This window comes from Pseudomonas hefeiensis, assembly GCF_030687835.1.
GTDB lineage: Bacteria > Pseudomonadota > Gammaproteobacteria > Pseudomonadales > Pseudomonadaceae > Aquipseudomonas > Aquipseudomonas hefeiensis.
Genome location: NZ_CP117449.1, coordinates 6,268,571 through 6,326,241 on the forward strand (window position 1 = coordinate 6,268,571; position 57,671 = coordinate 6,326,241).

Sequence of the window (57,671 nt, forward strand, 5' to 3'; positions counted from 1 at the left end):
GCGGCGCTTTTGTTGACGTCAGCGGCGTAGGAGGCGATGCGCTGGTTGTCATCGGCGATCTGCTTCTGACGCTCGGTGTAATAACCGGTTGCGCCACCGGCCAAGGCACCACCGGCTGCACCGATGGCGGCGTTGCGGCCACGGTTTTCCGAATCGGTCAGCGCCCCCAACAGGGCACCCCCGACCGCGCCAACGGCTGCGCCGGTGAGTACCGACTTGGTCATGTTCCCCTCGGTGGAGCGCAAGTGCTGCACCGGCTCGTAGCAGTTAGGGTAATACTCGACCTTGGTGCTCGACGCGACCTTGGACGTCGGCGACGTCGCGCAGCCGGTCAGTACAGTGCTGAAGCCGACAGCGACCATCAGCAGGTGACGCTTGGAAACCGAAGCAAAAGGTGTACGGGAGAAAAGCATGATTGTGTTCTCTTTTTAAGTGTTGACCAGCTCAGCACGGCCCACCGCCGCCTGAGTCCCTTCCAAGCTCGCTGTCAATCAACGATCAAGACCGCTGACCGCTCGATGCGAGCAGTTCCTTCAATATCGCCGCCGGGTCGGCCCGTTTTTGCTGACGATAAGCACCGACATGGCGAACGAATAACGTTGCGCGCGCCACCAGGCTCTTGCCCAGCACCGGCTTGCGCTCCAACTCCTCCTTGATGCGTTGAAACTGCGCCTGGATCACGGCATCGGTGTAGCGCGTGCCGGTGGCCAGGTTGTCGATGTAAATCGCCACGGCGCCATCGAGCGCGCTGCGGCCGTTGTTGATGGCCGTGGCGAACAGCTTGGCGCTGGCCTCGTCCTTGGCGTCCACGGCCTGCTGGCGACTGTTCTGTAAATTGGTCAAGCGGATGTTGTAGTTATTGATGGTCTCGGCCACCAGGGCCGCCGACTGGATCAGGTTGCCCGCCGCTTCCTCGCGCTGCTGAGCGATGAGCGAGACGTTGCGCTTGAGCTCTTCGTTGACCAGCCCCAGCTCGGCTTGCAGGCGCGGGTCGACGCTGGCGGCAATGATGCTGTCCAGACGCTTGGTCGGGTCTTCAGCTTCATCGATGGCATCGGTCAGGGCCGCGAGACGGCCTTCTTTCTCCCATTGGGCGAACAGCTCCTTGTAACGCGAGCGCGGCGCCGACAACGCCCCGACCGCCACGCGAAACCCGGTGGTTTCGTTGCTTTGCTCGGTGCCGTCGGCGGCAAACAACGGATATTCGCGGCGCATCCCGGTGAACAGCGTGCCTTCGCCTTCCAGGTAGTTGCCACCCTTGACCACGAAGCCCCCGTAGGCGCCCTGGCGGCGACCGGCATGCACCAGCTGGAAAGACTCCTGAACCATTTCGGCGGCGTTGCCGATCACGTCGAACAAACCGATGGGGTTTGGCAGTTTGATGCCGACGGGCATCAGCCGCGCCGCCTGGCCGGTGCCGCCAGCGACCTGGTTAAACACCGCCCAGTCAGCCAATGGCCCGTCGCTTTCACTGCCTTCCAAGCGCCGGGGAAACAGGCGTCCTTCCAGGTCCTGGCGGCTGACGGCTTGCCCGCCACGGGCGGCGAATTCCCACTCGACTTCGGTGGGCAAACGCACAAAGCCCAGCCCGCCATCTTCGGCCGAGGTACCGCGACCGCTCACCGGCAGCAGGTCCTTGTGGTATTTCATCAGCCAGGCGCTGTACACCGCCGCAAAGCGCTCCGCCTCGAACTTCGACAGCTTCACCTTGGGCAAACGCCCGGCCATGCCTTGGGGCAGCTCGGCTGTGAGGGTCTCGCAGGCCGGCGCGGGTTCACCGCTGGCCAACGATTGCGCCTGGGCCATGACCTGGGCGTATTGGCGAGCGGTGACCTCGTATTTGCCGATGAAGTACAGCATCGGCTTGAGCGGGGTCTTGGCGTCAGCCTTGGGCATCAACGGCGCGATGGTTTTGTTCCAGTCCTTAGGCAGGTCCTTGAGGGTGAACTGACCATTGATGAAGTCCCGGCGATAACCGGAAATGAACGACTGCTTATAGCCCGGCCTCGCCTTCGCTGAACGGGTAGCCAAGGCTGATCTCCCGATCGTCCAGGGTGCCTTGGGCGAGGATGTAGACGTAACGGAACATCATTTGCCCTTCGCACGGCAGCGGCAGGCTGACGTCACCGGGCAACGGTTTGGGGTTGTCCAGTTTGTCGGTGCTTTCGTCGGCCCAGGCTAAACCGGCCAGGCTCAGCGCCACGGCGGCGCCCAATAACTTATACATCGCGAATTCCTTCACACGCCTGGATGCGCGCCACCCGCCAGCCGCCACAAGCCGCCGCCACGGCGCTGACGCCGAGCACGGCCACCAGGGCCAAGGTGTAGTGACGCAGCAGCAGATGGCTGGCGTACTCGCCCGGCAACTGCGCAAATAAATAATTGAGGCCCGACTGCGCCAGGCCATACAGCCCGACACTCAACAGGGCCGCCAGTGCGGCGCTGTAGAGCGCCTGCAACACCACGAACAACAACAGCGCTGCCGTGGAAACCCCCAGCAGACGCAACACCGACAGCTCCCGACGCTTGCGCTCGACCGCCGCCAGCGCACCGGCAAAAATCGCCGCGAACGCTCCCGCCAACGCCAACCCGGCGATGATCCAGAACACGATCGACAGGTTGCGGCTCAGCGATTGCACCTGTGCGATGGTCTGGGCCTGGGTGGACACCAGCAGGTTCTGCGCCGCGAAATACTCGCGCAGCGGCTCCACATCACCCAGGCTGCGGGCGTACAGACGAAACGCCGGGTACACCCGCTGAGCGCTCTGCCCCACCGCATCGCCCGGCCAGCCGAACGCGGGCACGGCGCGACCGTCGCGGTAATCCTCGGCCGCTTCCAGCAGCGCCAGCGGCGCGAACAAACCATCCCGGGCAAAAGCTTGCAACGGCAGTACGTGCAACACCTGCACTCGCGTGCGCTGCGCCTCGCTACGACCAGCCACCTGTCGACCGAAACTGGCCTGCAGCCAATCACCGGCCTTGGCGCCGAGCTTTTCGGCGGCGGTGTGGCTGAGCACCACTTGATCCAGCCCTTGCGGCACCGGCAAGCGCTCAAGCAAAGGATCATTGGCCGCCGTGGGGATCATTTCGACGGTGACGGGCGCAGCCTCGCCGCTCAAATCCGCAGTGGCCGCAATCTGCCGCGTGCGGGCCAGGGCAAACGCCACGTCGTTGCGCCGGCCCAATTGCTCGACGAACTCAGCGCTGAACCGGCCGCCGCCCAACGGAATGATTTCCCGGGTAGCCGGGTCATTCTCCAGGCGCTCGGTAAGGCTGCTGACCAGGCCGAATTTCAGGCCGAACAGGACCAGCAATGGCGCGACCACCGCCACCAGCGCCAGCACCGAACAGGCCGACAGCCAGGCATCGTTTCGGTAATCCTGCCAGGCCAGGGAAGCCACCAGCGCGCTGCGCATCAGCAAACCTCCCCGAGGGTCGCGGTGACGCCGCCATCGGCGTCGCGACGACAACTGATGCGCCGCACCTGCAAACCGCTGGCGCGGGCCAGTGACTCATCGTGGGTAGCGACCACACAACACACACCGTGATCGCGGGCCTGGGCCACCAGCAACTGCATGACCCGCTCAGCGTTCAGCGGGTCAAGGGCGGCGGTGGGTTCATCCGCCAGCAACAGGCGCGGCCCATGCGCCAGGGCGCGGGCGCAACTGACCCGCTGGCGCTGGCCGACGGACAGATCTGCCGGCTTCTTGCCCAGTTGATCGGCGATGTCCAGTTGCCCGACCAGGCGCGTGACGCTGCCGTCATCCGTCATGCCGAGCAGTTTGCGCGACAATTCGATGTTGCCGCGCACATCCAGAAAACCCAGCAAACCACCGGTTTGCAGCACATAACCGAGATGCCGGCTGCGCAGGTCCGCCAAGGCGCCCTGCTGCCGCGCACGCCACAGCGCGGCGATGTCCAGCGGCGTGTTGGTCGGCGTGAAGTCGAACTGCCCGGCCTGATCCGGCGCCAGCACCAAGGCCAGCAGATCCAGCAAGGTGCTCTTGCCGCAACCGCTGGGGCCGACCACCGCCAGTTGTTCGCCGGCACACAATTGCAGCCGAGGAATCACCAGGCTGTAGCGCTGGCTGCCGACGCCCCGGCTTTTGTGTACGGCGCTCATGCTCAGCATCACGGCAGCGTCGACAACGGAACGCGGTACAGGGCATCGCCCGGCTCGGCATCGCCGAACCGCACCCAGTTGGCCAGATCGTTGTGGAAGGTCTCGTAGAGACGGATTTTCGAATCCAGCTCGTCGATGAAATCTTCCTGCTCGGCCACGCTCAGGGACAGCCACAAATCCTGGGTCATGTTCAGCGACTTGCTGCGGTACGGCAGCCCTTCGAGGTACTCGCCGAGAATCCCGCCGTCAGCCAGGTTGCCCCCTTTGCGCAACGCCGAAGGATCGCGGCTCATGTAGGCACTGGCGCTGGCGATTTCCTGGAAGAAATCCTTGGGCGACGTCTGGGTCTTGCGCGCCGCATCGACGATCAGTTTCAGCGACTGCTGCAAGTCGTTGAGTTGCAGTTTGGTCAGCATCACGCACACCTGGAACGCCGGCAGCGCCGGGTTGGTCAGGTCACGGTCAGCGGTCCAGGCGCTGACCAGTTGCGGGGCCTGACTGGCAGATTTGCGCCCCAAAAAGTCCATGTGCATCGCGTAGCCGACCGCCGCCGATTTATCGGTCAGGCTCGGCGCCGCGCTCAACTGCGGGACGCTTTGCGGTTGGTTGCTGCGCACCTGATGCACCAGGTCGGCGAACACCGAACCGATCTCGTCGACACGCTCGCCCAACTTGCGCACATCGGCGCCCGGCACCGGAATGTACAGGTCACCGATCCGCGGGTTGGCGTCGGCGGTCAGGGTGCGATATTGGCTCTGCGCACCGCCGTGGGTTTTCTTGCCGGCGTCGCTGAGCAGGTGCAGGGCGTAGATCTTGATCTGTTTGCCCAGCGCCGCTTGACGCACTTCGGCTTCGTTCATTTGCGTGGCGGCAAACGGATCGTTCTTGCGCAGGGCACCGGCATCGGTGACCAACAGGATCAGGCGCCCGCCATAACCGGACCAGTCCATGCCCTCCACCGCTTCCATGACGCCGGCAAACGCATCTTCGTTGAACGAATGGCTCGACACCGTGGACGCCTTGACCTGTCGCGCCATCTCCATGAAGCGTTGCGGATCGCGGCCCTGCTCCAGGGTGATCAGGGTCTTGGCGACGTACTCCAGGCCGGGGGTTTTCCGGGTGCTGCTGCGAAAACCCACCATGCCGAAGCTGACACTGTCCAGCTCGCCACGCTCGGCGATGCGGCTTTGCAGTTCGTGGACCACGTCGCGGACTTGATCGATGTACGGCTGCATCGACACGGTGGTGTCCACCACCAGCACCACGGCGGTACGGAACGCGTCAGCGTTGGCGGTGCTGATGGGCGTGTTGGTCGTAGCCCTCGGCGTGTTGCCAGGGTCGATGGACGCCACGTTCAGCAACTGCACCGGCTGGCCGGTCTCATCGAAGCTCTCGCGGGAGTCGAAGATCGGCAGCAGGTAGAACTGGTTCTGCGGCACGGCACTGGCGGCCGGTTCCAGGGCCAGCACTTGCTGGTTGTCTTCGCGGTTCTGCTGGGCCTTGAGCAACACGTTCCTGGCCGCCGAAGGGTCGGCCAGCAGCTTTTCCACTTCGCCGGGCTGACGCAGGAACATCACGGGCGCGCGGCCGGAACGCTCGGTGAACTTGAGCACCAGGCTTTGCTTCCAGTCGCTGACCTGAGTGGCGGGCAACCAACCGTCGCTGCGCCCGTCCGTGGCCGCGCCGACCCGCAACCAGGGGCTGCCATCGAGGTCTTTGCGCTCATACACGTACAACACGGAAAACGCCGGCAACGCCTTGCCGGGCGCAGCGCCCGCTTCTTCAGTGAGCTTGGCGCCCGGTTTGCTCAGCACGCGCTGGAACAGGGTTTTCTTGCCAGCCATCAACAATGGACGCTGGCCGCCATCGGCCTGCGTCGCCACAGGCGGTTTTGCCGGGGGCACTTCAGGCGCCTTGACCGGCGGCGGATCAACCGGCGACGTCGAGACAATCGGCGGCTTCGCGTCTTCTCCACCATCGCCCGACAGCCACCAATAACCCGCGCCACCCAACGCCAGCGCCACGGCCACCGCGACAGCGGCCAGTGCGAACAGCGGGGTCTTGGGCTGCGACGAAACGCTGGACCGTTGAGTTGGGCTCACCGGTGGCGGGGTTGGCTTGGGCTGGGATTGCGGCTGTGCGGGCCCTGTCGGAATGTCGATGGAGACCGGCGTCAATCCCGCCAGATCATCGCCGGTCGGTTTCATCGATACAGGGATCGGCAACGGCCGGATCAGCGTCGCGTCCGAGGATTCCTCGGGCAGGTTGTCCAGCGCCCGCAACAGCGCCGCCGCATCCGGGAAACGTTCCGCCGGATCCTTGGCCAACAGCTTGCGCAACACGTCCTGATAACGACCGTGATGCACCGGCAATTCCGGCAACGGTTCGGTCAGGTGCGCCAGGGCCGTGGACAGCGCGTCATTGCCGGTATACGGCAGTTTGCCGACAAGGATTTCGTAGAGCACCACGCCCAGGGCATACAGGTCGGCCCGACCGTCGATGTCTTGCCCACGGGCTTGTTCCGGGCTCATGTAGCTGGGCGTGCCAACGGCGAAACCGGCCTGGGTGAATTGCGTGCGGTCGTCCAGGGACTTGGCGATGCCGAAGTCCGAGAGTACCGCCGTGCCGTCGGCGCGGAACAGGATGTTGGCCGGCTTCACGTCACGGTGGACCAGACCCAGGCCATGGGCATAACCCAGGGCCGAGGCAATCTGGCGGATGTAGATCAGGCCCTGCTCCGGCGACAGGCCGGCGGCGATGCGCTCCTTGAGCGTGCCGTTGGGCAGGTATTCCATGGCCATGTAATACAGCTCACCGACGTTGCCGATGTCATGGATGGTGACCGTGTGCGGGTGGGACAGGCGCGCCAGGGTCTTGCCTTCGCGCAGGAAGCGCTCGCAGAACGTCGGGTCGGCCGCCAGCGCGGCCGCCATGACTTTCAGCGCCACCTTGCGCTCCAGGGAACGCTGGGTTGCCAGGTAGACGCTGGCCATCGCGCCTTCGCCGATCTCCCCTTCAATGTCGTAGCCGGGGATCTGAATGTTCAAAGCGGGGTTCATGACGGCACCTTCACGACAACCACGGTGATGTTGTCCGGCGCGCCGCGCATCAGACCCAGGGACACCAGGCTGCTGGCGATCTCGCCGGGCTCGTCGTGGTTCAGGACTTCACGGATTTCATCGTCCTCGACGGTCTTGGTCAGCCCGTCGCTGCACAGCAGGTAGCTGTCGCCGGGCACCAGCAGCAGCTCGACCATCGCCAGATTCAGTTGCGCCTCGACCCCGATCGCACGGGTGACGATGTTGGCCCGTGGATGCACCCGGGCTTCGGCTTCGCTGAGCAGGCCGCTGTCCTGCAGGTCCTGGACGTAGCTGTGATCACGGGAGATGCTTTCGAGCTTGCCGTCGCGCAGGCGGTACAAGCGACTGTCACCGGCCCACAGGCACATGCCGCGCAGGTCCCGCGTAACCAGCACCACCACGGTGCTGCCCATCATGGTCACGCCACGGTTGGCGGTTTCTTCACGCACCGCGGCGTTGACCCGCAGCAAGTCGCTGTGCAGCGCGGCGACGTATTCGTCCAGTGAGCGGCCCGCGGCAATGCCGCGCAGGCTGTCGACGATCAGGCTACTGACGTAGTCGCCTGCCGCGTGCCCACCCATGCCATCGGCGACCACCCACAGGCCGTTTTCCGGCAGATCCAGGCACGCGTCTTCATTGACCTGGCGAACCATGCCGACATGGCTCTTGCTTGCAGACTTGAAGGCTTTCCCAGCACTTGGACGCATCTACACAACACCTTCTTGGCCGAGCAAAAATTGCGCAAAATCAGCGGCGGCCGGCAAACCCTGGCACCGCATCAAACCGGGCGCGATACGTTCCGAACCCTGGCCCCACCACACGCTCACGCCTTCGCAGGCCGCTTCGGCGAGGGCACTCAGACGCTGTTGCGGGTCGGTGGCATCAAAGCGATGCAGGCTGGCAAAACGGCTGCTCGGGTTGCGCGGCAGGTACATCGGGCTGCCGAGGGTCTCCAACTGTTCGTTGAACGCCTCGAAACTGGCCTCCACACTCAACGTGCTCAGCAACAGGTTCTCCACCCGCTCAAACCACTCGTCTGCACCGCCCACCACGGACGCCGGGTCCGCGTCGGGGTCCAGCAACACCGCGACGGTCAGCGGAAAATAACGGCCGACCCGGTCGATACTCGGCATCACCACGCCCACAGCGGCGTCTGGCCCACAGACCCCGGGCGCGACCATGAAGCGCCACAACGGGCTGACCAGATAGGCATCCAGCCAACGCTCGCCCAGGCCGGTCTGGCTGGCGAGCAAGCCCGCCGCCAACCACGAATCCCAGGGGCCGATAAAACTCTGGGGCAAGCCACGGCTGACAAAGTCCCCGCGGCTGGCCAACTTTCCATAGAAGCCCGGCGTACTCATAGCCGCTCCGGCAGGCTGAAGCCGCTGAGCACACGGCTTTTGAAGGGGTTGAAGGCGCTGTTGGCCCGCAGCTCGTAAGAGGCGCTGGCGCCGTCGACCCGCAGCCGCAGGTTAAAGCGGTCCGGCGAGTTGCCGGCAGTCAGGTCCGATTGTTCCAACAGGCGGAACCAGGCCCACGGGCCGTCCAGGGTGATGCCGGAACGACCATTGGCCGAGGGCGGCATGATCGAGATCCGCACCACGCCGATGCTGCCGGGGTTGGGCCACTGCATGGCAGTCGGACGGCTCGGGCCGTGGTCGTAGCTCAGTTGCTGGCCGTCGAGATCGAGTAAAAACTGGGTGATGGTCGAGTCCATCGCCACCGGCTTGAGCTCAAAACGCACCAGCGGCTGAGTGCCGCCGGAGCGGAAAAACGCATCGCGGATGGTGGCCGCACGCTGGAAGGTTTGCAGCACGCCGGGGGCGATACCGAGCTTCTGTGCCGCGCCCGGTTGCCAGCGCCAGGCCCGGGTCGAGGTGTCGACGTAGGGTTGCAGGTACTTGCGGAAGTAGTTGTCCATCACCCCGCCGACGCCGAAGAACTGACCGAAGTCGTCCAGCGTCGCGTCCCGCGCACTGCCTGGCGACATGGGATAACGCCCGGCCAGAGACTGACGGTAGATGTTCACCACTTCGCTGGTCCAGGCGGCGTTCAGTTGATTGCGCACTCCGCCCATCATGCTGTTGGTGGTGGAGTTGACCACCGACTTGACCAGGCCCTGCACCAGCGGCGGCTGGCGTTCGGCGTTGAGGCTGACCCGCGTGGCAGCAGCCTGGGCCTGGTTCTTCGCTTCGCCGAGCAGGGCGTCGCCGCTGGCGCCAACCATGGCGCTGACCTGCACGTACAAGGCGTTCATGTCGGCGAGCAGGCCATCGATGGCCGCCGGTTCGCCTTCGCTCTTGCTGACGATGCTGTTGAGCTCGGCGAAATGCGCGGTGACCGGGTCAACGCTGGCCTGAGGTGCGTTTTGCGTCGCCTGCTCCTGGCCGAGCAAACTGCCCAGGCGCTCCTTGAGCTTGTCCACACCGCCTTCGACCTGCTCGCCTTGGGTCGCCAGCAAGCGTTCTTCCTGTTGCAGATCGGTTTCTTTCGCCACCGCCACCAGCAGTTTTTTCAACGGCGAACTTGGCCCGGACAGCACCCGCAAGACATCGGCGGCCTGGGCCACGCTGGTGATCGGCACAAAGTCGATGTCGGCCAGCAAGGCGTCCCATTGGCGCTGGTAGTCCTGGAAATACAGGCGACGCACTTCGGCGGCCAGGCTGGCGACGTCCTGCTGCCCAGCCTCGTCGCGACCCAACACCCATTGTTCTTCAGCCAGCGTTCCAGCCTGGTTCAGGCTGGTGAGCAAGAAGCCCTGGCGGTAGCCCTTGACCGTGAAAAATCCGCTCAATGGCTCGCCCAACGGTTTACCGCTCTTGCGGCTGAACACCAGCGCAGCGTCGCGCCCGGCGGCTTCGTTAAGGCGAAAGTCGGCGATGCCCTCGGGCAGTTTCTGACGTTTGACGCGGTCATAGACGCGCTGGGCCACGGGCAGTTGCTGCAATTGCCGGCGCAGGTCTTCGATCAAACGCGGGTCCAGGCGTGCGGTGGGCGGACGACGCTCGAACAGCGACTGCAAATGCTCGCCCAAGGCCAGACGTTGATCGGCCGGCAGGTCGCGCGGCAGGCTGCGGTCCCAATCCAGGGCAACCCAGGCCTTGATGAAGTCGGCATCGTAGTGCTCGTTGTCAGCGAGCATCAGGTAGGCCTTCAACCCCTCATAGAGAAAATCTGAACTGCCGCCGCTGTGCAATTGCTCTTCGATACGCGTCAGCAAGCGAGGCGCGAACACGGCGATCAGCAACTTGCGATAGACGCTGCCGGACTCGGCTTCGAGCATGTCGCCCTGATACAGGCCCAGGCCCTCGGCCCAATCGGGCGCGTCGTCGGCCAGGTGCTTCACGGCGTTGAGCAGTGGCAATACGGCAAGGACATCACGTTGTGCCGGACTAAGACTTTGCACAGCCTGGCCCAGCGGCGCGACCTTCTGGTCGACCTGGGTGATGTACGTTTGGTTGGCCCGATAGCTTATCCACCACAACGTCGAAACCACCAGCACCAAAGCCACGGTCGAGGCCAATACACCCCGGGCGATCCACTTGCGCCGACGCTCAACCTTGGGATCGACGCCCACCAGCCCACGTTCGGCGAACGCCACGGCGGTGAAGAGTTTTTCGATGAAGTAACTGCGTCCGGTGCCGGTCTGGCGCGCCAGGTGCTGACGGTCCAGGTTCATGCTCTGGGCCATGGAGCCGATCAAGCGATCGATCGGGCTGCCTTCCTGGGTGCCGCTGGTGAAATACACCCCGCGCAGCAGTACACGTTCTTCGAAGGCGTTGGGCTTGAACACGCCTTCGAGGAAACTTTGCAGGCAATCCTTCAAGGCGCCGAACTGTTGCGGGAAACCGTAGATCAAGTCGCGCCGCGCCGGGTCGCGCTCTTGCTGCAAGCGTTCCACCAGACGGTCGTTGAGGCGTTGCTCAAGGCCGGCGAATTCGCTTTGCAGATGCGCCAGCGGGCTGTCGTTGCTCTTGCCATCGTCCAGGGCGAAGGTCATGCCCCAGACCTGGGCGCGTTCTTCCTTGCTCAGGCTGTCGAAGAACTCCATGAACCCGGGTACCAGATCGAGCTTGGTCAGCATCAGGTAGATCGGGAAGCGTACGCCCAGTTGGGTGTACAGTTCCTGGATGCGCAGGCGAATCGCCGCGGCATGAGCCGCGCGCTCGGCGTCGCTGCCCAACAGCAGGTCCGACAGACTGATGGCAATGAACGCACCGTCAATCGGGCGACGGGCGCGTTGTTTTTTCAACAGTCCGAGAAAGCCCAGCCACGCCGCCTTGTCGACGGTCGCGTCGCTGTCCTGGGTGGTGTAGCGGCCAGCAGTGTCGAGCAGCACTGCCTGGTCGGTAAACCACCAATCGCAGTTGCGCGTGCCGCCCACGCCACGTACCGCGCCGGCGCCCAGTTGCGCGGCCAACGGGAAATGCAGCCCGGAGTTGACCAGCGCAGTGGTCTTGCCCGAACCCGGCGGGCCGATGATCACGTACCACGGCAGTTCGTAGAGGTTGCGGCGCTCGTCCCCACCCAGCTTGGCTTTCTTCAACAGCGCCAAGGCTTCGTCCATGCGCTGGCGCAGGGTTTCGAGTTCTTCGGCCGTCGCGATGCTGGTAGGGTCGGGCGGAGTTTGCGCGGCCAGGCTGCGCATGACTTCGGCGGCCTGCCGGCGGGCCTGGATGATGCGAAACACCCGGTAGGCGACCCACACCGCGAACACCAGAATGATCAACGCCCAACGGCGACCTTCGGGCACCAGCCAGTCCAGCAACGGGCCGACGAACCAGATGATCAGGCTCAGGGCAATCAGCCCCAGCAGCGGGACGACCCAGCGGATCATAAAACTGAAAAACACCTTCACTCGACCCCCTCCGCCAATACTGTGATTTCAACCCGACGATTGCGCGCACGCCCCTCTGCCGGTGGCGTTGGAAGCCAACGGCTCGGTGTCGCTTCGGCCTTCGGCGCTGAAGCGCTCGGCCTGGCCGGTCTTGGCCGAAAGAATTTGCAGCACCGACTTGGCCCGCGCCTCGGACAAGGCCCAGTTGGACGGGAACCTGAGGGTGGCAATTGGGCGGTTGTCGCTGTGGCCAGTTACCAGGACCTGGCCCTTGACCTTGCGAATGGCATCGGCGATGCGCAGCATCAGCGGTTCCAGGTCATCGGAAATGCTGGCGCTGCCCGAGGCGAACAGTTCATCGCCACGGATGGTCACCACCGAGCGATCCACGGCATCTTCCACCGCGACCCGACCGGCCCTGATTTCATCGGCCAGGAAACCGGCCAGGCGTGGTCGTTCGATCACTTTGGGCTGCACCACGGGACGGTCGATGGCCTGCACCGGGATTTCCCCCAGGGCGTGGATGTTCTTGAACACCGGCTCGGCATCGGAGGCCAGTTTCATGCGCAGGCCAAACAGCAGCGCCAGCAACAAGGCCGCGCCAATGGCCACGGCGATCCACGGCGGCATGAATTGCGCCAGTCGGTCACGGGCCACGGTGACACCGCGCCAGTGCGGCGACAGCTCACGCTCGTAGTCGCCACGGGCACTGCGGATCACCGCGCTGGTGCGCTCGCGCAAGGCTTCCAGCTGGCTACGCCCGTCGTTCATCACCCGGTAGCGCCCTTCGAAACCCAGGCACATGCATAGGTACAAAAGCTCCAGCAGATACAAGCGCTCCCGTGGGCTTTGCAGGCAATGCTCCAGAAGCTGGAACACCTTCTCGCCGCCCCAGGCTTCGTTGTGCACGGTGATCAGCAGGCTCTGCTTGCCCCAGTCGCTGGTGCCGCCCCAGGGGGTACTCAACACGGCTTCATCCAGGGCGGTGCATAAGGCATAGCGGGCCAGCAGCACGTCATTGCGCACCACGCCGGCGGCTTCGGCGCGTTCCTCGAACTGACGCAGGTACGCCAGCAGTTGCGCCCGCAGGCTGGCCGGAGCCGGGTGGGCAATGGTGCTGCGCAGGCGCGTCAACAGCGCCAGCAGCGGACCGGCTGCGCTTTCCAGCGGGTTAAGGCCTTGGGCCTTGCCGGTCAGGACCGGGGCGGCCGGCATCGACAGCGGTGCGGGCGCCGGCGGTGGACGACCAGAGTCCGGACGGCCAGGATCCGGGCGGAATGGGTCGGCGCCACGGCCACCGGGCGTCGGCATGAACTGAGTACGATCGTCGTTGCTCATCGCGGTTTATCCTCGGATCGCCCAGAAAGCCAGGTTCAGCCCCGGAAACTGGCCGGCGATGTGAAACGCGAACCCGCCGGAGTTGCTCAATTGCTGCCAGTGATCGCTGCCGCGGTCGAGTTCGTAGTAGGTGGAACCGGCGTGATACGGAAGCTGGCGTGGCGCCACCGGCAACGGCAGCAGGCCGATGCCCGGCAGTTGCAGGTTGACCAGATCGCGAATGTGCTCCACCGAACCGACTTTGCTCTGCTGGCCAAAGCGACCGCGTAGGGTTTCGGCCGGGACATCGGCACGCACCACCAGGATGAAACTGGCGCTGTCGAGCAGGGTCTTGTCGGCCAGCATCGCCACATGGATGCCGTAGGCTTTCTCGACAATCGGAATCGGCGTGGCCTTGCTGTCGATCAGCATCGACAGGGCCTCACGCAGAGCCTGCATGACCGGCGCGTAACTGAGCGCCAGGTCATCGTGCTGGTATTGCGGATATTCCTGCGGTCGTCGCCCCGAAGCGGTAAAGGTCGAGAACTCCCCGGCCAGGCTGACCAGCTCGCTGTAGAACCGTTCGGGGTGCAACGGGCTCAGCTGGCTCAGGTGCTGGATCAGCGGCTGCGCGCGGTTGACCAGTTGCAGCAGCATGAAATCGGCGATCTCCGAGGCGCCACCGGCACCGGACGCCACCACCCGCCCGGCAAGGGCTTCGCCGCGTTGATGGAGCAGGCCCAACAGTTCACTGCGAAATGCCGCCAGCGCTTTGGAGGCGGCCACATCCAGCAGCGGCGGGATGTAGGCGTCGTCCAGCACCAGGGCGCGGTCGGCGCGTTTCTCCTTGATGCGGACCAGGCCGATGGCGGCGTAGTCACTGATGCCATCCTGTGCGGTCAACAGGCGCAGCGCCCGGGCGCCCAGGGCCACCGGCGCGCGGTTCTCGAACGGTGCGTTATCGTCGCGCACTTCGCACACCTGGCTCACGTAGCGTGCCGCGCCCAGGGCTTCGCCTTCATCAACGGTGTCACGCGCACCGGCACGCTTGAGCGGCAAGGCCAGGTACACCAGGCCATCGCGCAGGTTGTCATCGACGTTCAGCGCAGGCGGCGCCAGGTCGTCCTCGGGGATGTTGAACGGTGTGCCGTCCGGCAGCAGGCCCCGCGCCGAAATGATCGCCAGCTTGCCCTGGGCCAGCAGGCCCTGGTCGATCAGCAATTGGGAAAACCCCCAGGCACCGGCCGACAACGGACGGCTGCGCGCGTCGATGAGGTTTTCCAGGTAACGGTCATGCTGCTGGAAGTGCTGCGTTCCAATGAACATGCCTTCCGACCAGACCACGCGATTGTTCCAGGACATGGGGGCTCCGATTGCTTATTGGGCAGGGCTGGATGGGGGAACGACGACGGCGCTGCGCACGGCACGCACGTCGAGGCTGATCTGGTATTCGGTGTATTGGCGCGGCGGGACATTCATCACCGTGCGCCATAGCGACCGGTCCAGTTCGCGATAGCCCACCAGTACGCCGATATGGCGGGTGGCCGGGTCGAGGTCGCGTTGCAGGCTCAACTGCTGACCCGGCTGGACCAGCACCTCGTCCTGATCGATCAGGTCGGCGCCGAGGGTCGCCTGGGCCCGTTCGGCCAGGGCGAAATAGTCGGAGCGGGCGAAGGTGGCGGCATTTTTCAGTTCGAAAATGCGCACCCGGACCGGCGCCGGATGGCCGGTGGCGCCGGGGTTGAGGCCGGCAATGGCGTGAAAGTGCAGTTCGACGGCGGCGGTGTCAGCCTCTTCGGACTGTGAATCGGCTGCATCCTTGGCGCATGCCGTGAGCAGAAGCGCGGTGGCGACTGCGAGTAAAAACCTGAAAATCATCCTGCGTCCTCAATGACGTTTGAGCTATCCGTTGATTGCTTTTAAAGGTGTTATGAGCGGCGCTGTCGCGCGCTGTGCTCTTCGTAGGCGCGACTGAATTCGCGACCGAACAGGTCCTGGAAATCCTCCTGGGCTTCCCGGGAAATGTTGCTGTAGAGCTCGGTGAATTGCTGCCAGTACTGGGCCTGTCGCGAGCCGTTGAAAAGGCTCGACAGGCCAGCGGGTTTGCCCATGCGTTCTTCCAGTTGCGCCGGCTCGAAGCGCGCCAGCAAATGCTTGATGGCCGCTTCCACGCCGGCCATCACCGCCAATTGGTGGGCACGCAGGTCGTCGAAGCTGTCACGCACGGCCACGTCCGGCGCCATGAACGCCTGGTTGCCATGGCGTAGCAGCAGCAACATGGCCTCCTCGACATTGGGCGCGAATTTCAGCGGGTTGTTTTCCACCGGCTGGATCATCGTTTGCTGAATGCGAAACTCGCCCTTGAGGCTGCTGCGGGCACGCAAGACATCGATCAGGCCTTCGACCATCAGCCGATAGCTGCGCCCGATGCTTTCCATCTGTGCCTCGGCCTGGGCCTGGTCCAGGCGCAACTGGTCCAGCCCGGCACCGCGCAGGAAGGCTTGCAACAGGTCAGGCTGGGCGGCGTCGAGCGGCTTGGAAGGTGTAATGGGGGCTTGAACGCTGGTCACCGGTGCCTCGCGTGGCGGCGCAGGTTCGGGGGCTACGCTGACCGGGGGCGTGGCTGTCGGCACCGGCTCTACGACAGGCCGCTCGACAACAGCCGGCGGCGCAACCGGTGGCACAGCGACAGGAATCGGGGCAACTGCCACGGGCGCAGGCTTGTCGCCGAACGGGTCCCAATCCTCCGGTATCACCGAGGCCGAGGCCTGCGACACAGGCTCGATCACAGGCGGCGGACTGGGAGGAGCAATGGGCGTCGGCGGACGGAAATCATGCTGTTGAGCCGGGACATGGTCAGGCTGAGTGGCCGGTGGGACGCTGCCTGGGGTCAGGAAGTCGAACAGGTCCGGCAAGGTGTCCATGGCCGATGCGCCCTGGAAATGTGCGGGGGGAGCCTCGGGCAACGACGATGGTGTATTCACGGCGGCACCCTGGCGTCCCATCAAGGCTTCGAAACTGCTGGGCGCTTCGGCGAACGGATTGCTGTCGGTCACCGGCAGGCTGAAATCCACCCGTGCCTGGATTTCATAATCGCCGATGCGGATAACTTCGCCGTCTTGCAACGGTTCACTATTGCCCTTGTGCAAACGGACACCGGCCTTGACCAATTCCACACCATTGGTGCTGTTATCGGTTAAGTAATAGCGCCCGTCTTTGTATTGAATAACGCAATGTTTGCCGGAAACCAACCGCTCGGGGTCCGGTAATACCCAGTCATTATCGGAATTACGGCCAATTGCCATCACTCCCTGATCCATGGACTTCTCAGAACACTGACCCGGGGTAATCTTGTGATAACTAGTGATAGTCAAACACAGTGGCATCTTGCCTCCTTGCTGAACACTTTGCCCATGCGGTCGAGTGACGGGATTCACTCCCTGGCGACTCGCCGACAAACCTTGCAACCACTCTAGAAACGGCTTTTTGCCAGCATGATTGCTGATATTAACCCGCTTGCGTGACAAAAAACCTGCATCGGTGCCTGCTTCGACCTACCGGTCGTGCGGGTTGTTAAGCAGCTCACAACTGTCACACCGAGGAAATAGCTTACCTTGACAAGCCATAAGTACTACACCAAAAATGCATAACTTCTTGAATATACGTGATAGCACTTTAAGATCATTAAGCATCTAAAGGGCCATTAGCCTCAAGGAACATGTGGAGTTCCATTCGGAACTTGCGTGTGAACTGCCCGAGTTATTCAATGGGCGATAGGGAGATCGAACGAAGTGGATGTGCCTCTGCTGCTCGCCGCCGTATCCGCGACTTCGCCTTGTGGTGAAGATCTGGAATATGACGCGGATTTCTTGCGCCTGGAACGCGATTCCCAAGGCCAGCCCGAGCGCAGCATGGGCGATTCGATATTGCCTGCCGAACCCCCTGAATGGCGCAGCATCCAGCAGCAAAGCCTGGACCTGCTGCAACGCAGCAAAGACCTGCGCATCACCCATTTCCTGCTGCAAAGTTCCCTGGCCCTGGAAGGCCTACCGGGCCTGGCCCGCGTGTTGACGCTGATCAGCCAATTGCTCAAGCAGTACTGGGCCGAGCTGCATCCACGCCTGGACGCCGAGGACAACAACGATCCCACCGTGCGTATCAACGCCCTCGCCGGCCTGACGTCCGACATCACCATTGGCCTGCTGCGCGAAAGCGTCCTGGCCCGCTCGCGCACCTTCGGTGCCGTGAGCCTGCGCGCCGCCGCCAATGCCAGCGGCCTGCAAAGTTTCCCGAATGAAAGCCTCGGCGCCGAACAGCTCGCCGGAGCCCTGCTCGACAGCGATCCCGAGCAGTTGGAAATCACTCGCGCCGCCCTGTTGGAAGCCCGCAGCGCCGCCGAAGCCATCGAGCAACACGTCAGCGATCAAGTCGGTTCTGCCCAAGGCGTGGACCTTGGCCCGCTGAAGCAACCGCTCAAGATGGCCCTGCAGATTCTCGGCCAGTTCGCCCCGCAGAGCGGCGACAGCGCCCTGCCCGATGTCATCGAAGACGACAGCGCCGCGCCGGTTGAACACACCACGGCGCCGAGCGCGAGCGTTCCACGCAGCACCGCCCCTGGCGAAATCAACAGCCGCGACGACGTGCTGCGCAGCCTGGACCGGATTCTCGCTTACTACGCCCGTCAAGAGCCCTCCAGCCCCCTGCCGGTGCTGTTGAACCGGGCCAAGATTCTGGTGAACGCCGATTTTGCGACCATCGTGCGCAACCTGATTCCCGACGGCATGAGTCAATTTGAAAACCTGCGCGGCCCAGACAGCGAATAAAAAGCGAACGGATCACGCAGTCACGTCACCGGCACCCCCGATGACGCCAACACCGTCGCTCAAGCGACCAGGAGCAGCAACGTGGCGAAGCAAAGTTCTCAGAAATTCATCGCGCGTAACCGCGCGCCTCGGGTGCAGATCGAGTACGACGTCGAGCTCTACGGCGCCGAGAAAAAGGTCCAGTTGCCCTTCGTCATGGGGGTGATGGCCGACCTGGCCGGCAAGCCCGCCGAGCCTTTGGCACCGGTGGCCGATCGCAAATTCCTCGAAATCGATGTCGACAATTTCGACTCGCGCCTCAAGGCCATGCAGCCTCGCGTGGCGTTCCATGTACCCAACGAGCTGACCGGCGAAGGCAACCTGAGCCTGGACCTGACCTTCGAAAGCATGGACGACTTCAGCCCGGCGGCCGTGGCGCGCAAAGTCGACTCCCTGAACAAGTTGCTCGAAGCACGTACCCAACTGGCGAATCTGCTGACCTACATGGACGGCAAGACCGGTGCCGAAGAAATCATCATGAAAGCGATCAAGGACCCTGCCCTGTTGCAGGCCCTGGCCAGCGCGCCCAAGCCCGCCGACAACGAGCCCAAGGCTTAATCAGGACGAATGATCATGACCGAATCAGCACGTGAAAATCAGTCCCAGGCCCTGGGCACCACCGAAGTACCCAGCGAGTTCGCCTCGCTGCTGATGCAAGAATTCAAGCCCAAGACCGAGCGCGCTCGCGAAGCCGTCGAAACCGCCGTGCGCACGCTGGCCGAACAGGCCCTGGCGCAGACTGACCTGGTGTCCAACGACGCCATCAAGTCGATCGAATCGATCATCGCCGCCATCGATGCCAAGCTCACCGCCCAGGTCAATCAGGTCATCCACCACCCTGACTTCCAGCAGTTGGAAAGTGCCTGGCGTGGCCTGCACTACCTGGTCAATAACACCGAGAGCGACGAGCAACTCAAGATCCGTGTGCTCAACGTCTCCAAGACCGACCTGCACAAGACCCTGAAGAAATTCAAGGGCACCGCGTGGGACCAGAGCCCGATCTTCAAGAAGATGTACGAAGAAGAATACGGCCAGTTCGGCGGTGAACCGTACGGTTGCCTGGTGGGCGACTACTACTTCGACCAGTCGCCACCGGACGTCGAGTTGCTGGGCGAGCTGTCGAAAGTCTGCGCCGCCATGCACTCGCCGTTCATTGCCGCCGCATCGCCGACCGTGATGGGCATGGGCTCGTGGCAGGAACTGTCGAACCCGCGCGACCTGACCAAGATCTTCACCACGCCGGAATATGCCGGCTGGCGTTCGCTGCGTGAATCGGAAGACTCGCGTTACATCGGCCTGACCATGCCGCGCTTCCTGGCGCGCCTGCCGTACGGCGCCAAGACCGACCCGGTGGAAGCCTTCGCCTTCGAAGAAAACACCGACGGCGCCGACAGCTCCAAGTACACCTGGGCCAACGCCGCTTATGCGATGGCGGTGAACATCAACCGTTCGTTCAAACACTTCGGCTGGTGCTCGCGCATCCGTGGCGTGGAGTCCGGCGGCGAAGTGGAAAACCTGCCAGCCCACACGTTCCCGACCGACGACGGTGGCGTGGACATGAAGTGCCCGACCGAAATCGCCATTTCGGACCGCCGTGAAGCGGAGCTGGCGAAGAACGGTTTCATGCCGCTGCTGCACAAGAAAAACACCGACTTCGCCGCGTTCATCGGCGCCCAGTCGTTGCAGAAACCGGCCGAATACGACGATCCGGACGCCACCGCCAACGCCAACCTGGCCGCGCGCCTGCCGTACCTGTTCGCCACCTGCCGTTTCGCTCATTACCTCAAGTGCATCGTGCGCGACAAGATCGGCTCCTTCAAAGAGAAGGACGAAATGCAGCGCTGGTTGCAGGACTGGATTCTCAACTACGTCGACGGTGACCCGGCGCACTCCACCGAGACCACCAAGGCCCAGCACCCACTGGCCGCCGCCGAGGTCATCGTCGAGGAAGTCGAAGGCAACCCGGGGTACTACAACTCCAAGTTCTACCTGCGCCCGCACTACCAGCTCGAAGGGCTGACCGTGTCGCTGCGCCTGGTATCGAAACTGCCTTCGGCCAAGGGTGCGTAAAAACTGTTGAACGGTACGCGGTAAAAAATGTGGGAGCGGGCTTGCTCGCGAATGCGGTTGATCATCCAGCATTGATGTTGACTGACCCGACGCATTCGCGAGCAAGCCCGCTCCCACAGGGGGTCTTCGGTGGTTTGGAGATCAGCTTCAGCCCCGTTCAGCAGAACAGATTTCGCAAGGTCGGCGTCAATCAAACAATGTGGTAGAGACCACACAGGGAGAAAACATGGCTGTTGATATTTTCATCAAGATCGGCGACATCAAGGGCGAGTCCATGGACAAGGCCCACAAGGACGAAGTCGACGTCCTGAACTGGAGCTGGGGCATGTCCCAGTCCGGCAACATGCACGTGGGCAGCGGCGGTGGCGCGGGCAAGGTCAACGTGCAGGATCTGTCGCTGACCAAGTTCGTCGACAAGGCATCGCCCAACCTGATGATGCATTGCGCCAGCGGCAAGCACATCGACAAGGTCAAACTGACCGTGCGCAAGGCCGGCGGTGAAAGCCAGGTCGAGTACATGATCATCAATCTGGAAGAAGTCCTGATCACCTCCCTGAGCACCGGCGGCTCGGGCAACGATGATCGCCTGACCGAAAACGTCACCCTGAACTTCGCCAAGGTGATGGTGGAGTATCAACCGCAGAAAGCCGACGGCACCAAAGAAGGCGGTCCGGTCAAGTTCGGCTGGAACATCCGTCAGAACGTCAAGGTGTAATCGAACACGCCCCCGGTGCCATGCGCCGGGGGTGTTTGGTGCTTGCTCGAATCCAATCCTTTCCCACCCGGTATCTGAGTCATGGCCAAACCTTCGTTTATCAATTTGTGGAAAGCGTATTCCGATCTGCTGGTGACCTACCCCGACGCGAAGCCTTGCGACGGTCCGTGGGCCAACCAGTGCGCAATCCGCATGAGCATTACGCTCAATACCGAACTGAGCATCAAGGTCAACAAGGCCACCTACACCGAACCCAAGTGTGCTCATGGGCATGCGCGGGGGGCTGAATCACTGGCAAACTGGTTGTGGAAACACCACTTGGGCCGTCCCTCTATTCTCGGCGGCAGCGCAGAAGAGCACCGCACTCTGATGGATAAAAAAGGCCTTATTTTCTTCAAGGACTGCTTCCAACAACTGGGAGAGTCTCTAGACGGTCGCACCGGCGATCATATCGATCTGTGGAACCGTGGCTTTACCGCTAGCCGGTATGACGATCCTTCCTATCGATCCAGGGCAATCTGGTTCTGGGAGCTCGTATGATCAAGGCTCATTGCGCGGTATTTATTGGCTGCTTGCTTTCGAGTCTGACGGCCTGTGCCGGGCAGCAAGCTTCACCGGCCACGCCAGCCGCAGCGGTGAATCAAGTCGTCTCGATGGACGGGCAACAGTTAACGTTGGTCAATGACCAACAACGCTGCGCGCTACGCAAACCAGACCAGACCCTACTGCCACTCGACTTGCCATGGCCCTGCCAATTCACTGTCGACAGGCAAGGCAAATCGCATGTCGAAACCTTCGGCAAGGTGCCCATTGTCATCGTTATTCATTTGACGACAGCGGCAGAGGACAGTCCGGAGTGTCGGTCCGAGTATCGCGCCATACGCCAGATCAACGGACAATTCGAACCTTCGATAATCGCTCGCACGGGTAGTTGTATGCGTGGCGCGGGTGACCAGAAAAATTACACGGGCCTTTTCACTTGGTAACCGAAATCGCCACCCGTGATCGCCTGCAACCGTCCCTGCTGGACCGGTTGACCGACGACGATCCGAGCAACCCCAAGGAAAGCGCCGACAAGCGCGTGTTGTCGCTCACCCAGTTGAAAGCCTCGGTGCTGCGTGACCTGGCGTGGTTGCTCAACACCACATCGCTGCTCGATGCCGACGCCACCCTGCACACCCCGGCGGGCACCTCAGTGGTCAATTTCGGGTTGCCGGCGCTGGCCGGCAACAGCGCATCGAACGTCGACCTGCCGGCTCTGGAAGCGCTGATTCACCAGGCCATCGCCACGTTCGAACCGCGCATCTTGCGCCATACCCTGCGGGTGCGAGCCCGAGCAACCGCCGAGATGAACCACAACGCCTTGAGTTTCGAGATCGAGGGTGACCTCTGGGCTCAGCCCGTGCCGCTGCGCCTGATGCTGCAAACCGACCTGGACCTGGAAACCGGGCATGTTCGGGTGGTTCACGCCGACCAGCGGAGACGCTCATGAATCCGCGCCTGCTGGAGCTGTACAACCAGGAACTGCACCACGTGCGCGAAAGCGCCGCGGAGTTCGCCAAGGAATACCCGAAGATCGCCAGTCGGCTGACGTTGTCCGGGATGGACTGCGCCGATCCCTACGTCGAACGTTTGCTGGAAGGCTTCGCCTATCTGACGGCGCGGGTGCAGCTCAAACTCGATGCCGAGTACCCGACCTTCACCCATAACCTGCTGGAAATCGCCTACCCCCACTACCTGGCACCCACGCCGTCGATGACCGTGGTGCAGTTGCAGGCCGACCCCGATGAAGGCTCGCTGAGCGGCGGCTTTGAGCTGCCCCGGGACACCGTGCTGCGCGCTGCGTTGGGGCGTGAAACCCAGACCTGTTGCGAGTACCGCACCGCCCACGCGGTGACGTTGTGGCCGTTGCAGGTCAGCCAGGCCGAGTACTTCGGCAACCCGTCCGCCGTGCTCGGGCGCCTGGCCGCTAGCGAACCGAAGGCCAAGGCCGGTCTGCGCCTGACCCTGCGCACAGGCGCCGAATTGCCGTTCAACAGCCTGGCTCTGGACAACCTGCCGCTGTTCCTCAGCGGCGCCGACGAACAGCCCTTCCGCCTCTACGAACAACTGCTGAGCAATGCTTGCGCGGTGTTCGCGCGCAAGCCCGGCGGCGATTGGGTTGAACGTTTGCCCCAGGACGCGTTGTGCTCACGCGGCTTCGATGATGCCGACGCCGCGCTGCCCGTGGTGGCGCGCGCCTTCCAGGGTTATCGCCTGTTGCAGGAATACTTCGCCCTGCCCCATCGGTTCCTGTTTGTCGACTTCACCCAACTGAGCCGTGCGGTCAAGCGCTGCGACGGTCAGGAGCTGGAGCTGATCGTGCTGTTCGACCGTCACGACCCGAGCCTGGAAGGCAGCGTCGGCGCCGCACAGTTCCTGCCGTTCTGCACCCCGGCGATCAACCTGTTTCCCAAGCGCCTGGATCGCATCCACCTGTCGGACCGGGTCAACGAACATCACGTCATTGCCGACCGCACCCGGCCAATGGATTTCGAAGTGCACTCACTGACCGGCCTCAGCGGTCACGGCACCGGGCCGGAGCAGCCGTTCCTGCCGTTCTATGCCGTGCGTGATCCTTCCCGTTACGGGCGCGACCAGGCCTATTACACGGTACGGCGCGAACCGCGGGTGTTATCCAGCGACCAGCGACGCAACGGCCCGCGCTCGACCTACGTGGGCAGCGAAACCTTCGTCAGCCTGGTGGACAGCCAGCAAGCCCCCTATCGGCACGACCTGCGCCAACTGGGCGTGACGGCGCTGTGCACCAACCGCGACCTGCCACTGTTCATGAGCGTGGGCAACGGCAAGACCGATTTCACGTTGGCTGACAGCGCACCCGTCGGCGCGATTCGCTGCGTAGCAGGTCCCAGTCGGCCACGGGCCAGCCATGCCCACGACGCCAAGGCCTGGCGCTTGATCAGCCAGCTGTCGCTCAATTACCTGTCCCTGAGCGAGCAAGGCCAGGGCGCCGCCGCCCTGCGCGAACTGCTGCGCCTGTACGGCGACAGCAACGATGCGGCGGTGCAGTTGCAGATCGAAGGCCTGCGCGAAGTCAGCAGCAAGGCCTGCACCCGACGCTTGCCGATGCCCGGCCCGATCGTGTTTGGTCGTGGTCTGGAAATCACCCTGGAATTCGATGAAAACGCGTTTCGCGGCACCGGGGTGTTTTTGCTCGGCGCGGTGTTCGAGCGCTTCCTGGCACGCTACGTGTCGATCAACAGTTTTACCGAGACGGTGATCCGTACCACCGAACGCGGCGAGATCATGCGATGGAAAGCCAAGCCCGGACGCCGTCCGACCCTGTGAGTACCCTGGACGCGATGCACCAGGAGCCCTGGGAATACGACTTCTTCCAGGCCTTGCGCCGTATCGAGTGCGAATCCCCCGAACTGCCGCGCCTGGGCCATTCATTGCGCCTGGCCGATGACCCGCTGCGCCTGGGGCAACAGGCCGAATGCACCTTCGCTCCGGCGACCCTGGCCTCGGTGCAACCGGGTCTCGACGGTGCGCCGGCTCGCCTGGAACAGTTCTTCTTCGGCCTCGGCGGCCCCAACGGCCCGCTGCCGCTGCACATCACCGAATACGTGCGCGAACGCCAGCGCAACAACGCCGACAGCACCAGCAAACGTTTCCTCGACGTGTTCCACCATCGCCTGCTCAGCCTGTTCTACCGGGCCTGGGCCGAAGCGCGGCCCACGGTCAGCCATGATCGCCCGGACGATGACTACTGGTCGGCGCGCCTGGCCGCCTTCAGCGGCCGGGGCATGCCGAGCCTGCTCAACCAAGGGCTGATCCCCGACACGGCGAAGCTGCATTACAGCGGCCACTTGTCGGCGCAAACCCGCTACCCGGACGGTTTGAAAGCCATCCTCAGCGAGTACTTTGGCCTGCCGGTGGAGATCGAAGAATACGTCGGCCAATGGCTGGAACTGCCGGAACGCAGCCGCGTGGGCGTCAGCGCCCATCAGTTGGGCGTGGACTTTTGCCTGGGCCGCTACGTGTGGGATCGCCAACACAAATTCCGCATTCGCCTGGGGCCACTCAAGCTCGATGAGTACATGGGCATGTTGCCCGGCAGCCAACCCTTCAACGAGCTGGTGGCCTGGGTCGCTGAATATTTGGGCCATGAACTGGACTGGGACCTGAATCTGGTTCTGGAACAACCCGAAGTGCCGGCGCTGCAACTCAACGGTGGTTTCCGCCTGGGGTTCAACACCTGGTTGGGACGCCCGGAAACAGATGCCAACGATTTAATACTGGCCCGGCATTACGCCGAACAGGCCAACACCTCACAGACCTCAAGGAGCCATGAGCATGGGTGAAATCAGTCGCGCCGCGTTGTTCGGCAAACTCAACAGCGTGGCCTACAAAGCCATCGAAGCCGCCACCGTGTTCTGCAAGTTGCGCGGTAACCCCTATGTGGAACTGGCCCACTGGTTTCATCAGTTGCTGCAACTGCAGGACTCGGACCTGCACCGCATCATCCGCCAGTTCAATATCGAGCCGGCGCGCCTGGCCCGCGACCTGACCGAAGCCCTGGACCGCTTGCCACGGGGTTCGACCTCCATCACCGACCTGTCGTCCCACGTTGAAGAAGCCGTGGAACGCGGTTGGGTCTACGGCAGCCTGATGTTTGGCGAAAGCCAGGTGCGCACCGGTTACCTGGTACTGGGCATTCTCAAGACGCCGAGCCTGCGCCACGCGCTGTTGGGACTGTCGTCGGAGTTCGACAAGGTCAAGGTCGAGGCCTTGAGCGAGCGCTTTGACGAATACGTCGGCGACTCTCCGGAAAATGCGCTGACCGCCAGCGACGGTTTCAACGCCGGTGCCGTACCGGGCGAAGCCAGCGGCGCCATGGCTCCCAGCGCCATGGGCAAACTGGAAGCCCTCAAGCGCTTCACCGTCGACCTTACCGAGCAGGCCCGCAGCGGCAAGCTCGACCCCATCGTCGGTCGCGACGAAGAGATCCGCCAACTGGTGGACATCCTCATGCGCCGCCGGCAGAACAACCCGATCCTCACCGGTGAGGCCGGCGTGGGCAAAACCGCCGTGGTCGAAGGCTTTGCCCTGCGCATCGTCGCCGGTGACGTGCCTCCATCGCTCAAGGACGTGGAACTGCGCAGCCTCGATGTCGGCCTGTTGCAGGCCGGCGCGAGCATGAAAGGCGAATTCGAACAGCGCCTGCGCCAGGTCATCGAAGACGTCCAGGCTTCGCCCAAACCGATCATCCTGTTCATCGACGAAGCCCACACGCTGGTGGGTGCAGGTGGCGCCGCCGGCACGGGTGACGCAGCCAACCTGCTCAAGCCGGCCCTGGCCCGCGGCACCCTGCGCACGGTAGCGGCCACGACCTGGGCCGAATACAAAAAGCACATCGAAAAAGACCCGGCCCTGACCCGGCGCTTCCAGGTGGTGCAAGTGGCCGAGCCGTCGGAAGACAAGGCGCTGCTGATGATGCGTGGCGTGGCCTCGACCATGGAAAAGCACCATCAGGTGCAGATCCTCGACGAGGCCCTGGAAGCCTCGGTCAAACTGTCCCACCGCTACATCCCCGCGCGCCAGTTGCCAGACAAATCCGTGAGCCTGCTGGACACCGCCTGCGCCCGCGTCGCCATCAGCCTGCACGCGGTGCCGGCCGAAGTGGACGACAGCCGGCGACGCATCGAAGCGCTGGAAACCGAGCTTCAAATCATCGCCCGTGAACACGCCATTGGCATCGTCATCGGCACCCGCCAGACCCAGAGCGAAAACCTGCTCAGCGCCGAACGCGAACGCCTGGCCGAACTGGAAGGCCGCTGGGCCGAAGAGAAAACCCTGGTGGACGAACTGCTCGCCACCCGCGCCACCCTGCGCGAGCGCGTCGGCGTGGTGGACAGCGAGGACAACAGCGACGCTTGCGACAATGAAAGCCACGCCCTGCGCGAGCAACTGGTGGACCTGCAACAGCGCCTGACCGCCCTGCAAGGTGAAACCCCATTGATTCTGCCAACCGTTGACTACCAGGCCGTGGCCTCGGTGGTCGCCGACTGGACCGGTATTCCGGTGGGCCGCATGGCTCGCAACGAACTGGAAACGGTGCTCAACCTCGACCAGCACCTGAAAAAACGCATCATCGGCCAGGACCACGCCTTGCAGATGATCGCCAAGCGCATCCAGACCTCCCGCGCCGGCCTCGACAACCCGAGCAAGCCCATTGGCGTGTTCATGCTCGCCGGCACCTCCGGCGTGGGCAAGACCGAAACCGCCCTGGCCCTGGCCGAAGCCATGTATGGCGGCGAGCAGAACGTCATCACCATCAACATGAGCGAGTTCCAGGAAGCCCATACCGTGTCCACCCTCAAGGGCGCGCCACCGGGCTACATCGGCTATGGCGAAGGCGGCGTGCTGACCGAAGCCGTGCGGCGCAAACCGTACAGCGTGGTGCTGCTCGACGAGGTGGAAAAAGCCCACCCGGACGTGCATGAGATTTTCTTCCAGGTGTTCGACAAAGGCGTGATGGAGGACGGTGAGGGCCGGGTGATCGACTTCAAGAACACCTTGATCCTGTTGACCACCAACGCCGGCACCGAACTGATTGCCCAGGTCTGCAAAGACCCACAGAACGTGCCCGAGCCCGAAGACATCGCCAAGGCCCTGCGTCAGCCGCTGTTGGAGATTTTCCCGCCGGCCCTGCTGGGTCGCCTGGTGACGATTCCGTACTACCCGCTCAGCGACGAGATGCTCAAGGCCATCACCCGCCTGCAACTCAACCGCATCAAGAAGCGCGTGGAAAAGACCCACAAAGTGGCATTCGACTACGACGACGCGGTGATCGACCTGATCGTCTCGCGCTGCACCGAAACCGAAAGCGGCGGACGCATGATCGACGCCATCCTGACCAACAGCCTGCTGCCGGACATGAGCCGCGAGTTCCTGACCCGCATGCTCGAAGGCAAGGCGCTGGCCGGAGTGCGGATCAGCGCCCGGGACAATGAATTGCAGTACGATTTCAGCGACGCGGCCTGACCTGAACAACACGGTTAATCATGTGGGAGCGGGCTTGCTCGCGAATGCAATCTGTCAGTGACATCAATGTTGACTGACACAGCGCTTTCGCGAGCAAGCCCGCTCCCACAGCAGATCCGGTTTCTTCAGGGAATCAGCGGCGCAGCCATTATCACAATGAGATAACCGATGTTATTCAACCAAGCCTCACGCCTGGCCAAAATCACCAGCCCCCTGGGACCTGAGGTGCTGTTGCTCAAGGACATGGGCGGCGGCGAAGAGCTGGGGCGGCTGTTCAACTACGAGTTGCAGCTGCACTCGCTGGACAACGCCATCGACCTCAACCAGGTGCTCGGCAAACCCATGTGCGTGAGCCTGCAACTGGACGGCGGCGGCGAGCGGCATTTTCACGGCATCGTTGCGCGCTTCAGCCAGAACGTTGATCAGGGCCAGTTCGCCAGTTACCAGGCGACCTTGCGGCCCTGGCTGTGGCTGATGACCCGTACCTCTGATTGCCGGATTTTCCAGAACCTGACCATCCCGCAGATCATCAAGCAGGTGTTTCGCGACCTGGGTTTCTCCGACTTCGAAGACGCCCTCAGCCGCCCCTATCGCGAGTGGGAATACTGCGTGCAGTATCGCGAAACCAGTTTCGATTTCGTCAGTCGCCTGATGGAACAGGAAGGGATCTACTACTTCTTCCGCCACGAACAGGGCCGTCATGTATTGGTGCTGGCCGACGCCTACGGCGCCCACACCACGGTGCCCGGCTACGGTTCGGTGCCCTACTACCCCAAGAACGAACAGCAGCGCGAGCGCGACCACATCCACGACTGGCACCTGGCCCAGGAAGTCCAGCCCGGCTCACTGGAGCTCAACGACTACGACTTCCAGCGCCCCAGCGCGCGCATCGACGTGCGCTCGGCCATGCCGCGCCCGCACACCGCCGGCGACTATCCGCTGTACGACTACCCCGGCACCTACGTGCAGAGCGCAGACGGCGAGCACTATGCCCGCACCCGTATCGAAGCCTTACAGACCCTGCACGAGCAAGTGGAGCTGGCCGGCAACGCCCGGGGCCTGGGCTCGGGTCATCTGTTCAGCCTCACCGGTTTCACCCGCCAGGACCAGAACCGCGAATACCTGATCGTCGGCGCTCGCTATTACGTTTCCCAGGAAAGTGGTGAAACCGGCGGCGGCGCGCCTTCGGCCCAGTTCGAAAGCAGCCTGACCTGCATCGCCGCCCAACAAAGTTATCGGCCACTGCCCCACACCCATCGCCCCATCGTCAAAGGCCCGCAGACCGCGTTGGTGGTTGGCCCCAAAGGCGAGGAAATCTGGACCGATCAGTTCGGTCGGGTGAAGGTGCATTTCTACTGGGACCGTCACGACCAGTCCAACGAGAACAGCTCATGCTGGATTCGTGTGTCGCAGTCCTGGGCCGGGAAAAACTGGGGCTCGATGCAGATCCCGCGCATTGGCCAGGAAGTGATCGTCAGCTTCCTCGAAGGCGATCCCGACCGGCCGATCGTCACCGGTCGCGTCTACAACGCCGAACAGACCGTGCCCTATGACCTGCCCGCAAATGCCACCCAGAGCGGCATGAAAAGCCGTTCGAGCAAGGGCGGCACGCCAGCGAATTTCAACGAAATCCGCATGGAAGACAAAAAAGGCGCCGAGCAGCTGTACATCCATGCCGAGCGTAACCAGGACATCGTGGTGGAGGTGGATGAAAGCCACTCGGTGGGCCACGACCGCAACAAGAGCATCGGCCACAACGAGACGGTGACCATCGGCAACAACCGCCTGCGCATCGTCAAGCAGGAGGACATTCTGTCGGTGGGCCTGCGCAAGACCGACAGCATCAGCCAAAGCTACGTCATTGAAGTGGGAGAGAACCTGCGCCTGGTGTGCGGCGAAAGCATCCTGGAGCTCAACGCCAGCGGCCAGATCAATCTGACCGGCGTGCAAATCAGCTTCTATGCCAGCGGCGATGCCGAATTCAACACCGGCGGCGTGCTGCACCTGAACAACGGCGGCGGCCCCGGTGCCACGCCCGACGGCCAGGGCGTCAAGGCCAGCATCGACGCCAACGTCGCTGCCGCGTTCCCCAAGGGCTAACCTCGAGATTTATGCGCCATGACTTACCGCATCAATGAATTTCAGTTCCAACTGCCACCCAGCGAGTTGCTGGATGCAACGATCAATATCCTCAAGTTCCCTGAACTGGGCACCTCCTTGATCGTCAGCCGCAGCTTGCTGGCCGACGGCGAAACCCTGCAGAGCAACCTCGACGACCAGCTCAAACGCCTGGAAAAACAGGTTCAGGACTTGCGCGCTCAACCGGGCGTCGCCGTGCGCCTGGGCGCCAACCAGGAAGTCGAAGGCATCGAGTTGCGCAGCCAGTTCAACAAGGGCAACGAAAAGGTCTTCCAGTTTCAGCTCGCCCTGGTACTGCCCGGCACGCGCAAGATGCTTGCCTTGAGCTACGTCAAAGCCGAGAAGCTCGGTGATGCTGAAGCGGCGCATTGGGCGACGATCAAGGGTTCATTGCTGTTTGACGTTCCGGCTTGATGAGCGAGCTGCATGTCTGACGCTCTCTGGGCCGCCCGGCTGGGCGATGCGCTGGACCACACCTCCATGATGGCTGACATCCTTGGCGGCGTGCTGGAAGTAGCCGCCAACATTGCGATTACCGCTCTGGCGACGGCCGCTGTGGTGGCGGCTACAGGCATCACAGTCGCCACAGGCGGGTTGGGTTGCTTCCTGCTCGGCGCCGTAGTGGGTGCCGTCGTTGGCCTCGCCATGAGCAAGACCGGGGCCGACAAAGGGTTGAGCAATATCTGTGAGGGCATTGGCAACGCGCTGTTCCCGCCCACGGTGCAAGCGAACATCCTCACCGGCTCTACCAACACCCTGACCAACAACATCCCAGCCGCTCGCGCCGCCGGGGCGATTCAATCCCATGTTGCGCCAGCAGGCACCGAGCTTGAGGCACCTGAGCCGCAAGCCGAGCCCAGCTATCTGGACATGGCCGAGAACTTTTTCTCGCAGATGTGGCGCCCCACCGTCGCCACACCCGCACCCGGCGCCGTACCCAAGCCGCTGGACATGATCGCGTGCATGAAACACCCGCCGATGCCACCGCAGTTTTTGGCCGAAGGGTCGGACAAAGTCACCATCAACGGCCAGCCAGCGGTGCGCAGCGGCGACCGCAGCACCTGCGACGCCAAGGTCGTGTCATCCGGGCTGATTTCACCCGATGTCACCATTGGCGGCGGCTCGGTGGTGGTGCGCGAGATTCGCAGCGGCAAGACCCCGGGCGTGGGCCTGGCAGTCACAGCGCTGCTGATGCTCAAGGGCGGCAAAGGCAAGTTCCTGAGTAACCTGCCATGCATGCTGGTGGGCGGCGCGGCGTCGATGGCGGTCAGCAGCGCGATGGGCGCCGCGGCCAACGCTACCATGGGTTCATCGAACCCGGTGCATGCCGCCACCGGGGCCAAAGTTCTGGGCGATGTCGAGGAGATGGACTTCGTCCTGCCCGGCATCTTGCCAATCGACTGGCAACGCTTCTACAACAGCCGCGACGAGCGCCGCGAAGGTGTGTTCGGTGCGGGCTGGAGCGTGGCCTACGAGGTGCGCGTCGAGATCCTGCCTCACCCCGAGGGCGGTGAAACGCTGGTCTACACCGATGAGCAGGGCCGGCGCATCGACATGGGTTCCATCCCTCTGGGCGGCGCCGTGTTCAGTCCCGGTGAAGGGCTCAGCGTACGACGGCATGCCAATGGCCAATTGCTGATCGACAGCTCAGACGGCCTGTACCGGCTGTTCGAACCCACCCCGGGCCGTGCATCGCTGCTGCGCCTGAGTCAGTTGGGCGACCGCAATGACAACCGCATCTACCTCGACTACGACGACACAGGTCGGTTGGTACAGCTGCGAGACACCCTCGACCTGACCAGCATCGCGCTGGCGTACCACAAACGCTGGCCACAACGGGTCAGCCGCATAGACCGGCTCTACGCTGATCAACGCCGTGAAGTGCTGATGCACTACGGTTACGACGCCCAGGGCGATCTGGCCGAGGTCCGTCAATCCAACGGTCAAGTGAAACGCCGCTACGCCTACGATGCCGGACGGCGCATGGTTGAACACCAACTGCCCACAGGGCTGCGCTGCTTTTACGAATGGGCCTTAATCGAAAAACGAGAATGGCGGGTTGTTCGCCACTGGACCGACGCGGGCGACACTTACGCCTTTGACTACGACCTGGCTGCCGGGACTACGCGCATCACCGACGGTTTGAATCGCATCAGCACCCGTCGCTGGGATAGCCGGTATCAGATCACCGAAGCCACCGATGCCCTGGACCGCACCTGGGTCTTCCAGTGGAACGACGAAAACCAGTTGGTGGCGGCAACCGCTCCCAACGGCGGACAGCATCAATTCAGTTATGACGAGGCGGGTAACCTTTGCCGGACGTCTGACCCACTCGGACGCAGCGAGTCAACACTGTGGCTCGAACACTGGGCGCTGCCCCTGGCCGAAACTGATGCCGCGGGCAATACCTGGCAGTACCGCTATGACTCGCGTGGCAACCGCATTCGCGAAACCGATCCGTTGGGCAACGTCACCCGCTATCGCCATGACGCCCACGGTCAGGTGGTGGAAGTTGTCGACGCTATCGGCAAACGCAAAACCATGCGCTGGACGCCCCTTGGCCAGCTCAGCGAACACACTGATTGTTCCGGCTACACCACGCGGTTCGGTTATTGCGAGCGCGGGCTGTTGCTCAGCAGCACCGACGCATTGGGGGAACGAACGCTTTTCAGCTATGACGACCAAGGCAGGCTGCTGACCAAACAATTGCCGGACGGACGTACCGAGCAATACCAGCGCGATGCGAGCGGCCAGTTGATCGGCTACAGCGACCCCGCCGGGCACACCACGCATTTTCAGCACACCCTGAACGGGCAACTGCGCGTGCGTACCGATGCTCATGGTCGCCGGGTGGAGCTGAGCTACGACAATTACGGCCGCCTGCTGGCGCTGACCAACGAAAACGCTGAGCGCTACCGGTTCGCCTGGGACGCCGGCGACCGTTTGATCGCCCAGCACAGCCTGGACGGCAGCCTCAAACGCTACGCCTACGACCCGCTGGACAACGTCACCCGCATGGAAGCGCTCGCGGTTCCTGGCAGCACCGACTTGGATCTCGCGCCGCAAGCATCGATCATCCATGAGCTGGAGCGCGATGCAATGGGTCGGCTGGTGGCCAAAGTCACCAAAGACGGCCGCACCGAGTACCGCTATGACACGCTCGATCAGGTCAACGCCATCACCTTCACCGCGCTTACCGGTGAGCAGCAAAGCATCGTCTTGAACTACGACGCTCTTGGGCAACTGATCGCCGAGCAAGGCTGGGCCGGACGCCTGGAGCATCGCTACGATGAGCTGGGCAACCTGACCCAGACGCGGCTCCCCGATGGTCGCTGGCTAAACCGACTGCATTACGGCAGCGGCCACCTGCACCAGATCAACCTTGACGGCCAGGTCATCAGCGATTTCGAACGCGACCGCCTGCACCGTGAAGTACTGCGCACTCAAGGGCGCCTCAGCACCCGCAGCGAATACGACCGTAGCGGTCGCCTGCGCGCACGCCAACGTCGGCAACAGGGTCAGTCCGCCCTCCTGCCGCCGGCGGCGCAATCGCTGTTTGGTTATGACAGCAGCGATCAACTGGTAGAACGCTTCGACAGCCTGCCTGATGCCCCTCATCGCCAACTGCTGCACTACGACGCCACCGGGCGCATTCTCGCCAGCCAGGACAACCTTCAGGGCCAGCGTGAAGGCTTCGCCTATGATCCGGCCGCCAACTTGCTCGATAACCTGGGCACCGGACGGGTCGCTCATAACCGTTTGCTGACCTATCAGGACAAGCGCTACCGCTATGACGGCTTCGGCCGCATGGTGGAAAAGCGCAGCGCCCGGCGGGGTGTCCAGCGCATGCGCTACGACGCCGAACAGCGCTTGGTGGAGGTTAGCAACGATAATGGCTCGGTCGTGAAAATGACCTACGACCCGCTGGGCCGGCGCATCGAAAAAGCCGAATACGACCGCCACGCCACCCTGCTCAGCCGCACCCGCTTTACCTGGGATGCGCTGCAACTGTTGCAGGAACACCGCGACAACCAGACCAGCCTCTACATCTACGTCGACGACAGTCACGAACCGTTGGCGAGGGTCGACGGCCTGGGTGAACACCAGAAAATCCGTTACTACCACAACGATTTCAACGGCCTGCCCGAACAACTCTCGGAAGCCGACGGGCACACTCTTTGGCGGGCCCGTTACCAGGTGTGGGGCAACACCGTAGAAGAGCTACGCGAACCGTATTACATCGAAGAGCAGAACCTGCGGTTCCAGGGCCAATACCTAGACAGGGAAACCGGGCTGCACTACAACACCCTGCGCTTCTACGACCCGGACATCGGCCGCTTTACCACACCGGATCCCATCGGTTTGGCCGGTGGGCTGAACCTCTATCAGTACGCGCCAAACCCGGTGAGCTGGATCGACCCCTCGGGTCTGATGAAGTGCTCGACGCCACCTAAGGGCCGCAAGGTCAACCGGACGGTTTATCGTTTTGAAGAGCCAGGACGGATCAGCACAACCTGGACGGCGCACAAGTGGAACGTTGCGTCCAGACACCGTTACACCGCTCCCGGACTGGGTGGTGTCTATGGCGCCAACTCACGCAAGACCGCCATGGGCGAAGTCAACCACTGGGGCGTGGACCTGTCCACCCGGGTGTTGGTAAGCAAGAAAGTGCAGCTCAACAATGTCCTGGATCTGACCCGGGCTGATGTGCGTAAACAATTGGGGGTTTCGCTAAAGAGCATTACCGGCAACAAATACACCCAGACTCATCAAATCGGCGCCTGGGCCAAGGCCAATGGTTATGATGGGATCCTGGCACCCTCGGCGCGAAACCCGACCGGCAGCAACTTGATTTCCTTTGCAGGTTTTTAAAATGGGACTGGAAGACGAATACGTCGGCGATGCCGATTGGCAAAGTTTCGTGCGGTTGTACGAAGAGGACTACCTCGACGACAACGCTCGCACGCTGGCCAAGGCCATGGATGACAACCTCGACATGGCAGTCGTGCTCTACGGAAAAAGGGGGCTCAAGGAAGGGTTCTGGTGGCTGGAGCAGACCGTGCCCGCCCTGGGGAACAAACGCCCGGCCGATTGCCTCAAGACCCCGAAACTGATCAAGCGTCTGAGAATGGCCTTGATGAGCATGCCCTAACCCACCAGCAACAGCAGCGAGGCAATCCGCGACATGATGGCCGTGCTCCTCGAGTTGGAGCGGGGTCATTCATGAGTGTAGGCGCGCACCTGGGGCAGAGTTCTTACGATTCACAGGCCAACGAGGGCTGTGCGGTCTTCGAGTGCCGGGCGGGAAAATACGCTGCCGCCCACACACCCACCGCGCCCATCACCACGCAATACCCCACGCATACCCACGGGCTCCACGGCACCAGCGCGATCAGCATCAAAGGCGTCACGCTGGCCCACAGGGCGTAGGCGATGTTGTAGGTGAACGAGATGCCGGACACGCGGATTTTCGGCGGAAACAGGCTGACCATCACCGATGGCACCGCGCCGACCACGCCACAACACAGCCCGGCCACTGCGTAGGCCAGGCCCAGCCAGGCGCCGCCGCTGATCAGGCTGGCGTAGAGCACGGCGATGCCCGCCGGCAACAACAGGCTGTAGAGCATGACGGTGCGCCAGGCGCCGATGCGGTCGACGATGAGGCCGGCCAGGACACAGCCAATGTTCAGAAAGACGATGCCCAGGCTGCTCAGGGCGAACGTGTGACTGGGGGTCATGCCGAAGCTTTTTTGCATCACGGTCGGGGTGATGACCACGAACACCACCACGGCGGACGTCAGCACGCAGGTGAGGACGGCGGCGGGCAGCAAGGCATGGCGATGGTCCCGCAGGACGGTGCGTAGCGGCAGTTCCGGCGCGCCCTCGCGCTTGGCTTGCAGGGCCATGAAGATCGGCGTTTCGCTCAGCCAGCGGCGCAGCCAGACGCCAATGACACCGAAGACCCCACCCAGCAGGAACGGCAAGCGCCAGGCGTAGTCGAGGATCTCCGCCGGGGTGAAGATTTGCGCCAGCGCCGTGGCGGTCAGGGCGCCAAGCAAATAGCCGAAGGTCAGGCCGGCCTGGAGGAAACCCAGCGCGTAGCCACGATGGTGCAGCGGTGCATGTTCGGCCACGAACACCCAGGCGCTCGGCACTTCGCCGCCCACCGCCGCGCCTTGCAGGATGCGCAGCGCCAGCAGCAACAACGGGGCGAAATAACCGATTTGCGCGTAGGTCGGCATTATGCCGATGAGCAGGCAGGGCAAGGCCATCATCAGGATGCTCAGGCTGAACACCCGCTTGCGCCCCAGGCGATCGGCGAAGTGCGCCATGAGGATGCCGCCCAGGGGCCGGGCCAGGTAGCCGGTGACGAAAATCCCGAAGCTTTGCAGCAGGCGCAGCCATTCCGGCATTTGCGGCGGAAAGAACAGTTGGCTGAGGACCAGGGCGAAGAAGACGAAGATGATGAAGTCGTAGATCTCCAGCGCGCCGCCCAGGGCGGCGAGCCCCAGGGTTTTGTAGTCGGATCGGCTGAATCGGGCGTCTGGCAGATGAGTTGTGGCAGTCATGGGCAGATTTGGATACGAAAAGTTGTTGAGCGGGACGGTTCAGGCGTCTTGGCCGTCATCCATGGGCTGTGCCGGCAGTTGGCCTGGCTCAGCGTCTTCGGCCTCTTCAGCAGGCAGGAAATCCTTGCGGCTCTGGGCGATGGCCCGGCGTATTTCGTCGCCCTTGGTGGGGCAGTTCTTGAGGCGGGCGATGCCGTCGGGTTTCTGCGTCATCGCCATCCTCCGGTATGAATGAACAGGGGCCCGATAGTGCTCGCTTTTGACGCGTGATGCCAATGTTGTGATGGGGGGTTGCTACGCAACCCAGCGGGCGCAAGCTCCCTCGCCACAGGGGAATGTTGTCTGGGTTAGCGGTGGTAGCGGCGCACTACGCTGCTATTGCGTAAGACGTGCCCGTTGATTCTTTCCATCAGTTGGGGGCGTGTGAGGCCGGCTGGCAGGGCGTGCGGGGGCAGGTCGAGCGCGTATATCTGAATCAGGTAATGGTGAGCGCTATCGCCGATGGGTGGACAAGGGCCAATGTAGCCGCGGGAGTTTTTGCTGTTGGTGCCGCTTACGCCTTCAAGGGCAGACTGGGTGCCCATGCCCGTCGGGATGTGTCGCGTGCTGGCCTTGATGCCGTAATGAACCCAGTGGTCGACGCCCTGGCCTTTCTGGCCGTCCGGGTCGTGCATGACAATGGCATAGCTGAGGGTGCCGGGCGGGCCCGCCGTCCAGCTCAAGGCCGGGGAAATGTTCTTACCGCCGCAGTTGTTCGCGTCACTGGCGGCAGCCGCAGTGAACAGCCGGTTATCCGACACACCTGGAATGCTGAGGGTGAAACGTTCCTGAGCCTGGGCCGCCCCTTGTGCGCACAGCACGAGGGCGATGGCCGCCAGCCAGGGAGTCAGGGAAGTCAATCGAGTCATACCGGGCACCTTATGAGGATCAGGCCATGGACGGCTTGCGAACTATAGCCGCAGCGCCTGCCGGGTTTCAGTGACAATTACGATGAACTTCACTCCGCTCCACCGACAATTCCACATTTGGCTGCGCTGACCACAATATCCGCGACACCCTCAATCCCCTGTGGGAGCGGGCTTGCTCGCGAAGGCGGTGGGTCAGCTTGCATCACTGCCGGATGCGCCACCGTCATCGCGGGCAAGCCTTGCTCCCACAGTTTTCCGAGTCGTTTGCAGATCCTCATCCACCACAGATCCCCTGTGGGAGCGGGCTTGCTCGCAAAAGCGGTGGGTCAGCTTGCATCACGGCCAGATGCGCCACCGTCATCGCGGGCAAGCCTTGCTCCCACAGTTTTCCGAGTCGTTCGCAGATCCCCATCCACCACAAATCCCCTGTGGGAGCGGGCTTGCTCTCGAAAGCGGTGGGTCAGCTTGCATCACTGCCAGATGCGCCACCGTCATGGCAGGCAAGCCTTGCTCCCACAGTTTTCCGAGTCGTTCGCAGATCCACATCCACCACCACCCCCCCTGTGGGAGCGAGCCTGCTCGCGATAGCGGTGGGTCAGCTTGCATCACTGCCGGCTGTGCCACCGTCATCGCGGGCAAGCCTTGCTCCCACAGTTTTCCGAGTCGTTCGCAGATCCCCATCCACCACAAATCCCCTGTGGGAGCGAGCCTACTCGCGATAGCGGTGGGTCAGCTTGCATCACTGCCGGCTTTGCCACCGTCATGGCAGGCAAGCCTTGCTTCCACAGTTTTCCGAGTCGTTCGCAGATCCCCATCCACCACAAATCCACTGTGGGCGCGAACGCGGCGCTTTGAAGGAAATGTCCGACGAACTGGAGAGCAAAAAGATCAAAAGATCGCAACCTGCGGCAGCGCCTACACCGATTGGTCGACCGGCAGGTGAATCACCCGGGGCCGTTCCAGCGGTGCCAGTGGCGGCGGTTGCAGTTCCGGGCTCAGCAGATGGAAATGCGCCACGACGTGGCTGATATCACCGTCCTGGTTGTTATGAATGATCTTGGAGCCGGGCCGGCGCAACGTGTCCAGACGCGCGTCAGTCAATTTGAAGCTTTCGCTCAAACCTTGATCATCCACCACCGGCGCCGGCAGCCGACGCTGGGCGAAGCTGCGGCTCTTGCGCTGCTGATAGCGCGCCCAGGTAATCAGGATCACCGCGTTGACCAAGGCGATCCAGCCGTATATCTGCAATGTCCCCAGGGTGTCCAGTAACGAGCCACCGAGGCGCGGACCTGCCTGGCTGTCGAACAGCGGCCAGAGCCCGTTGACCAGCAGATACAACAGCCCGAGCCACGCCAGCACGGTAAAGAGCGCATCGATGACCACCAGAAAAGGTCTTTGTCGGGTCCTGATAATTTTCATCGGATCACTTCCTCTTCTTCATCATCGAACGGTTTGATGCCGCGATCCGGACTGACCCAGCGCGCACGCTTCTGATGCTGCCCGAACAGCACTTTTGGAAAACTCACCAGGGTGGTGAACAGGCTGATCAGCCAGAACACCAACGGGTACCACACCACCCAGAACATGATGTGCCACAAACCTTTTTCGTAGCGGCGATCAATCAGGATGCTCACCGCGAACTGCATCAGGCACACCACCGCCAACAGCAACCCGGTGAAGGCCGGCGGCATGAGGTGATCGACCGCGATGGCCGCTGGCATTTCGACGAATTTACCGGCGCCCCAGAAGATCACCGACAGCAGGAAGGTGAACGCCCAACCGGTGGACAGGCAATATTCGAACAGCAGCGGCCACAGGTAGCGGTGGCGGTATTGCCAGATGCCGCGGATGTTCTTGAACAGCACCTCGGCCCCGCCCTGGGCCCAGCGCAAGCGTTGCCGCCACAGGCCGCGCAGGGTTTCGGGCATGAGGATCCAGCACAGGGCACGGGGCTCGTAGAAGATGCTCCAGTGGTCCAGTTGCAGTTTCCAGCTGATGTCGATGTCTTCGGTGATCATGTCCGGGCTCCAGTAGCCGACCCGGTGCAGGGCCGTGCGACGGAAGGCGACGATCACGCCGGAGACGGTGAAGATCCGCCCGAAGACTCGTTGGGTACGCTTGATCAAGCCGATGATCGAGGAGAACTCGCCAACCTGTACCCGACCGATCAACGTGGAGCGGGTGCGGATACGCGGGTTGCCGGTCACCGCACCGAGGCGGGCGTTGTCCAGCATCGGCGCGACCAGATAGGCGCAGGTGTTGGGCGCCAGCAGCGCGTCACCGTCGATGCACACCAGGTATTCACTGCGCGCCGCGATGGCACCCATGCGCAGGGCCACAGCCTTGCCCTGGTTTTCCGCCAGATGCAGTACGCGCAGGCGCGGATCATCAGCCGCCAGCTGGTCGAGCATTTGGGCGGTGTTGTCTTTCGAGCCGTCGTTGATGGCGATGACCTCGATGTTCGGGTAATGCTGGCCCAGCGCGGCGTGAATGGTATCGGCGACGTTGTCGCCCTCGTTGAAGCACGGAATCAGGATGCTGATCAGCGGTTCCCCGGCCAGCGGCGGCGGCAGGGTGTCGTCCTTCCACGGCCAGTGACGCTCCCAGTGCAGCCAGAAATACAGGCCGCCGGCGATCCACAGCCCGGACATGAACAGCGGGTAAAAGAACACGAAGTCCATCAGGAATTGCCCGGTGACCAGGAAGATCAGGCCCAGGGGCACCCCAAGGACGATCGCCAGCACCAGCAGGGCGAGCAGTCTGTCGAGCATGTCAAGGATTCCACTTGTTGGAGAGCGCCGGCCGCACGGTTTTCACCGCGGGCTGGTCTTCGATGAAGTTGTCCGGGTAATAACCGAAACTGGTCACACCTGAGCGCTTGAGGCGCCCCATCCATTCGGCCAATTGTTCGCCGTCGATGTCGCTGACCGGTTGGCTGTGCCAGTCACGGGCCTGCAATTCGAACACCGTGCGCTTGAGGGCACCGGGGCGGGCCTTGACGGTCTCCACCAGACGCTCAAGCCAGGGGCCAGATTGCTCACGGGTCTGCTTTTCCATCAACGGCATGGCCATCGGGGCCGTCCAGTTGTAGGCGCCAAGGAAGTCGTCCAGGTTCTGGGCGAACCAGGCTTCGCTTTCGGGATTGAGCATCGGTTCGGCAAAAATATTGCGCGCTGTCAGCACCTGCGGGCCACGAATCGCCCGGACCTTGGCGGTGAGCTCATGGGTGAAGTCGATCAGGTAGCGGCTCTTGAAACGGGTCCAGCGCTGCATCGCCGCCGGGTCGTCCCGCAGGGTGGCGATGGACGTCGGCAGGCCGTTGGCGGCATAGACTTTCAGGGCGGCGGGGCCGGCATCCTCGAAGTCAGAAAACACCGCGTCGTCATGGTACAGAACGCCGTCCACCGAACTCATCCGCGCCAGGTCTTCGTAGATTTCGCCAATGACCCGTCGCACGCTCGGATCGAAGGGCGACAAACGTACGTACTGATCCGGGTCCACACCCGTGCGGCCAGTTTCCGGGTCCCAACGTTGTACACGGGGCAGCTGCGGATCCAGGCCAAAACTGAGCACTGGCATCCAGGCGAAGACCTTGGCGTTGGCCCGGGTTTTCAGTTGCCACGCAACCCGGTCGAACAGGTCGGCCCGGACCGGCAGGTGACGGTTGGGGAAGTACAGCGAATGCACCAGGCCATCACCTTTCGGATCGGCAAAGGCTTGCAGAAAAACGGTGTTGGCGCCCAGGTCGTAGATGCGCTGGATCAGCTTGCCGACATTGGCTTCCTGCTGCACAGGGTCCGGGTCGTAGACGTAATCCAGGTCGACATGGACCACCCGCAACGGGTCCATGGTCTGCACGCCGACGACGCTCTCGGCAAAGCGGGCACCGTCTGGATCGGAGGCCACCAGAAAACGCGGGCCGCTCATCAGGTTATTGAGGCTGTCGAGGCCATCTTCCAGGGTCAGGGCCATTTGATAGCCTTCGCTGCCGATCACCTGCAACGCGGTGCCATCGGCGGCACCGTAGGGCCAGACCCACACGCGCGGACTGTAGCCGGTGACCTTGCGGATTTTCTCGGAAATGGCCACCACGTCCTTGCGCTGGCGAGCCTGGAAATCAGCTTCGCTTTCATAGCGACCGGTGGCGGGATCGTAGCGCCGGGTCGTCGCCGCCGGTTGCAGGTTGCCTTGCGGGTTAGCCAGTACCCCTTTGTGATTGGCGTCGGTGTGGGCGGCGATTTCCACCAGGCCCGATTTCGAGACCTCGCGAATTTGCTCCCAGGTCAAAAATTCGGAACGCTTGCGCGGCACCCCGGCGAAGTCCACCGGCTGGTTCGACGGCGTGTCGATCCAGCTGCCGACCGGGGCCAATAGTGCCGGCCAGTTATAGGCCCGCAGGATCGGCATGACACGGGTGTAAAAGCTTGAGTAGCCGTCGTCAAAACTCAACAGCACCGCCCGCGGCGGCAGTTCCGGACCACCGTTGCGAGCGGTGATGACCTGGTCCACGGTGACGGGCTGGTAGTTGTTTTCCCGCAGCCACGCCAATTGCTCGATCAGACGCTCAGTACGAACGGCCACGAGCGCCTGATCAGGGTCGCGGTCTTCGACATCGTGATAGGCGATGCCGAGCACGTGGTTTTTCGGCCACGGTGCGTCATTGGCCGCCAGCGGGCGCTGTGAGGGCGGTGTGAACGCCGGGGCTTGCTGGGCACAAGCGCTGATCAGCAAGACCCCCAGCAGAAGGATGAATCGCGAAATGACAGGCATCTTCAAACTCTTCTAGAAGCGGTAGGTGAGGTCGACAAGCAGGCGCAGATCGCTTTCACGGTCGCCGTCGTAGGGCCGGTTGAGCCAGCTCAGCGCGGCACCTGCCTCAAGCACGTCGTTCCAGATAAAACGCTGGCCGTAACTGAGCAAACCCATGGCGCCGGTGCTATGGTCGCGCTGGCTGTAGGTGCCGGCGCCGGCCTGGAACTGCTGGCTCCACGTCGTTTCGTAGCGGCGGTACAGCACATGATTGGCGCTGACCGTCGGCATGACGCTCAAATCTGACTTGGGGTTGAAATACGGGACTTCGTCAGAGCCACTGTTGCGGCTGGCCCCCACTTCCAGGCCCAGCTCCACTTGCAGCCGTGGAGCGCTGTAAATGCCTTCGCGACCGGTGAGCAGGGCTTCGAGGCGGTTGTTGCCATCACTGAAATGCGACGGGCTGACAGTCAGTTGCCACTCCCGGCTTTTTCGTGGGCACGCCAGCGAACGAAACCACTGCCGCCGTTGGCACGAATGCCGCTGTTGAGCGCCCGCAGCGGGGTGTTGGCCGAGAGGTAATCCAGGCTGCCACCGTACTGCCAGTGATCGTTGATGTCCCGGGCCACGGCCAGGCGTGCACCCTGTTTGTCACCGGAGCCATACGAGTGGTTGGAGACTTCCGCTTCCAGGGTCATGTCACGGGTGCGGCGCTCCACACCCAGACGCTGCCAGCGATGGTGACCGGTGCCTTCCTCGAAATCGCCAGTGGCGTAACCGGCGCCACCGAATAGCCGCCAGTCTTCATTAATGGGAGGGCTGTAGAGCAGCGTTTCAATACCAAAGTCGCGACTGCCGGTGACTGCACCGGCATCACCGTTGCCGCCGCCATAACTCTTGCCGGTGTAGGCTTCGATACGCAGTTCGGCCATGTCGTGCACTTCGCGCTGGCGTTGCAGGCGTTTGACATGGGCGTTCTCCGGGAAACGGGCGACCACGTCGTCGGTCAGCGCGTCCATCTGCCGCCATTCCTGCAAATCCATAGCGGCGCGGGCCTGGGCGACTTCCAGCTCACGGTTACGCGGGGTCGTGGTTTCGACTTCCTTGAGCAGACTTTCAGAACGTCGCGGCCATTGCCGGGCCTGGTACAGATCAGCCTGGGCCAGTCGCAACCCGATGTTGCCGGGGCCTTGATTGACCAGGGTCGCCAGGCGCGTCTCGGCGGCGGGCAGATCGGCGCCATATGTGCCGGCCTGAGCAGCAAGCTGTTGAGCGTCCATCCACTCATCGTTGGGGTTGCCGATGGGCAGTCCTTTAAGTTCGACGCGTGGCTGCTGGGATTTGGCCAGGTCTTCGGCCAGGGCACGGGCCTCTTCGGATTTTTCACTTTCCAGCAGTGCGTAGTAGAGCGCGGTGCTGTCTTCAAAGCGGTCCGCCGGGTCGGCATCAGGCGCTGTCAGTACCCGCCGGTACAGATCGACAGCCATCTCCGGTTCACGCTGCTCCAGATAGGAGGACGCCACCCAGCGCAAGGCATAAGTGGGGATGGCCACGCCTTCGGCGAGCAGTGTCTGGTATTGGGCAATCACTTCTGCCCGTCGAGCACGGGCGTTTAGAGCGCCCATGCGGTCGATGCGCCAACGCAGTACATCGTCATGGGCCTCGGCCACCGGAGTCCAGGTGGCGAGCAGCTTGTCGTAATCGGCCAGGGCGCGGTCTGCGATGACGAAGCGATCCTTCTCGCTGCGACTCGCCATGTCCGCCAGGCGCACCCGTTCAGCCGCAACATCGCCCTCCAGTCGCCGCTGCACGCCCTGATCGATCAACCCGGGTTTCAGACGAGCCAGGCGCAAGGCCGGCTCAGGCAGGCGGGCCCGTTGCAGTGCAATGATGTATTCACGGGCGACTTCCAGATTGTTGCCGGCGCGGGTGAAGGCCTGGTCGTATTCGAACAGCGCCTCGTGTGGACTGTTGGCACGGGTCAGGGCATAACCCAAGGCCAGCCGGCGCGCCGGGTCTTCAGGTTTGGCAGCGACCATGGTCCTGGCCCGACTGACCGCTTCGTCGGGTTTACCGGCGTCGGCCTGGGTCAAGGCCAAGCCCAGTTGCAGATCAGGGTTCTGAGGTTCGACTATCAAAGCCTGGCGATAGATCGCGCTAGCCGAGTCCCAGCGCTTGAGATTGCGATAAGCACGGGCCGTTGCAGTCAGCGCCGCAACTGGCAGGTCGCGATAGCGGCCTTGGGCTTCATAGACTTTCACCACCTCGGCATCGAAACCGGCCCAACTGGCGATCTGCAGGTGATCACTGATTTGCGCGGTGCTGGCCTGACCGGCCGGGACCTGGCGCAAGACGGTCAACGCAGGCGTGTAATGGCCGGCGCGAGCGTCATGCACCATTTGGTCATAAGCGGTATCGGCGAACGCCAGCACCGGCCAGCACAATTGGCTGCACAGCGCGAGGCGAAACAACGGGCGCAAACCACATTGAATAAAGGGACCCACAGTACGCGGCATTCGTCAGCATCCTTACATGGCCAGCCGGGTCGCAGTGCCCCCTTGCCCATCAAACAGGAAGCCGGATCAAAGGAATCCAGCCAAGCTCTAATGGGCCTAGTTTTGCACTCTGGGACGGGGCGTCCTCCAAAACGCCATAATTCTTCAGAATCGATACAGATTCTCGCGGCAAAAAAAAAGGGCATCCGACTCAATCGGCTTGCCCCTTTTTTTCTACCGTTTGTTCCCCCTAAGCGGGGAGTCCGCGGCGATTACGGATTGACGCTGTCCTTCAACATTTTGCCCGGCTTGAACGCAACAGTGTTGCTGGCCTTGATCTTCACAGGCTCACCGGTCTGTGGGTTTTTGCCAGTACGGGCGCCGCGGTGGCGCTGCAGGAAAGTGCCAAAGCCCACCAGGGTGACGCTGTCCTTGCGGTGCAGGGCGCCGGTGATTTCTTCGAGAACGGCGTTGAGGACGCGGTTGGCTTGTTCTTTGGTGAGGTCTGCTTTTTCCGCGATGGCGGCGGCAAGTTCTGGTTTACGCATGAATGAAGCCCCTTTTGACGGTTTTTTTGTTGTTATGTCTGGGCTGTACTCATGGAAACAGCCCCTAAGGCGCCGCAGGCTCTACTCTGCGGCAGACGGGAGTGAGGATGGCACGGGGCAGCAGGCGACGCCAGTGTCAGGGCAACCTTTGTGGCGCCGAAAGCAGGGCATTTGCGACAGAAGGACTGGCATTCACGCCAGCAGCGCTGGAAGCTCTTTGTTCAGCGCCAGTTTTTCCATTACCGCCGCGCCTGTCAGGGCGTAGCCCAGCAGGTTGCCTTGGGCGTCGCGGCACAGAGCCTTGATGTCGCTGCCCTGCCCTTCGACGCTCCACACGCCTTCGCTGCCCCGTGGCGGTGGCGAAACCACCAGTGGGCACACCGGGGTTTTCACGGTAATCGGCATGGCACCGTAGCGCACGGCGGTCGGGTTGCCGGCCAACGTTTGGGCCAGCGCGCGGGCGCAGCTCATCAGCGGCATGACGTACAAAAGGTTCAGGCCGTCGACCTCGGCGCAGTCGCCCAGGGCGTAGATGTTGGCGTGGGAGGTTTTCAGGTGGCGGTCGACCACCACGCCGCGATTGACCACCAGGCCGGCAGCGGCGGCCAAGTCGATGCGCGGGCGCAGGCCGATGGCCGAGACCACCAGGTCGCAGGCGATCACCTGGCCGTCGGACAGGTGCGCTTCCAGCCCGTCGGCTACCCGTTGCAGGCGATTGAGCACCGGCCCCAGGTGGAAACGCGCGCCAAGGCTTTCCAGCCCGGCCTGCACCGCAGCAGCGGCGGCCGGGTGCAGCAGGGTCGGCATGACTTGCTCGCACGGCGCGACCAGCTGCACTTCGTAACCGCCCAGGATCAGGTCGTTGGCGAATTCGCAGCCAATCAGCCCGGCACCGAGCAACAGCACCCGGCGCTTGCCGGCGGCCGCTGCGCGAAAGCGCGCGTAGTCTTCCAGGTCGTTGATGGGGAAGATCAGGTCCGAGGCGTCACCCTGCACCGGCACGCGCACGGTTTCAGCGCCCCAGGCCAGGACCAGGTCGCGGTAGTTCACCGTTTCTTCGCCGATCCACAAGCGTTTGTGGCCCGGGTCGATGCCGCTGATGCGGGTGTGGGTGCGCACTTGGGCGTTCAGTTGCTCGGCCATGGCGCCCGGCTCGGCCATGCTCAGGCCGTCGGCGTCTTTGTTTTTGCCAAAGCCGGTGGAGAGCATCGGCTTGGAGTAGGAGCGGCCGTCATCGGCGCTGATCAGCAGCAGCGGGGTTTCGCTGTCGAGTTTGCGAAACTCCCGGGCCAGGTTGTAACCGGCAAGGCCCGTACCGACGATGACGACAGGTGCGCTCATGTTGCTCTCCATGTAGCTCTCCATGTAGGAAACGATCAGATCGCGATCATTTCGAAATCCGATTTACCCACGCCGCAGTCCGGGCAGAGCCAGTCTTCAGGTACGTCTTGCCAGGCAGTGCCGGGCGCGATGCCGTCATCCGGCCAACCGAGGGCTTCATCGTAGATCAGGCCGCAGACAATACATTGCCACTTCTTCATTCAGGTACTTCCTCACGTGTCGGCATTTGCCGGTATGGTTGGGTCGATGTAAAGCTGCCCTTTCCGGCTCAGGGCGTTTTGTACTGATCGCTCGCGATAGATGCAAGCATGATCGGCGCTAAGACCGCCCCGCTGAATCAAATTCGCCAACCGACATGGTAAGCTCGCGGCCTCACTTGCTGCCATTCAAGACCTCTGTGCCGCATACAAATTCGATATTTCCTACACTCCAATGGTTGCCCCAGCCCCTGCTGTCGCCTCGCCCTGACGCCTGTGTGCTCGACTGGCTGTTCGACGAAGGTTCCCTGACCCGGCGCCTGACCCGGCTGTCGGATGAGCGTTTCAGCGTGACGCCATTGTTCGAGGGTTGGCAGCCGCTGCGCGCCGACGAATGTACTGCGCTGGATCTGGCCGAGGGCAGCGAAGGCTGGGTCCGCGAGGTGTACTTGCGTGGCCATGGCGAGGCCTGGGTGTTTGCCCGCAGTGTGGCGGCGCGTAGCGCGTTGCAGGGCGACGGTTTGCAGATGGACGAGCTGGGCAGTCGCTCTCTGGGCGAGTTGCTGTTTTGCGACCAGGCGTTCCAGCGCCGGGCCATCGAGGTTTGCCATTATCCCGAGCAATGGTTGCCGACTGAGGTACGCGCCCGTGAATTGTGGGGGCGCCGTTCGCGGTTTGATCGCGGGGCGCTGAGTGTGCTGGTGGCGGAGATTTTCCTGCCGCGCCTGTGGACCGTTGCCCGCGCCTATTCGGAGAACTGCTGATGTACGTGCAACTGCTCAAATCCTTGAACCGCCTGAACCCGCGGGCCTGGGACTTCGTGCAACTGACGCGCCTGGACAAGCCCATCGGCATTTATCTGCTGTTGTGGCCGACGTTGTGGGCGTTGTGGATTGCCGGCGAAGGTTCGCCGTCCCTGGCCAACATCGTGATTTTCGTGCTTGGCGTGGTGCTGACCCGCGCCGCAGGTTGTGTGATCAACGACTGGGCCGACCGCAAGGTGGACGGCCACGTCAAACGCACCGAGCAGCGCCCGCTGGTGAGCGGCAAGATCAGTTCGAAAGAGGCGCTGGTGTTCTTCGCAGTGCTGATGAGTGTGAGCTTCCTGCTGGTGCTGTGTACCAATGCGCCGACCATTTTGCTGTCCCTCGGTGGGCTGGCGCTGGCGTTCAGTTACCCGTTCATGAAGCGCTACACCTACTATCCGCAAGTGGTGCTGGGGGCAGCGTTCTCCTGGGGCATGCCGATGGCGTTCACCGCCGAAACCGGTCATTTGCCGGCGGCGGCCTGGCTGCTGTACATCGCCAACCTGCTGTGGACGGTGGGCTACGACACGTATTACGCGATGACTGACCGGGACGATGACCTGAGGATCGGCGTCAAGTCCACGGCGATTCTGTTTGGCGATGCCGACCGCGTGATCATCCTGACGCTGCAGGGCCTTGCCCTGGGTTGCCTGCTGCTGGCCGGGTCGAAATTCCAGCTGGGTGGCTGGTTCCACCTGGGGCTGCTGGCCGCTGCCGGGTGTTTCGCCTGGGAATTCTGGTACACCCGGGGCAAGGACCGGATGCGCTGCTTCAAGGCGTTTTTGCACAACCATTGGGCCGGGCTGGCAATTTTCGTGGGGATTGTGCTGGATTATGCGTTGCGCTGAGGGGGTTTAGCGAAACGTCGCACTGCCCCGCTGGGTTGCGCAGCAACCCATGTCAGCCCATGAGTGTCTGCCCGAACCACCAAGGCGACAGATCAGGGGCCGCTTCGCGACCCGCCGGGGATAAATCCCCTCGCCACAATGATCCGTCGCTGCCTTGGCGAAAACCGTCACTTGGGCTTGGCGACCTTCCAGGCACCGCCCATCACGCCGTCACCGGTCTTGTCTCCGGCTTTCATGTCCTTCACAAAGGTGTACAACGGCTTGCCGTCATAGGCCCACTGCGACGAACCGTCGTCACGGGTGATCACGGTCCAGTGCCCCGAGGGCATGGCGGCGCTTTCAGCCTTGAGCGGGGGCCAGTTCTCGGCACATTTGGCAACGCACGCTGACTTGCCGCCTTGGTCTTTCTCAAAGGTATACAACGTCATACCCTGGTGGTCGGTCAGCATGCCATCTTTGACCATCGCCGGCTCGTCAGCCGCAAACGCCAGCGCCGGCAGCACCAAGGCAACCGTCAGGCCCAGTGCCTTGATGGATTGGGTAAGGTAAGTCATGGAAACCCTCTTTTGCAGTTGTCAGGAATCGGACTCAAAAGCTTAGTCCAGGATCCTCTACACTGCCGGGTGCCGAAACAAGTGTCACACGACTGCAATAATTCCGTTATCTAATGCGGCGCAAGACAGTTAAATGACAAGAGGATTACCCCATGGTTGGCAGGAGCATTCTGATCGTCGACGACGAAGCGCCCATCCGCGAGATGATTGCCGTTGCGTTGGAGATGGCCGGCTATGACTGCATGGAAGCAGAAAACTCCCAACAGGCCCATGCCATCATCGTCGACCGCAAGCCCGACCTGATCCTGCTGGACTGGATGCTGCCCGGCACGTCAGGCATCGAACTGGCGCGACGCCTCAAGCGCGATGAGCTGACCGGTGATATTCCGATCATCATGCTCACCGCCAAGGGCGAAGAGGACAACAAGATCCAGGGCCTGGAAGTCGGCGCCGACGACTACATCACCAAGCCGTTTTCCCCACGGGAGCTGGTGGCACGCCTGAAGGCCGTGTTGCGCCGCGCTGGCCCGACCGATGGCGAAGCACCGATCGAAGTCGGCGGCCTGCTGCTGGACCCTATCAGCCACCGTGTGACCATTGATGGCAAACCCGCCGAGATGGGCCCGACCGAATACCGCCTGCTGCAATTTTTCATGACCCACCAGGAGCGCGCCTACACGCGCGGCCAACTGCTGGACCAGGTCTGGGGCGGCAACGTATATGTCGAGGAGCGCACCGTGGACGTGCACATTCGTCGCCTGCGCAAAGCCCTCGGCGATGCCTACGAGAATCTGGTACAAACCGTGCGCGGCACCGGTTATCGTTTTTCGACAAAGGCCTGATCCGAGCCCTTCCCGCCCGACAAGCTGACAAGGACGCGCGTTCAATTGAATCAAAACTGGCATGGCACCCTGATTCGCCACATGTTGTTGCTAGTGACCGGCTGTCTGGTCGTGGGCCTGATCACGGGCTTTTACGGCTGGAGTCTGGCTGCGGGCCTGGCGCTGTACCTGGCCTGGACTCTCAAACAATTGCTGCGCATGCATGAGTGGCTGCGCCTGCATAAACCCGACGAGGCCCCGCCCGACGGCTATGGCCTGTGGGGCGAGGTATTCGACAGCATTTATCACCTGCAACGACGCGACCAGCGCGTGCGGGGCCGCCTGCAAGCGGTGATCGACCGGGTCCAGGAGTCCACCGCGGCGCTCAAGGACGCGGTGATCATGCTCGACAGCGATGGCAACCTGGAATGGTGGAACCGCGCCGCCGAGACCCTGCTGGGCCTCAAGACGCCTCAGGACAGCGGCCAGCCGGTGACCAACCTGGTGCGCCATCCACGCTTCAAGGAATACTTCGAACAGGAAAACTACGCCGAGCCGCTGGAGATTCCTTCGCCCACCAATGATCGGCTGCGCATTCAGCTGTACCTGACGCGCTACGGCAACAACGAGCACTTGATGCTGGTGCGCGACGTGACGCGCATCCATCAGCTGGAACAGATGCGCAAAGACTTCGTGGCCAACGTCTCCCATGAGTTGCGCACGCCGTTGACAGTGATCTGCGGGTATCTGGAGACCCTGCTGGACAATGTCGAGGAAGTGAACCCACGCTGGGGCCGGGCCTTGCAGCAGATGCACCAGCAAAGCGGGCGCATGCAGACCCTGCTCAATGACCTGCTGCTGCTGGCAAAACTTGAAGCCACCGATTACCCCTCGGACAACCAGCCGGTGCCAGTCGACGACTTGCTGCAAATCATCGTTGAGGATGCCCAGGAACTGTCCGGGTCCAAGCAGCAGACCATCACCCTTGAAGCCGACCCGAACGTGCAGCTCAAGGGCAGCGAGGCCGAATTGCGCAGTGCCTTTTCCAATCTGGTGTTCAACGCGGTCAAGTACACGCCCGAGCAAGGCCGGATTCATGTTCGCTGGTGGGCCGATGGGCAAGGCGCACACCTGAGCGTGCAGGATTCGGGCATCGGCATCGACAGCAAACACTTGCCACGCCTGACCGAGCGCTTCTACCGCGTCGACTCCAGCCGCAACTCCAATACCGGCGGCACCGGGTTGGGCCTGGCGATCGTCAAGCACGTTTTACTGCGTCATCGCGGGCGCATGGAAATCAGCAGCGTGCCCGGCCATGGCAGTACGTTTACCTGCCATTTCGCCCCGGCCCAGACGGTTCGTTCGCGCCTCGCCCGCTCCGCCGATTGATACCGGCCAGCACTCGCCACTAGGCAACGGCCCAGTCAGCCGCTACATTGGCGGACTTGTGCCTGCCTTTTCAGGCACTCATTTCTAACCCTTTCGAACATACGGAACCCGCAAAACTCCATCATGGACCCTTCCCCTGGCTTGTCCCTGGCAACACTATTCGCCGAATTCGGCATGATTCTTTTTGCTCTGATCCTGGTTCTGCTCAACGGTTTTTTCGTTGCGGCCGAATTTGCCATGGTCAAACTGCGCTCGACCCGGGTCGAGGCCATCGCCGAGAAAAACGGCTGGCGCGGGCATATCCTGCGTACCGTTCACAGCCAGCTCGATGCTTACCTGTCGGCCTGTCAACTGGGTATCACCCTGGCCTCCCTGGGCCTGGGCTGGGTCGGTGAGCCGGCGTTCGCCCACGTTCTGGAGCCACTGCTCGGTGCGGTCGGCGTTGAGTCGCCGGAAGTGATCAAGGGCGTGTCATTCTTCACCGCGTTCTTCATCATTTCGTACCTGCACATCGTGGTCGGTGAGCTGGCGCCCAAATCCTGGGCGATTCGCAAACCCGAGCTGCTGTCGCTGTGGACCGCCGTGCCGCTGTACCTGTTCTACTGGGCCATGTACCCGGCGATCTACCTGCTCAACGCCAGCGCCAACGCCATTTTGCGCATCGCCGGCCAAGGCGAACCCGGCCCGCATCACGAACACCATTACAGCCGTGAAGAACTGAAGCTGATCCTGCACTCCAGCCGTGGCCAGGACCCAAGCGACCAGGGCATGCGCGTGCTGGCCTCGGCGGTGGAAATGGGCGAGCTGGAAGTGGTGGACTGGGCCAACTCCCGGGAAGACCTGGTGACGCTGGAGTTCAACGCTCCGCTCAAGGAGATCCTGGCGATGTTCCGTCGCCACAAATTCAGCCGCTATCCGGTGTACGACAGCGAACGCCAGGAGTTCGTCGGCCTGCTGCACATCAAGGATCTGCTGCTGGAGCTGGCGGCCCTGGATCACATTCCCGAGTCCTTCAACCTGGCCGAGCTCACCCGCCCACTGGAGCGCGTGTCGCGGCACATGCCGCTGTCGCAGCTGCTGGAGCAGTTCCGCAAGGGTGGCTCGCACTTCGCCCTGGTTGAAGAAGCCGACGGCAACATCATCGGTTACCTGACCATGGAAGACGTACTGGAAGTGCTGGTGGGCGACATCCAGGACGAACACCGCAAGGCCGAGCGCGGCATCCTGGCCTACCAGCCGGGCAAGCTGCTGGTGCGCGGCGACACGCCACTGTTCAAGGTCGAACGCCTGCTGGGCATCGATCTGGACCACATCGAGGCCGAGACCCTCGCCGGGCTGGTCTATGAAACCCTCAAGCGCGTGCCGGAAGAGGAAGAAGTGCTGGAAGTCGAAGGTCTGCGGATCATCATCAAGAAGATGAAGGGACCGAAGATTATTCTGGCGAAGGTGTTGATGCTCGGTTGAGTGTCAACCTGCTTTCCGGCGACACCCTCCCGTGGCGAGGGGATTTATCCCCGCTGGGTCGCGAAGCGACCCCAACACTGCCGACTCAATCCATCAGGCAAATTGGAATCTCAGGTTTTAGGGCTGCTTCGCAGCCCAGCGGGGATAAATCCCCTCGCCACAAAAGCTTCCTCGCCATGCCTTGGCTCTATTGCTTGCCTAACGCAAAGTTGGGCATATCCCCCACCGGTTGATTGAACTGGTAGGGAATCGACACCAGCCCCAGCCCGGTATTGCGCTGCACCACGAAATGCAGGTGCGGGCCTGAGCTGTTGCCGGTATTGCCCGACAACGCCAGCGGCGTGCCCACCCCGACCCGCTGCCCTTCCCGCACGCTCACCGAGCCTTTTTGCAGATGCAGGTACACGCCCATGGTCCCGTCATCGTGCAGCACCCGCACGAAGTTGCCCGACGGGTCGGTGCCACGACCGGTCTGGTGATTTTCGGTCTTGACCACCACGCCGCCGCGCGCCGCGATGATCGGTGTGCCTTCGGGCATGGCGATGTCCATGGCATAACGATTTTTCGGCCCATAGTGGCTGTACTGGCCATTGGCGCCCTGGCTCAGCCGAAACGGCCCGCCACGCCACGGCAAAGGGTATCGATAGGCCTGCGTCGCGCCTGCAGGGTCTCCCAGCGAGTATTCGAACCTTGGGGTATACACCAGCGGCTTTCCGGGCCGGGTGGCCGTGAGCAGCGCCAGACGCAGGTTACTGCGCGCCGGCAGCACCCGCCGGATCGGCCGGCTCGGTGCCCCGCTCACATTGCGCAGCGCGGCAAAACTCAACTCGATCTCCACCGGCGCGTACAGGTCGTTGCGCACGAACACCGCGTCCGCGCCCTTCTGTTTCTTGATATCGAGAAACACCTGGCGCTCCAGGCGTTCGACCATGCGATCACGGAACACGAACACCTGCGCGCCCTTGCTGGGACGATCGCTGTAGGACACCACGCCATTGGCATCGGTGGATTTGTAGATGGTCATGGCCACGGCCGAGGTGGAGGCCAGGACAAGACCACAGGCGAACAGCAGGGGCAAAAACATGGGCAAAAATTCTGTCGAAATGAAGGCCTGCACAGCAGCCTAGCAGCTGGATGGACCAGCGTAGTCGACGGATGTTTCAAAATGGGTAGGCAGATAGGGCACTACTGAGGCTGATGACGCCATCGCGAGTTGGCTCGTTCCCACACTGGATCTGCTGCGGACACACGTTTTGTGAGCAACACAGATCACTGTGGGAGCGAGCCGGCTCGCGATGGCTGACTCAAAGGCGCCGCCGAATCAGGCGCCAGGCACGAAATGCTTCTGCGCGGTGCCGCGGGCGATCAGGCGGGAGATGTAGTCGAGTTTCTGTGGGTCTTTATCGACGAAGCGGAAGGTCAGTTGCAGCCACTCGCTGTCGGGGGTTTGCTCGTGAGCGACGATGGCGTGCATGTAGCCGTTGAGGCGAGCGGTTTCGGCGTTGTCGCCCTGCTCCATGTCCAGCACCGCACTTTCCAGCACCTGTGGCAGGGTGTCGGTACGCTTGACCACCAGCAGCGCTTCCTTGAGGCTCAAGGCCTTGATCACGCATTGCTGGGTGCCGCTGGAGAGGCGTAATTGGCCCTGACCGCGATTGCCACCGGCCGGGGCGGCTGAAGGTGCCTTGACAGGCGGGCTGTTGAGCATGCCGCGGGCCGGCGCAGCGGCGGCTTGGGGAGCGACAGTCGCCGCGACGACCGCGGCCGCCTTGCCGCCGGTAAGCGCGCTGAGCGAATCGTTGCCAAACGCCGAGTTCATCTTGGTCGGGGCGCTGTTCATCAGGGTGTCGAGCTTGCCGACCTTGTGCAGGGCCTGCTTGACCTTGGTCAGCAGTTGCTCGTTGGTAAACGGTTTGCTGACGTAGCCGGAAACGCCGGCCTGAATCGCCTGGACCACGTTTTCCTTGTCGCCGCGGCTGGTGACCATCACGAACGGCATGCCCTTGAGGTTGTCCTGCTGGCGACACCAGGTCAGCAGCTCCAGGCCAGACATTTCCGGCATTTCCCAATCGCACAGCACCAGGTCGAACGCCTCACGGGCCAGCAGGGATTGGGCTTTCTTACCGTTCACCGCATCTTCGATGCGGATGCCCGGGAAGTAGTTGCGCAGGCACTTCTTCACCAGGTCACGAATGAACGAAGCGTCGTCCACGACCAACACACTGACCTTACTCATCCAGATACACCTCTAAAAAATCCCGGCAAGCATACCGCTTTTGCTGATGGCACATTGCCAAAAACCTTCAGTCACGCCGGGACTCTTCGTTCGCGGGGTGCTGCTTTCGATTAAAAAAGCCGCAAAAAAAAGCCCGACCAGAAGGCCGGGCGCTTTTCTTGGGCAATCTTACTTATCGTCAGTTTCGCCCGGAACATTAGCGGTTTCGGACGAGGTACCCTCCACTTCGGCCTTCATGCGCTTGAGCCCCAAGTGCCGCACGTCGGTGCCGCGTACCAGATAGATCACAAGTTCCGAGATGTTGCGCGCATGATCGCCGATACGCTCCAAGGAACGCAGTACCCAGATGATGCTCAACACCCGGGAGATCGAACGCGGGTCTTCCATCATGTAGGTCGCCAGCTCGCGCAGCGCGGTCTTGTATTCGCGGTCGATGATCTTGTCGTACTGGGCCACCGACAGCGCCAGGTCGGCGTCGAAACGGGCGAAGGCATCCAGTGCATCGCGCACCATGTTGCGCACCTGGTCGCCAATGTGGCGAACTTCGACGTAACCGCGCGGCGCTTCGCCTTCTTCGCACAACTGGATGGCACGGCGGGCGATCTTGGTGCTTTCGTCGCCGATACGCTCAAGGTCGATCACCGACTTGGAGATGCTGATGATCAGGCGCAGGTCGGAAGCGGCCGGTTGACGACGGGCCAGGATGCGCAGGCACTCTTCGTCGATGTTGCGCTCCATCTGGTTGATCTGGTCGTCGATCTCGCGCACTTGCTGGGCCAGGCCGGAGTCGGCCTCGATCAGCGAGGTCACCGCGTCGTTGACCTGCTTTTCCACCAGCCCGCCCATGGCCAGCAGGTGACTGCGCACCTCCTCAAGCTCGGCATTGAACTGTGCGGAAATGTGGTGAGTAAGGCCTTCCTTCGAAATCATGGTTTTGCTCCGCAAAAGCTGTGAGCTGCAAGCTTCAAGCTGCAAGCTGATGTGTGTCATTACGCTGAACTGCTCTGACTTGCCGCTCGCAGCTTAACGCTCGCGGCTGCCACAACTAGCCGTAGCGACCCGTGATGTAGTCTTCAGTCTGCTTCTTGGCCGGGTTGGTAAACAGGGTGTCGGTATCGCCGAATTCCACCAGTTTGCCCATGTACATGAAGGCGGTGTAGTCGGAAACCCGCGCCGCCTGTTGCATGTTGTGGGTCACGATGACGATGGTGAATTTGGACTTGAGCTCGTAGATCAGTTCTTCGACTTTCAGGGTCGAGATCGGGTCCAGGGCCGAGCAGGGTTCGTCGAGCAACAATACTTCCGGCTCAACGGCGATGGTACGGGCGATCACCAGACGTTGCTGTTGACCACCGGACAGGCCCAGTGCCGACTCGTGCAGACGATCCTTGACCTCGTCCCACAGCGCCGCGCCCTTGAGTGCCCACTCCACCGCTTCGTCGAGAATGCGCTTCTTGTTGATACCCTGGATACGCAGGCCGTAGACCACGTTCTCGTAGATGGTTTTGGGGAACGGGTTAGGCTTCTGGAACACCATGCCCACCCGACGACGCAGCTCGGCCACATCTTCGCCCTTGCGGTAGATGTTATTGCCGTAGAGGTTGATTTCACCCTCGACGCGGCAACCGTCCACCAGGTCGTTCATGCGGTTGAAGGTACGCAGCAAGGTCGACTTGCCGCAGCCCGACGGACCGATGAACGCGGTGACGCGCTGTTTCGGGATGTTCAGGCTGACCTCGTACAGCGCCTGCTTCTGGCCGTAGAACAGGTTCAGGCCGGGCACTTCGATGGCGACGGTTTCCTGAGCCAGGTCCAGGCTCTGCTTGTCGCGGCCCAGGGCCGACATGTTGATGCCGCGTGCTTGTGTCTCGTGTTGCATGGGAGGCTCCCTGTGCTAACAAATTCGGTTCGTTGGCCGCTGAGCGGCAATGCCATTCGGTGTACTTGTGGGAGCGGGCTTGCTCGCGAAAGCGGTGTGTCAGCTTGCATCTCTGCTGAATGTGCCGCCGTCTTCGCGAGCAAGCCCGCTCCCACATGAAAATCAGCTATCGAGTGCTTTGTACTTCTCGCGCAGGTGGTTACGGATCCACACCGCCGACAGGTTGAGCGTGGCAATCACCAGCACCAGCAACAGCGCCGTGGCGTATACCAGCGGTCGCGCCGCTTCGACGTTCGGGCTCTGGAAGCCTACGTCATAGATGTGAAAGCCCAGGTGCATGATCTTCTGGTCCAGGTGCAGGTACGGGTAGTTGCCGTCCAGCGGCAGCGACGGGGCCAGTTTCACCACGCCTACCAGCATCAATGGCGCCACTTCACCGGCGGCGCGAGCCACCGCGAGGATCATGCCGGTCATCATCGCGGGGCTCGCCATCGGCAGCACGATTTTCCACAGCGTCTCGGCCTTGGTTGCGCCCAGGGCCAAGGAGCCTTCGCGGACCGTACGCGGGATACGCGCCAGGCCTTCTTCGGTGGCCACGATCACCACCGGCACCGCCAGCAGCGCCAGGGTCAGGGACGCCCAGAGCAGGCCCGGAGTACCGAAGGTCGGCGCCGGCA

The 57,671-nt window shown here is 62.6% G+C and carries 43 protein-coding genes and 4 pseudogenes (2 of these 47 running past the window's edge); 19 read left to right on the top strand and 28 right to left on the bottom strand.

The window, feature by feature from the left end; genetic code table 11:
- From tagQ to tagH, 12 genes and pseudogenes are all read right to left on the bottom strand, one after another.
- A protein-coding gene (tagQ, locus tag PSH57_RS28385; protein WP_305386903.1) for a type VI secretion system-associated lipoprotein TagQ crosses the window boundary here: on the bottom strand, positions 1-413 show its beginning. 517 nt of this gene lie to the left of the window's left edge; only the first 413 of its 930 coding nucleotides appear in the window; its start codon is at positions 411-413; the stop codon falls past the left edge of the window.
- Positions 414-498: 85 nt separating this feature from the next.
- A pseudogene (locus PSH57_RS28390) lies at positions 499-2,227 on the bottom strand (formylglycine-generating enzyme family protein).
- Positions 2,220-3,416 (bottom strand): ABC transporter permease family protein, encoded by a 1,197-nt coding sequence (locus PSH57_RS28395; RefSeq protein WP_305386907.1) that lies wholly within the window; start codon positions 3,414-3,416, stop codon positions 2,220-2,222. The pseudogene PSH57_RS28390 and the gene PSH57_RS28395 overlap by 8 nt, the downstream one beginning before the upstream one ends.
- Complete coding sequence (locus tag PSH57_RS28400; RefSeq protein ID WP_305386908.1) at positions 3,416-4,132, bottom strand: ABC transporter ATP-binding protein; 717 nt, start codon at positions 4,130-4,132, stop codon at positions 3,416-3,418. The genes PSH57_RS28395 and PSH57_RS28400 overlap by 1 nt, the downstream gene beginning before the upstream one ends.
- On the bottom strand, positions 4,132-7,182 hold the full coding sequence (locus PSH57_RS28405) for a serine/threonine-protein kinase (RefSeq protein ID WP_305386909.1): 3,051 nt from the start codon (positions 7,180-7,182) through the stop codon (positions 4,132-4,134). Before PSH57_RS28405 ends, PSH57_RS28400 begins: the two co-directional genes overlap by 1 nt.
- Positions 7,179-7,910 (bottom strand): PP2C family protein-serine/threonine phosphatase, encoded by a 732-nt coding sequence (locus PSH57_RS28410; protein WP_305386910.1) that lies wholly within the window; start codon positions 7,908-7,910, stop codon positions 7,179-7,181. The genes PSH57_RS28405 and PSH57_RS28410 overlap by 4 nt, the downstream gene beginning before the upstream one ends.
- Positions 7,911-8,564, bottom strand: coding sequence for a type VI secretion system-associated protein TagF (tagF, locus tag PSH57_RS28415; RefSeq protein ID WP_305386911.1), 654 nt, complete (start codon positions 8,562-8,564; stop codon positions 7,911-7,913).
- Positions 8,561-12,061, bottom strand: coding sequence for a type VI secretion system membrane subunit TssM (gene tssM / locus PSH57_RS28420; RefSeq protein WP_305386912.1), 3,501 nt, complete (start codon positions 12,059-12,061; stop codon positions 8,561-8,563). Before tssM ends, tagF begins: the two co-directional genes overlap by 4 nt.
- Positions 12,058-13,378 (bottom strand): annotated as a pseudogene (locus tag PSH57_RS28425) (DotU family type VI secretion system protein). The gene tssM and the pseudogene PSH57_RS28425 overlap by 4 nt, the downstream one beginning before the upstream one ends.
- 6 nt (positions 13,379-13,384) lie before the next feature.
- The gene (tssK, locus tag PSH57_RS28430; RefSeq protein WP_305386914.1) at positions 13,385-14,719 is read right to left on the bottom strand and encodes a type VI secretion system baseplate subunit TssK; all 1,335 of its coding nucleotides are present in this window, start codon (positions 14,717-14,719) and stop codon (positions 13,385-13,387) included.
- 15 nt (positions 14,720-14,734) lie between these two features.
- The gene (gene tssJ / locus PSH57_RS28435; RefSeq protein ID WP_256233238.1) at positions 14,735-15,235 is read right to left on the bottom strand and encodes a type VI secretion system lipoprotein TssJ; all 501 of its coding nucleotides are present in this window, start codon (positions 15,233-15,235) and stop codon (positions 14,735-14,737) included.
- A gap of 50 nt (positions 15,236-15,285) precedes the next feature.
- Positions 15,286-16,743 (bottom strand): type VI secretion system-associated FHA domain protein TagH, encoded by a 1,458-nt coding sequence (gene tagH, locus PSH57_RS28440; RefSeq protein ID WP_305386916.1) that lies wholly within the window; start codon positions 16,741-16,743, stop codon positions 15,286-15,288.
- A 405-nt stretch (positions 16,744-17,148) separates the two neighbouring features.
- Between tagH and tssA the strand changes: the two genes are divergently transcribed.
- From tssA to PSH57_RS28510, 14 genes are all read left to right on the top strand, one after another.
- Complete coding sequence (gene tssA / locus PSH57_RS28445) at positions 17,149-18,180, top strand: type VI secretion system protein TssA (RefSeq protein WP_305386918.1); 1,032 nt, start codon at positions 17,149-17,151, stop codon at positions 18,178-18,180.
- Between the two features lie 81 nt (positions 18,181-18,261).
- Complete coding sequence (gene tssB, locus PSH57_RS28450; protein ID WP_047226773.1) at positions 18,262-18,777, top strand: type VI secretion system contractile sheath small subunit; 516 nt, start codon at positions 18,262-18,264, stop codon at positions 18,775-18,777.
- A gap of 15 nt (positions 18,778-18,792) precedes the next feature.
- Positions 18,793-20,289, top strand: coding sequence for a type VI secretion system contractile sheath large subunit (gene tssC, locus PSH57_RS28455; RefSeq protein ID WP_305386921.1), 1,497 nt, complete (start codon positions 18,793-18,795; stop codon positions 20,287-20,289).
- Positions 20,290-20,515: 226 nt separating this feature from the next.
- The gene (locus PSH57_RS28460) at positions 20,516-21,004 is read left to right on the top strand and encodes an Hcp family type VI secretion system effector (RefSeq protein WP_256233233.1); all 489 of its coding nucleotides are present in this window, start codon (positions 20,516-20,518) and stop codon (positions 21,002-21,004) included.
- Between the two features lie 81 nt (positions 21,005-21,085).
- Positions 21,086-21,544: a T6SS effector amidase Tae4 family protein gene (locus PSH57_RS28465; protein WP_305386922.1), complete on the top strand. Its 459-nt coding sequence runs from the start codon at positions 21,086-21,088 to the stop codon at positions 21,542-21,544.
- Positions 21,541-21,990, top strand: coding sequence for a hypothetical protein (locus PSH57_RS28470; RefSeq protein WP_305386923.1), 450 nt, complete (start codon positions 21,541-21,543; stop codon positions 21,988-21,990). The genes PSH57_RS28465 and PSH57_RS28470 overlap by 4 nt, the downstream gene beginning before the upstream one ends.
- On the top strand, positions 21,984-22,496 hold the full coding sequence (gene tssE / locus PSH57_RS28475) for a type VI secretion system baseplate subunit TssE (RefSeq protein ID WP_305386925.1): 513 nt from the start codon (positions 21,984-21,986) through the stop codon (positions 22,494-22,496). Before PSH57_RS28470 ends, tssE begins: the two co-directional genes overlap by 7 nt.
- Positions 22,493-24,352: a type VI secretion system baseplate subunit TssF gene (gene tssF / locus PSH57_RS28480; RefSeq protein WP_305386926.1), complete on the top strand. Its 1,860-nt coding sequence runs from the start codon at positions 22,493-22,495 to the stop codon at positions 24,350-24,352. The genes tssE and tssF overlap by 4 nt, the downstream gene beginning before the upstream one ends.
- The gene (gene tssG / locus PSH57_RS28485; RefSeq protein ID WP_305386927.1) at positions 24,316-25,368 is read left to right on the top strand and encodes a type VI secretion system baseplate subunit TssG; all 1,053 of its coding nucleotides are present in this window, start codon (positions 24,316-24,318) and stop codon (positions 25,366-25,368) included. Before tssF ends, tssG begins: the two co-directional genes overlap by 37 nt.
- Positions 25,361-28,051, top strand: coding sequence for a type VI secretion system ATPase TssH (gene tssH / locus PSH57_RS28490; protein WP_305386928.1), 2,691 nt, complete (start codon positions 25,361-25,363; stop codon positions 28,049-28,051). The genes tssG and tssH overlap by 8 nt, the downstream gene beginning before the upstream one ends.
- Positions 28,052-28,219: 168 nt before the next feature.
- The gene (locus PSH57_RS28495; RefSeq protein ID WP_305386929.1) at positions 28,220-30,151 is read left to right on the top strand and encodes a type VI secretion system Vgr family protein; all 1,932 of its coding nucleotides are present in this window, start codon (positions 28,220-28,222) and stop codon (positions 30,149-30,151) included.
- 18 nt (positions 30,152-30,169) lie between these two features.
- Positions 30,170-30,604 (top strand): DcrB-related protein, encoded by a 435-nt coding sequence (locus PSH57_RS28500; RefSeq protein ID WP_305386930.1) that lies wholly within the window; start codon positions 30,170-30,172, stop codon positions 30,602-30,604.
- 12 nt (positions 30,605-30,616) lie between these two features.
- On the top strand, positions 30,617-35,062 hold the full coding sequence (locus PSH57_RS28505) for an RHS repeat-associated core domain-containing protein (protein ID WP_305386931.1): 4,446 nt from the start codon (positions 30,617-30,619) through the stop codon (positions 35,060-35,062).
- Position 35,063: 1 nt separating this feature from the next.
- Positions 35,064-35,342 (top strand): hypothetical protein, encoded by a 279-nt coding sequence (locus PSH57_RS28510; protein ID WP_256233224.1) that lies wholly within the window; start codon positions 35,064-35,066, stop codon positions 35,340-35,342.
- A 103-nt stretch (positions 35,343-35,445) separates the two neighbouring features.
- Here the strand turns inward: PSH57_RS28510 and PSH57_RS28515 are convergent, their stop codons facing one another.
- The 10 genes and pseudogenes from PSH57_RS28515 to PSH57_RS28560 all read right to left on the bottom strand — a co-directional run bounded on the left by PSH57_RS28515 (position 35,446) and on the right by PSH57_RS28560 (position 47,000).
- Complete coding sequence (locus PSH57_RS28515) at positions 35,446-36,759, bottom strand: MFS transporter (RefSeq protein ID WP_305386932.1); 1,314 nt, start codon at positions 36,757-36,759, stop codon at positions 35,446-35,448.
- Between the two features lie 39 nt (positions 36,760-36,798).
- Positions 36,799-36,972, bottom strand: coding sequence for a hypothetical protein (locus tag PSH57_RS28520; RefSeq protein WP_256233222.1), 174 nt, complete (start codon positions 36,970-36,972; stop codon positions 36,799-36,801).
- Positions 36,973-37,106: 134 nt separating this feature from the next.
- Positions 37,107-37,667, bottom strand: a complete 561-nt coding sequence (locus PSH57_RS28525; protein ID WP_305386933.1) for a YbhB/YbcL family Raf kinase inhibitor-like protein — start codon at positions 37,665-37,667, stop codon at positions 37,107-37,109.
- A 915-nt stretch (positions 37,668-38,582) separates the two neighbouring features.
- Entirely contained in the window at positions 38,583-39,086 is a 504-nt protein-coding gene (gene pgaD, locus PSH57_RS28530; RefSeq protein ID WP_305386934.1) for a poly-beta-1,6-N-acetyl-D-glucosamine biosynthesis protein PgaD, read from the bottom strand.
- Positions 39,083-40,438, bottom strand: coding sequence for a poly-beta-1,6-N-acetyl-D-glucosamine synthase (gene pgaC / locus PSH57_RS28535; protein ID WP_305386935.1), 1,356 nt, complete (start codon positions 40,436-40,438; stop codon positions 39,083-39,085). Before pgaC ends, pgaD begins: the two co-directional genes overlap by 4 nt.
- A gap of 1 nt (position 40,439) precedes the next feature.
- Complete coding sequence (pgaB, locus tag PSH57_RS28540; protein WP_305416248.1) at positions 40,440-42,437, bottom strand: poly-beta-1,6-N-acetyl-D-glucosamine N-deacetylase PgaB; 1,998 nt, start codon at positions 42,435-42,437, stop codon at positions 40,440-40,442.
- 12 nt (positions 42,438-42,449) lie between these two features.
- Positions 42,450-44,932 (bottom strand): annotated as a pseudogene (gene pgaA / locus PSH57_RS28545) (poly-beta-1,6 N-acetyl-D-glucosamine export porin PgaA).
- 251 nt (positions 44,933-45,183) lie between these two features.
- Positions 45,184-45,459, bottom strand: coding sequence for an HU family DNA-binding protein (locus tag PSH57_RS28550; RefSeq protein WP_024777879.1), 276 nt, complete (start codon positions 45,457-45,459; stop codon positions 45,184-45,186).
- A 192-nt stretch (positions 45,460-45,651) separates the two neighbouring features.
- Entirely contained in the window at positions 45,652-46,800 is a 1,149-nt protein-coding gene (locus PSH57_RS28555; protein ID WP_256229498.1) for an NAD(P)/FAD-dependent oxidoreductase, read from the bottom strand.
- 35 nt (positions 46,801-46,835) lie between these two features.
- Positions 46,836-47,000, bottom strand: coding sequence for a rubredoxin (locus PSH57_RS28560; protein WP_047226732.1), 165 nt, complete (start codon positions 46,998-47,000; stop codon positions 46,836-46,838).
- A 197-nt stretch (positions 47,001-47,197) separates the two neighbouring features.
- Here PSH57_RS28560 and PSH57_RS28565 point away from each other — a divergent pair, with 197 nt between their 5' ends.
- Together PSH57_RS28565 and ubiA are read left to right on the top strand one after the other, a co-directional pair.
- A complete protein-coding gene (locus tag PSH57_RS28565; RefSeq protein WP_305386937.1) occupies positions 47,198-47,761 on the top strand; it encodes a chorismate--pyruvate lyase family protein in 564 nt (187 codons plus the stop codon).
- Positions 47,761-48,651 (top strand): 4-hydroxybenzoate octaprenyltransferase, encoded by an 891-nt coding sequence (ubiA, locus tag PSH57_RS28570; RefSeq protein ID WP_305386938.1) that lies wholly within the window; start codon positions 47,761-47,763, stop codon positions 48,649-48,651. The genes PSH57_RS28565 and ubiA overlap by 1 nt, the downstream gene beginning before the upstream one ends.
- Before the next feature lie 167 nt (positions 48,652-48,818).
- Here the strand turns inward: ubiA and PSH57_RS28575 are convergent, their stop codons facing one another.
- Positions 48,819-49,205, bottom strand: a complete 387-nt coding sequence (locus PSH57_RS28575; protein ID WP_305386939.1) for a COG4315 family predicted lipoprotein — start codon at positions 49,203-49,205, stop codon at positions 48,819-48,821.
- Positions 49,206-49,357: 152 nt separating this feature from the next.
- On the opposite strand from PSH57_RS28575, the gene phoB reads away from it, so the two are divergent.
- The 3 genes from phoB (at position 49,358) to PSH57_RS28590 (ending at position 52,879) form a co-directional block, all read left to right on the top strand.
- Complete coding sequence (gene phoB, locus PSH57_RS28580; protein ID WP_003177195.1) at positions 49,358-50,047, top strand: phosphate regulon transcriptional regulator PhoB; 690 nt, start codon at positions 49,358-49,360, stop codon at positions 50,045-50,047.
- An 81-nt stretch (positions 50,048-50,128) separates the two neighbouring features.
- Positions 50,129-51,415, top strand: a complete 1,287-nt coding sequence (gene phoR, locus PSH57_RS28585) for a phosphate regulon sensor histidine kinase PhoR (protein ID WP_305390494.1) — start codon at positions 50,129-50,131, stop codon at positions 51,413-51,415.
- Between the two features lie 123 nt (positions 51,416-51,538).
- A complete protein-coding gene (locus PSH57_RS28590; protein WP_256229502.1) occupies positions 51,539-52,879 on the top strand; it encodes a hemolysin family protein in 1,341 nt (446 codons plus the stop codon).
- Between the two features lie 187 nt (positions 52,880-53,066).
- Here the strand turns inward: PSH57_RS28590 and PSH57_RS28595 are convergent, their stop codons facing one another.
- The 5 genes and pseudogenes from PSH57_RS28595 to pstA all read right to left on the bottom strand — a co-directional run.
- The gene (locus PSH57_RS28595) at positions 53,067-53,963 is read right to left on the bottom strand and encodes a peptidoglycan DD-metalloendopeptidase family protein (RefSeq protein ID WP_305386941.1); all 897 of its coding nucleotides are present in this window, start codon (positions 53,961-53,963) and stop codon (positions 53,067-53,069) included.
- A gap of 237 nt (positions 53,964-54,200) precedes the next feature.
- Entirely contained in the window at positions 54,201-55,115 is a 915-nt protein-coding gene (locus PSH57_RS28600; RefSeq protein WP_305386943.1) for a response regulator, read from the bottom strand.
- Between the two features lie 168 nt (positions 55,116-55,283).
- On the bottom strand, positions 55,284-56,045 hold the full coding sequence (gene phoU / locus PSH57_RS28605) for a phosphate signaling complex protein PhoU (RefSeq protein WP_256229505.1): 762 nt from the start codon (positions 56,043-56,045) through the stop codon (positions 55,284-55,286).
- A gap of 115 nt (positions 56,046-56,160) precedes the next feature.
- A complete protein-coding gene (gene pstB, locus PSH57_RS28610) occupies positions 56,161-56,994 on the bottom strand; it encodes a phosphate ABC transporter ATP-binding protein PstB (protein WP_305386944.1) in 834 nt (277 codons plus the stop codon).
- Positions 56,995-57,156: 162 nt separating this feature from the next.
- A pseudogene (gene pstA / locus PSH57_RS28615) lies at positions 57,157-57,671 on the bottom strand (phosphate ABC transporter permease PstA); it runs 1,157 nt beyond the window's last position.

Coding starts and splice junctions, on each gene's coding strand:
- tssF (WP_305386926.1), top strand. CDS start 22,493: ATGAATCCGCGCCTGCTGGAGCTGTACAACCAGGAACTGCACCACGTG.
- ubiA (WP_305386938.1), top strand. CDS start 47,761: ATGTACGTGCAACTGCTCAAATCCTTGAACCGCCTGAACCCGCGGGCC.
- tssK (WP_305386914.1), bottom strand. CDS start 14,719: ATGTCCTGGAACAATCGCGTGGTCTGGTCGGAAGGCATGTTCATTGGA.
- PSH57_RS28495 (WP_305386929.1), top strand. CDS start 28,220: ATGTTATTCAACCAAGCCTCACGCCTGGCCAAAATCACCAGCCCCCTG.
- PSH57_RS28575 (WP_305386939.1), bottom strand. CDS start 49,205: ATGACTTACCTTACCCAATCCATCAAGGCACTGGGCCTGACGGTTGCC.
- PSH57_RS28590 (WP_256229502.1), top strand. CDS start 51,539: ATGGACCCTTCCCCTGGCTTGTCCCTGGCAACACTATTCGCCGAATTC.
- PSH57_RS28525 (WP_305386933.1), bottom strand. CDS start 37,667: ATGACTCGATTGACTTCCCTGACTCCCTGGCTGGCGGCCATCGCCCTC.
- PSH57_RS28465 (WP_305386922.1), top strand. CDS start 21,086: ATGGCCAAACCTTCGTTTATCAATTTGTGGAAAGCGTATTCCGATCTG.
- phoB (WP_003177195.1), top strand. CDS start 49,358: ATGGTTGGCAGGAGCATTCTGATCGTCGACGACGAAGCGCCCATCCGC.
- tssH (WP_305386928.1), top strand. CDS start 25,361: ATGGGTGAAATCAGTCGCGCCGCGTTGTTCGGCAAACTCAACAGCGTG.
- phoU (WP_256229505.1), bottom strand. CDS start 56,045: ATGATTTCGAAGGAAGGCCTTACTCACCACATTTCCGCACAGTTCAAT.
- tssJ (WP_256233238.1), bottom strand. CDS start 15,235: ATGATTTTCAGGTTTTTACTCGCAGTCGCCACCGCGCTTCTGCTCACG.
- pstB (WP_305386944.1), bottom strand. CDS start 56,994: ATGCAACACGAGACACAAGCACGCGGCATCAACATGTCGGCCCTGGGC.
- tssC (WP_305386921.1), top strand. CDS start 18,793: ATGACCGAATCAGCACGTGAAAATCAGTCCCAGGCCCTGGGCACCACC.
- PSH57_RS28460 (WP_256233233.1), top strand. CDS start 20,516: ATGGCTGTTGATATTTTCATCAAGATCGGCGACATCAAGGGCGAGTCC.
- PSH57_RS28515 (WP_305386932.1), bottom strand. CDS start 36,759: ATGACTGCCACAACTCATCTGCCAGACGCCCGATTCAGCCGATCCGAC.
- PSH57_RS28400 (WP_305386908.1), bottom strand. CDS start 4,132: ATGCTGAGCATGAGCGCCGTACACAAAAGCCGGGGCGTCGGCAGCCAG.
- PSH57_RS28470 (WP_305386923.1), top strand. CDS start 21,541: ATGATCAAGGCTCATTGCGCGGTATTTATTGGCTGCTTGCTTTCGAGT.
- phoR (WP_305390494.1), top strand. CDS start 50,129: ATGTTGTTGCTAGTGACCGGCTGTCTGGTCGTGGGCCTGATCACGGGC.
- PSH57_RS28505 (WP_305386931.1), top strand. CDS start 30,617: ATGTCTGACGCTCTCTGGGCCGCCCGGCTGGGCGATGCGCTGGACCAC.
- PSH57_RS28520 (WP_256233222.1), bottom strand. CDS start 36,972: ATGACGCAGAAACCCGACGGCATCGCCCGCCTCAAGAACTGCCCCACC.
- tagH (WP_305386916.1), bottom strand. CDS start 16,743: ATGCCACTGTGTTTGACTATCACTAGTTATCACAAGATTACCCCGGGT.
- pgaD (WP_305386934.1), bottom strand. CDS start 39,086: ATGAAAATTATCAGGACCCGACAAAGACCTTTTCTGGTGGTCATCGAT.
- PSH57_RS28560 (WP_047226732.1), bottom strand. CDS start 47,000: ATGAAGAAGTGGCAATGTATTGTCTGCGGCCTGATCTACGATGAAGCC.
- PSH57_RS28600 (WP_305386943.1), bottom strand. CDS start 55,115: ATGAGTAAGGTCAGTGTGTTGGTCGTGGACGACGCTTCGTTCATTCGT.
- PSH57_RS28595 (WP_305386941.1), bottom strand. CDS start 53,963: ATGTTTTTGCCCCTGCTGTTCGCCTGTGGTCTTGTCCTGGCCTCCACC.
- PSH57_RS28550 (WP_024777879.1), bottom strand. CDS start 45,459: ATGCGTAAACCAGAACTTGCCGCCGCCATCGCGGAAAAAGCAGACCTC.
- pgaC (WP_305386935.1), bottom strand. CDS start 40,438: ATGCTCGACAGACTGCTCGCCCTGCTGGTGCTGGCGATCGTCCTTGGG.
- PSH57_RS28395 (WP_305386907.1), bottom strand. CDS start 3,416: ATGCGCAGCGCGCTGGTGGCTTCCCTGGCCTGGCAGGATTACCGAAAC.
- PSH57_RS28410 (WP_305386910.1), bottom strand. CDS start 7,910: ATGCGTCCAAGTGCTGGGAAAGCCTTCAAGTCTGCAAGCAAGAGCCAT.
- PSH57_RS28405 (WP_305386909.1), bottom strand. CDS start 7,182: ATGAACCCCGCTTTGAACATTCAGATCCCCGGCTACGACATTGAAGGG.
- tagF (WP_305386911.1), bottom strand. CDS start 8,564: ATGAGTACGCCGGGCTTCTATGGAAAGTTGGCCAGCCGCGGGGACTTT.
- PSH57_RS28510 (WP_256233224.1), top strand. CDS start 35,064: ATGGGACTGGAAGACGAATACGTCGGCGATGCCGATTGGCAAAGTTTC.
- pgaB (WP_305416248.1), bottom strand. CDS start 42,437: ATGCCTGTCATTTCGCGATTCATCCTTCTGCTGGGGGTCTTGCTGATC.
- tssG (WP_305386927.1), top strand. CDS start 24,316: ATGGAAAGCCAAGCCCGGACGCCGTCCGACCCTGTGAGTACCCTGGAC.
- PSH57_RS28500 (WP_305386930.1), top strand. CDS start 30,170: ATGACTTACCGCATCAATGAATTTCAGTTCCAACTGCCACCCAGCGAG.
- PSH57_RS28555 (WP_256229498.1), bottom strand. CDS start 46,800: ATGAGCGCACCTGTCGTCATCGTCGGTACGGGCCTTGCCGGTTACAAC.